This window comes from Shewanella sp. AC34-MNA-CIBAN-0136 (genome assembly GCF_040309945.1).
Lineage (GTDB): Bacteria > Pseudomonadota > Gammaproteobacteria > Enterobacterales > Shewanellaceae > Shewanella.
Genome location: NZ_JBEOPJ010000009.1, coordinates 1 through 57,671, shown reverse-complemented (window position 1 = coordinate 57,671; position 57,671 = coordinate 1). Strand labels below are relative to the sequence as shown.

The following is a 57,671-nucleotide window of genomic DNA, read 5'->3' as shown; positions in this document are numbered from 1 at the left end:
CAGGTGAAATCACAATCGAAAGTGAAGGTATTCGCCTAACTGTGTGAACAATAATCGATTAGCCTCGGTAAACTAGTCCAATCCTTTGAGAAAAAGCATGCCTCTGTTATAAAAGTAATAGAATCATGCTTTTTATTAAAAGGATACTGTGTATGGAATTAACCTCACTAGAAGCTAGAGTTATCGGATGTTTACTCGAAAAAGAACTCACCACTCCAGATCAATATCCTCTGTCATTAAATTCACTCGCCTTAGCATGTAATCAAAAAAGCAGCCGCGAACCTGTGCTGTCACTGAGCGAATCTCAAGTAAAAACAGTATTAGACGATCTTACCAAAAAACGCTTACTCAGCGAGCAATCTGGTTTCGGTAGTCGAGTCGTAAAATATAAGCATCGCTTTTGTAATACTGAATTCAGTGAATTGCAGTTAAGCAGTGCGGAAGTCGCTATAATTTGTGTGTTGTTATTGCGGGGACCGCAAACACCAGGCGAACTCAAAACTCGTACCAATCGACTCCATGAATTCACTGATGTCTCACAGGTTGAAACAGCATTACTGGCATTAAGCCAACGTGAAAAGCCTTTAGTAGTTCAACTTGCTCGAGAAGCGAATAAACGTGATTGTCGCTTCCTTGAGTGCTTTAGTGGCAACGTTGATGATTATGATGTGAACAACAGTGATGCCATTGTCGTGTCGACTCACACTCAACAAACTGTACAGCAAGATTCTCGGATTGTAGAACTAGAACAAAGAGTTGAGTTGCTAGAACAAAAGCTAGCCCAATTAGAGTCGCTTTTAAACTAATTAACGCTTTACGAAACAACTAAGCAAGGAAAAGTATATGGACCGTACCGCCTCTCCATCGACGTTAACTCATATTTGGTTATTAGCCAAATATGAGTTAACCAAACGTTTTACTAACAAAAGCGGTATGATTTCATTAATCGCCTTTATGCTAATTTGGGCAATTTTATTGCTGTACCCTATCAAGAGTGCATCTGAATTTATTATGCAGCCTAACTTCAAAGACTTTACTGAAGCCCTCTTTGGGCCAGGGAGTTTACGCCATCTGTTTGAATGGCCCGTCGAAGAGTTTGCTGTGTTTTGGTTAGCTGCACTGTACCTTTTCCCCATGTTCAGTATTTTTATTGCCGCAGACCAATTTAGTTCAGATAAACAACGTGGTAGTTTGCGATTTCTAACCTTAAGAGTCAGTCGTTCCAGTTTGTTTTTTGGTCGTTTCTTAGGGCAAATGTTTATCCAATTGATGTTGATCATCTTAACGTTATTGGCAACCATCGCATTAGCATTATCACGTGATATATCTTTGTTATTGCCATCAATAACAACTAGCTTAATCGTAATGGTTAATCTAGTGATCGTATTATTACCCTACACTGCTGCTATGGCGGTGCTGTCATTACATGCAAACTCAGCAAGACAAGCCAGTATATTTGCGGTTATCTTGTGGGCTGTAGTATCAATATTTATTGCATTAATTAATATGAATTTCCCACAATTAAGCTGGTTAAACTGGATACTGCCTGGTTCGCAAATAGGTAATTTGATCAATACTCAAGGATTAGGTTCATTCGTATACGCTCCCATTCCTTTACTGCAAACTGCGGTTATTTTATTTGCTGGTAAAGTCTTAATGAGTAGGAGTGCGCTATGAGTATCATTCAATGTGACAACCTTTCTAAACAATACGGTAATAAACTTGCGCTCGACACTGTATCGTTAACGCTTACACAAGGCGCTCCCATTGCATTAGTGGGTCCAAATGGTGCCGGTAAAACAACGCTATTTAGTTTACTATGCGGTTTTATTCAACCCACCAATGGCAGTATTAGCATTTTAGGCCATAAACCCGGTAGCAAAGCGTTACAAGGACTATTGTCGGTATTGCCACAAGATGCAGCATTGGATCCTAATTTTAGTATTGTGTCGCAACTCCAGTTTTTTGCCCAATTACAAGGCATGACAGCAGCGGCAGCAAAACAAGAAGCATTAAGAGTTCTCGCCCTTGTCGACTTAAGTGACTCAGCAGAGGCGAAACCTAAAAGTTTAAGTCATGGCATGAGTAAACGAGTCTCTATTGCCCAAGCCCTCATGGGTTCTCCTAAGATTGTGTTACTCGACGAACCGACAGCGGGACTTGATCCTGCCAATGCGAAAAAAATTCGTCAAATTGTCAAAGATTTATCCGACCATACGACTTTTGTGATCAGCTCACATAACCTTGATGAACTTGAAAAGTTATGCGACCAAGTTGTCTATCTCGAACATGGCAAATTGCAGCAATCGGTATCAATTAAAGCCAGCCAAGCGACAGACTTTATCACGCTGACAATGAAGCAATGTGACATGGACAGCCTCCATCAGCAGTTATTAGGCCTTAACGATATCATTGAAGTAAGGCGTATCGGTGATGAGCAATATGTTATCGAGTACCAAAAGCAATCCGGCTTTGCCATTGAAATGCAGTTGTTTGAGCTGTTTACTGCTCACCAGTGGCAATATAAAGCATTACTTAAAGGCCGAACCTTAGAAGAAACCTTGTTTTCTTAACTCACCGCTAATGGTTAAATGAACCTTTAATGCTGACTAAAATCGGTTTTCGTAAAAAGGCTTAACAACAAACGTCATAAGCATCAGTCTCTAATGCCATCGTTTATTAATTAGTGATAACTCACCATATTAATAAACCATGGCATTTTTTAATATATTGTTTACGTATCAGGTCAATATAATGAAAATTTAATTGCTTAAAAAACCACATCAAATGAGGTATGTTAAAGTGTCTTCAATCGCTCACCCCTCCTCTACAGCGACTCTAAAACAGCAAATACTCTACATTCAAAATAACGACTAAATGCTAAGAAATCAGTCTAAATGACTAGACCCTTAAGTAAAGAAGCCTTCCCAGCAACCTCAATGCAATTAACTCAGCGTCCTTCAGTTAGTGAGCTCAACGCTAAAATCTATTAAAAGATTCTAAAATAGACAACATAAATAGGCAAAATTCATAATAATAATGATTTTATAAGCTTAGACTTAAACACGCCCATTGCTGACGTGTGTTTTAATGCGCTAATAACCTGTCGTTACGACTAATACAATCCAGATATTCAATAAGCAACGGCTGAATGAGCGTTTATAACGATGAATTCGTTGTGTATTAGTTCTGAGTCTGTTCTATATTGTATTGTCACTAAATGGCAAACAAGCCATTGCTGTTATTGTGCTTATAATACTCACCACTTTTGGCTGTTAATGTATTTACATAACAAAGACGAACTAATAAACCTCAATTCTAGTCATCTTATTAAGTTGGCTTTATGTGATGACCGTTTATGAGTGAGCCACCTTATTCTTTAGAAAAGCTAAATCTTAAGTGACGGTACAGCATATAGGGATACGCGGGTCGACTGTATAGCGTCGACAGAAGAACGGTTTTTATTATCTTTGAATGAATTTCTGGAGTCATTTTGAACTGATAATGATTTTATGCGCATAACAATATCTCTATGTGTATTAATAATATGAGAGATAAATAGATTAATGATATACAACATATGATTAGACGATTAGACGATTAGACGATTAGACGATTAGACGATTAGACGATTAGACGATTAGCATGATGACAATACACAATAAAAAAGCAAAAAAAACTGCAGCAATAAATTGCTACAGTTTTAAATCTTTTAACACTTAGCCGAAGCTAAATACTAAACGATTGAAACGTTCTCAGCTTGAGGACCTTTCTGACCTTGAGTCACAGTGAAAGAAACTTTCTGACCTTCGTCAAGAGTTTTGAAACCGTCTGAGTTGATAGCACGGAAATGAACGAATACGTCTGGACCAGACTCTTGCTCAATAAATCCGAAACCTTTATCAGAGTTAAACCACTTAACAACACCAGTAACTTGAGACATAATATAAATCCTGTAAAAAAAAATAGTTAAAGCCTTAACGGCAGTAAAGCTGGAAAATGCCGGTATTACTTATGTTTACAGGACGAAACTGTTCGTATTGATAAATATAAGCCCAACCTTCAAGCTGAGTAAACTATAAACCATTTTCAGGATAAGTCAACAAACATCAACCAAACAATGGTATTTAATTAGTCTCATTTCAAAAAGGTTTATCTTTGAGCATCAAATAGTTATTTATATCAATTATCTGATTGTTTATTGTTCTCGTTGATGAATCTCGATTTTAAAATCTATCTCACACTCGAGCCCTTGCTCTATTATCTGAGACTTCTGTGAATCACTCAATTTCCATGCGTAAGGAGTCATGTTAAGAAAGTGATCAATGTCTTCCGCACGAGTTAATGTTAATGAATAAGCTAATGCTTGGTGTGCTAAGTAAGTAAAGCCATCTAACACCATAGGTTCTTGTGGATGTTGTTTGGGTTCACTATAAATTTTCTTTTTTAACGCATAGTGATGCATCGGCCCAGGAGAAACGGTAATGAGTATTCCGGTCGGTTTTATCACCCGCTGTAACTCTTCAACTTTAGACGGCGCATAAATACGTATCGCTAAATCAAAACTGTTATCAGCAAAAGGCATTTCAAATGCACTCGCCACACAAAAATGTAATCCTCTATAGCGTTTGGCAGCATAACGAATTGCAGACTTAGAAATATCTAAACCATAAAACTCACAATGGGGTTTAACCACAGACTGCAACGTTTCAAATAACCGATGACTGTAATACCCTTCGCCACACCCTATATCGAGCACCTTAGTGGCATCTCCAGCAAACTCTAGCGCTAACTGATTTACTTTGTCGCTTAACGGTTGATAAAAGCCTTGATTAAGAAACTCTCGTCTGGCAATCATCATTTCTTTGTTATCACCAGGATCTTTTGTTTTCTTTTTTTGTACAGGCAATAAATTAACGTAACCTTCTTTAGCACAATCAAATTGATGGCGCAGTTCACATTGCCAAGAATTTTGTTGTTGTACTAATGGCGCGCTACAAATAGGGCAAATATAAGACATGGGTGGGCTCTAGAGTTACTGAAAAGTTAAAGATCGTCATCACACAGCTTATTGACCATTTCCGACACGTCTTTAGGGGCTAAAAGTTCAAAACAATCCAATTTACGCTGTAATTGTTCATTATTATAAAATTGTTCATTAGACGAGCGGCCGAAGTTGGAACGCTCTAATGACTGATGATAGGTCCGTAACAACCATTGATGCTTATTTTGCAATAAATGATCGAGTTTTAGTAGCTCAGTTGAGACGCCTGGGTGGATTTTGCCCGACTCGCCTCGGAGGTAATCACGTAATTCTCGTCGAACTTGCTCTAATTCACTTATATGAACCGCAAGCATGGTAGAAGGCTCATCATAATCAAACTTACGTCCTAATATCGCTTTAGCCATAACGAGAGCTTGAGGTTCACTCAAAATCCGTAAGTCATTCTCTAACGTCACTAGTTCAAAACGAGCTTCAGCCGATACACTAAAGTGCACATCTTCATCAGCGTGAATATTAATCGTCACCCCATTTCTGAGTTGTTCAATACACACACGTGGAGCTACCCCCATTGAAGGATATAACTTAATCCCCTGCCCTACGAGCCTTGGCTGAGTAGGCGTTTCAATCATTGTTTGTGTATGTTCAAAAGCAAAAGTCAAGAAAGGTTGAATACGTAAAATGAGTGTCGTTTGTTTATGCTCAACTTGGCTAACCACAAACTCAACTAAAGGATTACTCATCGTTGAAAGTACTAATAAATCACTCACACTATCCGGTAAACGAAGTGTCAACGCAGTCGGTTGAGTTATTTCACTGACGCATGGTTGAGTAAATACATGATGATGCATACAATATTCCTTTACTACTTCACTAAATTGTAACCAGCAAATCCACATTAGTCACCAGTAAACAAGGTTATATTAGAAAAATCATATTGAAGGTTACCTCATTATCATTTTTTTATGCTGATAAATGTTAACATGGTTTTAATCGCGAAAAGGATCTTATACTTACTATGGCTAACGCAATTCAACCCACCTTATTCTGGCACGATTATGAAACATTCGGGGCAAACCCAAGCAAAGATCGTCCGTCTCAGTTTGCGGGAATTCGAACCGATTTAGAACTCAACATTATCGGTGAGCCTGAAACCTTTTATTGCAAACTCGCGCCTGACTATTTACCGTCTCCCGAAGCCATATTAATTACGGGGATAACCCCACAACTGGCCAACCTTAAGGGCGTACCAGAAGCTGAGTTTATGAAACGTATTAATACGCTGTTTAGCCAACCCAGCACCTGTGTTGTGGGCTATAACTCATTACGTTTTGATGATGAGGTCAGTCGCTATGGTTTCTATCGTAATTTTATCGACCCTTACGCGCGAGAATGGCAAAACGGTAATTCTCGTTGGGATATCATTGATTTAGTTCGAGCTTGCTATGCATTTCGTCCAGACGGAATAAATTGGCCGAAGAAAGAAGATGGCTCACCGAGTTTCAAGCTAGAGTTACTCACCCAAGCGAATGGTTTAAGTCATGAAAAAGCCCATGATGCTATGTCAGACGTTTATGCCACGATTGCTATGGCTAAACTGATAAAGCAGACACAACCCAAGCTGTACGAATATTATTTTAATTTAAGGCGTAAACAAGCGGTTGCGGATCATATTGATGTCCTTAAAATGCAGCCTTTGGTTCATGTCAGTTCAAAAATTAGTGCGCAGCAAGGCTGTACTACGTTAATTGCGCCAGTGGCATATCACCCAACTAATAAAAATGCGGTGATATGCGTTAATTTGGCCATGGATATCTCGCCATTATTAGAATTGTCTGCTCAAGAAATAAACGACCGTATGTATACGTCTCGTCAAAACTTAGCTGAAAATGAGCTCGCTATACCACTCAAACAAATCCACCTTAACAAGTGTCCCTTTATCGGATCGCCAAAATTACTTGACGACGAGGTAGCTGAAAAATTACAGTTCGATAAAGCATTTGCACGTGAGCAATATAAACGCTTAAAAAACCACCCAGAATTGCGCGAAAAGCTTAACCAAGTATTTGAACTTGAATCAGATCGTAAACCGATCACCGATCCTGATTTAATGCTATATAGCGGTGGATTTTTCAGCCATGCTGATAAAACAAAAATGGACATAATTTGCCATACTGCACCACATAATTTAGCAGCTTTGGCATTGCAATTTGATGATCCGAGGATCAATGAAATGTTGTTTCGTTTTCGGGCACGTAATTATCCAGAAACATTAAGCGACAGTGAAGTCCGTAAATGGCGTGATTTCTGTCAACAACGCTTATCGGATGCCGATTATGTGATTAAACTCGAGAACCTGGTCGAAGAAACCAGCGAGAATGAACACAAACAAAAGCTATTAAAAGCCCTATATCAATATTTACAGTCACTATAGTAAATTTTATTTTTACCCAATTTATTTCATCTAAGGATTAAGGGAATGCAAAATCGTTTTTTAGAAAGCATTACTCAACTAGACAAACCTTTGGCCAATGCGCTTGTGCCATTATTACACGAGCAATTTTGCGGTCATATTGATGCAAGTCAATTTGCAGGCCTAGTTAACGCAAGCGGTAAAACAGAGCAACAAGTGCTCATGGATTTATTACCTATTGCCGCAGCACTTGCTAACCCACCGATAAGCGAATTTTATGTCGGTGCTATTGCAAAAGGTGGCAGTGGCGACTTGTACATGGGTGCTAATTTAGAATTACCCGGAGAAGCGTTATTTCACAGTGTTCATGCTGAACAAAGTGCCATCAGTCATGCATGGTTAAGTGGTGAAACAGAAATTGTTGATATCATTGTAAACTTCAGTCCTTGTGGTCATTGTCGCCAATTTATGAACGAACTAGTCAATGGCAGTAAGATAAATATTCACCTGCCTAATCAACCAACCCAAACATTAGCGCATTATTTACCTTATGCGTTTGGGCCGGCAGACTTAGATATAACCGTGCCACTATTATGTAAGCGCGAGCAAGAATTTAATTGTGATTCAGATGACCCAATGATCATCGAAGCCATTGATCAAATGGGCCTCAGTTACGCGCCATATACTAATAGCAATGCCGCTGTTGTATTAGAAACTAACGACGGCGCCACTTTCTGTGGTCGTTATGCTGAAAGTGCGGCATTTAATCCATCAATGCAACCGATGCAAATGGCATTATCCAATTTAATCCGCCATAACCGTCAATACAGCGAAATAAAGCGCGCGGTATTAGTCGAATCATCAGTAGGCAAAATTACCTTGGTCGGCGCTGCTATGGATGCTCTGCATGCAATCGCACCGATTGAGCTTCAACATATGGTTGTAGAACCATTGCTGGGATAAATAACAGCAAACTTACTATGTTAAATATTCAGATAGATGGAAGGCGCTAATAAGCGCCTTTTTTTATTTGGATTAACACTACATTAAACCTAGATTAATAATGTATTATATTTTAACAATCTACTGCTGATACCATGCTAAGCTAATTGACATTTTTAGCATGGATAACATTAATTTAGCATGGATAACATTAAATTATCGGTGTACACATCGTTAAACAAACAACTGTTTATTGCTATTTTAATTATTTACTGGCTAATAATTTTCATCTAATGCAGCGTTTAATCAACAACAGTCTGTAGATAATTTATCTCCTTTAATGGCAGATAATGAGTAAGATTATTACCATGGCCGATATTAATCAATCTTATAGCCAAATTCAGATAATAACTGCAACATTATTAACGGGCACATCGTTATCAATGAACAAACAAATGTAAAGCGAGTCACTATTGCGCATATCGAGCCTTAGCAAAGTTTTACTCTTTATGCTGTTTTGTACAGTCGCTTTAGTGTGGGCCATTATCGAAAATGCCAAACCTCTTACGGTCAAAATACTCAACAACTTATTAGCCGACAACCACATAGAAGTGCTTAATTTTGATGCCGAATATGTCTCATTTAATCATATTCGGATCCCCAGGTTAGTCCTAAAAATTGAAGACAGTCATATCGCTATCCAAGAGTTCAATCTTGAGCTGCGTGACAGCCTGCAAATTCTTAAAAACCAAAAAATCAACGCCGACGATATCGTTAGCATCAAAACCCAGAGTGTCTATGTTGATTTGGGCGACAGTTTTTTCATTCGTCAATCACAACAAACTGAAGAATCTCCGGCGGCAATGCAACTCAACCTCGCAAAATTACCCACTATTGAGCTAGGTGAAATAAACATTAAGCTACCAGTGCTGGATAAAGATCTCCCACAGCAACACACTTTAAAGATGGACCAGCTTACCTTGACCCAAAAAGGTCAACTAAATACCTTGTGGCGATTTAATGACTTCCCGCTATTTAGCCTAGATGCCAGCTTAGACAAACGTGCTTGGCAATTTAACACCCTTGTTGATTTAGGGTTAAGCTATCAAGGGCTTGATTCATTAGAACAATATTTAAGCTTATTAAACAATAAACAACAGTCACAACAAGCGCAAAGCAACAATATGCTTCATGGTTTGCATACGCAGCTATCACAACTTCTACAACCCATTCGTCAACAGCAAGTCACCATAGAAGGCCAATGGACAGCCAACAGTAAAATTAACTTAATCAGCGGCGAGATGAGCAGTCAGCAATCGATAGCCGGATTATCTTTGCACTCGCCACTGTGGCCTAGTGTCTATTTTTCGCCGCAACAACCCATTAAGGCGATGCTTAATTTGGGCAATTACCCGCTACAGGCCTCACTAGATAACAGTAAAACCACTGATGCCTTCGCGCTAAAACTTGATATTGCCCCGCTACACTACCAACTGTCGCCTTCACAAGACGACAGAAATAAATTAATTGCATTGTTAGCCGATGATCACGCCAATCAAATAGTTCATATCATTGAACAGTTAACCCCTAAATCACCTTCGCAGCTAGCCAGTATCGATGTAGGCATTGCCTATCCCGTTGAAGTCGTTATCCCGCTGCAAAATGATGCTCTACCTCTGCAGGTGTCAATTCCTGACCTAAGCGTCAGCATTGAAGGGTTATTGCTCCAAAGCAAATTAAAACTGGCGCACACCACATTCAATAGTCATCAACAATTTAACAGTCATTTCGATTGGGGTATGGCATTGTCGACCCCGGAAGCAACAGCCAAGACACAACAACAGCCAGTTAACACACTCGCCGCTGACGATATAACTGTAACGGCCAGTGAGAATGTATCCGTACCAACACCAGTAACCGCGATGGCTCCAAGTCTAATTGATATAAAAGCCTTATTCCCTGAGATCCCGTTAGAGCAGCTGTCACTTTCTAATGCGAAAGTGAATCTAGTCGGTCAAATATCGCAGTGGCAACAAAATCAACTCGAACTGTCATTGCTGCCAAGCTCCAGCGTAGCCGTCAACAACACAAGTATATTGCGCAGTATTACCAGTGAGAATGAACAACATACCAAGCAGACCAAAAAATCTTCTGCACTATTGGGGTCATTCGGACTTGTGCTTAACGACACCTCGACCATGTCATTCAAACAAAATAATACTCAACTCAATCTATCTCCGTTTACACTGCAAATTAGCCAATTGATTGTTCAGCAAGCAACCCAAGTGGACAACAGTAAACTATCAACCACACTGGCCTCGGTTAACAAAGCCGATATTGCCATCAATCAAGGTATAATCTTGGCGTTACATCAAGATGAGCCCATCGACAAGTCGCTAGAACGTTGGTTACAAAACCCTGCAACCAACGACATAGCTTGGCGTATCAATAAACTCGATATCACCAAGCAACTGGGCAAAAGTCGCCGACAACCACTACTTGCGCTTGATAAGATTACGGTTACTCAGCAGCTCAATTTATCCAAAGGATTACTGGTTGGTAGCGAACAATGGCAACTCGATACCCTTAACTTAAGCAGTTATCACTTACTTAAATTTGCTGATAAAAAAAGCCCATTATCATTAGCTGGCCAATGGACTTTTGATACCGACATTGAAACAGCAATCAAGACATTACAAAAAGTCCAACCCTTGCCAGATAACTTTACAATTCAAGGCCACAGCAAACTAATCGCAGGTTTTGCATTAAGCGAAATAGGCAACACCAGTCAGTTTGAAATGAAAATTCAACAACAGTTATCATCTTTGTCAGGCCAATGGGAAGATAAAACCTTTAACGGTGGTGACGTGTTTGCCCAATGCCAATTTAACTGGCAGCAAACTCACGATGGTCCTAATACTCCTGCGGCTGAAAAACACTTTGCTCACAGTCAATTAGTCTGCCCACAAACCGCAATCAGTTTACAGCAAGCTAAACTTGGTTTATCGCTAACAAACTTGAATTTGAATGCCGATATCGAACTCAATAAAGACGGCAATAAAACGCCGACCAATTGGTTACAGCAAGTTACAGGGTTAAGCGAGACCAACATCAACCTTACCGCCAGCGGCGACATGCTTGATGGACGCTTTTTATTACCTGAGTTTGTACTAAAACTGCATGATAAATCTTATGGATACTTATTATTACAAGGGTTGAGCCTAGAAAAATTCTTAGAAGAGCAACCGCAAGTGGGTGTTAAAGCCAATGGCTTATTTGATGGCGTATTACCCGCGGTACTGGTTGATGGCAAAGTGACTGTTACTGGTGGCAAACTGGCTGCGCGAGCACCTGGAGGATTAATTGAAGTTGCCGGAAATCCTGCAATGGATCAGCTAGAATTATCTCAGCCTTATCTTGGATTAGTCTTTACCGCACTTGAGCATCTTAACTATACTGAATTGTCGAGCTCCTTTGACATGATACCCAACGGCGATGCACAGATTAATATTGCAGTAAAAGGTAACAGCCGTGACATTGAGCGCCCTGTTCACCTTAATTACTCTCACCAAGAAAACTTAATTCAGCTATACAAAAGTACTCAGATCGGTAATCAGCTACAAAGCAAAATTGAAGCAAAAGTCCAATAGCAGCATAAAAGGATCGTCCACGTGAAATATTCATCGACATATTTAGTCAGTATCAGCACCATAATGGCATCGTTATGGTTATCAGCTTGTACGCCTACCGTAAAGATAGAGCCACCTGACAAGCCAATTGTCATTAACTTAAATGTTAAAATTGAGCATGAAATTAGAATTAAAGTGGAAAAAGAACTCAATAATTTACTTGAGAATGACGAGTTATTTTAAGCAGAGGTTATCAAGATGAAATCTAGATTCGCTTTAGCCACTGCCGTATGCTTAACCAGTTTATTATGGTGTGCCACTGCTTGGGCAATGACATTGCAACAAGCCAAAACGGCCAGACTAGTAGGTGAGCAAACAAACGGTTATTTAGGTGTTGTCATTCCATCAAAAGAAACACAACAGCTAGTACTCACGGTTAATACCAAACGCAAACACTATTATCAACTCATCGCTGAGAGAAATAAAATTAGCCTAGATAAAATTGCCACTCTTGCAGCTCAAAAAGCGATTGAAGCAGCAGAACCTGGGCATATGATCCAAACGCCACAAGGGCAATGGCTAAAAAAATAACCACGAGAGTTGCCTCTACGTGGTTATGTCTATGTCTATGTCTATGTCTATATCTATATCTAACAAACCATTACATGGTCGCCATAACCCAATAATCTAAGCGCTTCTGTGGGTCTGTGACAATCGATTTGCAAGAGTCTTTGTATTTTGACATCAATGCGCCTAAGTTATTCGACCCAGCTAATTTATCAATTTGCTTTTGTTTAGCAGCAACAACATCTTTTTCAACTTGCTCTGGGGCACGGTACTTACCCGCTATCGCCACGGCATCAATTGCGGAGGTTTTTAAACGATCACCCACCGCTTTCATTTGTGGGGCATTCATCGCAGCAATCGCTTCCGAGCTAATTTGATAATACGCTGCACATTCAAGTAGTTCATCAGTGAATGCTTTTTCTGCAGCATCTTCTGCGTGTGCAGTTACACTCATGCATATAGCCGACACAGTAAAAACCCACATAGCAGATTTGTTCATGGTTGTTTCCCTTCGTTTTTAGAAATTTGGAGATAAAGTTAACGATTGATAATGCGCTAAACGAGATGTTAAAAATTGTTCAACTTGAGGCCATTCGGTTTCAATAATCGAAAACACCACGGTGTCACGAATAGTCCCGTCAGCTTGAATTTTATGATTGCGTATAATGCCATCTTGCTTAGCACCCAACCGTGCGATAGCGTTTCGAGAGGCATGATTATGCCAATGCGTCCTGAATTCGACCGCGATAGCATCTAAGGTATTAAATGCATAGCGGAGTAATAATAACTTGGACTCAGTATTAATAGCACTACGTTGATAAGATTTAGCGTACCAAGTGTAGCCTATTTCGAGTCTACGATTAGGTTGGTCCCAGTGGCAAATTCGAGTACAACCAATAATATTGCCAGAGACTTTATCACGCACCGCAAACGCGACCGCTTCGCCTTTGTTTTCACAAGCTAAAGCATGCTCGACATACGCTTTCATACCATCGGCATTAGGAATTTGCGTAAACCATAATGTCCACAAATCGCCATCACTGGCAGCCACAGTTAATCCAGGAACGTGATCGAAAGACAATGGCTCTAGGATAACATGTTCGCCCATTAAGCAATCTTGTCTATTAATCCAGCTCAAATTAACGCTCCTTATAGTAAAAGGTTACATTACCTTAACTGCATATAGATTTACAGCCAGCAACTACAATGTTTTTATCTATCGCGTAAAAACATTGTTTTGCTGTTGCTACAACCAATCACTAAAGACGGATCCCTTGCCAACGGTAGAATTAAAAACCGTGATTCGCGTTACTCACCCTAAACCAGCCGGCAATACTATTACGGGTTTTTGTGGTCGGCCTGACTTCATGCGGAAAGCGTTCACTTAAAAACAATACCAAGGTACCAATTTTAGGATTAACGACTTCTAAAGGTGCATCAAACTCATCATAAATGATCAATTCGCCACCATCGCTGTGTTGCCAATCTGGATTCAAGAAAAATACGGTCGATAAAATACGATTTTGGCTGCCATGCAACGCATCAACATGTTTTTTATAAAAAGCACCAGGCTCATAAACAGCATAGTGACTTTCAAAGTCAAACAGCCCCATAAACAAACGACGATTTAGCCCGTCTTTCAATTGGCTCATAATCGATAAATATTCACGGTCAATATGATCTTGATTGTCTAACCAGCTAATTTTATCCGAGCGAATTTCAGTATTGATTTGTTGTTCAATCCCTCGACCAATGGCGGCTTTTTTAAAATCAATATCTTGCTGAGCTTGCACTTTTTCAAGCAAGGCTAAACTTACATAATCAGGAATGATATCAGATAAAAGGATATACCCTTTATCGACTAACGCATCTGCGATCACATCCAGCATTGCTTCACTTACTTGCGAAACCATATATGCCACATCCAACAGAAAGACTACGCTTTTTACTTTACTCAAGGGCACAGAAAGGAAATTAAGGGCCTGATTTTCGAGGGGGCGTCATTACAAAGTATGATTGCCATACCTTGGTTATTTTCGGCGATTTTATAGAATAAAACCGCCATGAACAACATTTATTAAAATCATTAAAATTCATAAACTTAAACCAAGCTAACACACAGTACCAGCTAAACCTAATGGTTAAATTTGACTATGTGTTAATACGGCCTCGGTTGAATCATCGCTATGACTATCATCAAGCTTTTGTGCTTCACACGCTGCAACATGACTTTGTTGCATTTTTAAGGCGAGATATAAATCTGAACGAATGGTAATACCCTCTTCGCCAGACACCATATCAGTTTGTTCAAACCAACTAATTAACTGCCGCTTACGCCCTGCCAACACTAAACTGACACCACGCTTTCTTAATAACACATCGATGTCGGTCAGCATTGCCATTACGCTTAAATCTAAATGAGTAAAGCAGGGTACCGCATCTATAATCACACATTCGACCGTTTCAAGTTGGTTCTGCCGAGCAAAGCGTTCCAGTAAACGGCGTTTAAAATAGGTGGCATTAAAATAGGTTAGCGGAGAATTGAACCGATAAATAAACACGCCAGGTACCGATGCGGCTTTGTCGCTGCTATCTAAGCTGCGAATAATGCCTTTAGCATCCAGTCCCAACACTTGATCCGTCGGTCGCATAACCGTACGAAGAAACTGAAACAATCCTAATAACACTGCAAGGGTGATCCCAGGAATCACCCCAATAAAAAGTACTGCGAGGAAAGTGGTTAAAGCTAAATAAAATGCTTGGCGATCACGTAAACGTAGGCCCCAAATCGCTTTTAAGTCGATAAGGTGCACAGACGCTATCACTAATACTACCCCGAGCGCTGCGCTGGGAATAAACTCTAACGGCGCGGTTAAAAACACCGCCACTACGGCGATTAACACTGCAGCAATCACCGACACTAACTGAGTTTTACCGCCATTCGCATCGTTTACCGCAGTACGAGAATCGGCACCACTCACGGCAAAACCTTGCGATAATGCAGAAGCAATATTGGCTAAGCCCAAGGCTTTAAACTCTTTGTCAGCATCAATGTCGTAACCATTTTTAGCGGCAAAACTGCGCGCGGTCAGCATCATACTCACAAAACTGACCATGGCTAAGTTGAGTGCCGGCATCACTAATTCACGCGCAATACCAATGTTAAACACAGGAGCTTGAAATGATGGCAAGCCACCTGCCACGCTACCAATAACCGCCACATCATAATCGGTTAAATGAAAAGCCCACACCAATGCACCACCGACTGCAATAGCAAACATTGATGCTGGCCATGTCGGTTTTAACCGCTTCATCACAAAATAAACAACCACAGTGAGAATGGCCATCATCAATGTCGGTATGTGAGTTTGTGATAAATAACTTGGCGCACCGCCTAGGCGTTCAAGCAAGTATTTTTCATCAAAGGTAAAACCGAATATTTTTGAGAATTGCCCCACAATAATGGTAATGGCGACACCGTTAAGCAGCCCCATCAGAATGGGTTTGGATAAGAAATCGGCTAACACGCCTAATTTAAATCGACTTGCAATCAAGCACCAAAACCCTGTCATCACGGTCATGGTCATCACTAATTGCCAATGTTTTAGGCTATCGCCGGCCGCTAGAGGGGTCACAACGGCGGCAATTACCGCACATGTTGCAGCATCAGGGCCAACGATTAGTTGTCTTGAGGTGCCAAATAAGGCGTAGATGAGCATCGGCAACACGCATGAATACAAACCTACAGCTGCATTCACGCCCGTTAACTGCGCATACGCAATTGCCACGGGTAAAGCGACTGCAGCAACAGATAAACCAGCACGAACATCATCTTTAAGCCAGCTTCGCTCGTAACGAGAAAAGGTTTCTAAACCAGGCATAAATCCATATAACCGACTCAGTAACACAACAACCTCAATAATAATAAAGCAGGTTGTTATCATAGTTTTATTTCAAATTAATTACGACATATTCACCAACGATAAATAAAATTTCATCCAATAAAAAACGCCAAGCGAGTTAGACTTGGCGTTTTGAGTTACTAATTTGTGGCTAATATAAAATAGCCGTAATGATACAGAAGTAGCGATATCGTTACTGTAAACGTAATTGATATACCACAGTGGTGCCGCTGACTTCATTACCAATTAACAATAATGGCAATCCGGTAGGGCTGTATTGACTAGCAATAAACTTCATCCCCTCAGGACCTAAATCACCCGCTAAAGAGGCATCACCTTCTACTTCGCCGGTGTCGGTATCAATGGCAAAGTCGGCATCAAAATTACGATTACGAACATAATCGACAAACGATACGGCAAAAGGGTTAGTAATGTCGTAGATCATAAAACCACCGGTGCGTTCTAAACCAATAAAGGCATAAGTATGTGAACCTATTTGGCCAATAGCTAATGCCTCTGGCTCCGGACCTTTGTCGTCGCTGCGGCTATCACCTTTGTTTTCATCGTTGTTGTTATTGAAGTTCATCGCTAATAACGCCGCGGTAATACGCTCGAAATCACTACCACTGTCAAAAACTTGTTGCCCCTCTGCAGTCCAAATCGAAAATGAACGGCCACCGTAAGCGACTATTTTATCCATTAAGCCATCATTATTCTCATCGCCCATACTCGTGGTGACTTTTAAGCGCCCAAGTTGGGTTTTATCTTGTGCGGCAGCAAACTGCGGATGGTTAGGATCTAAATTCAAATCTTCAGCTCGAGCTTCTTCAGAAAAACCGTCATAGTCGCGGGCATCACCTTCGTTGGCCGTTACGATAAAATCAGTATTATTCCATCGATAACTAGCAATAGTATCAGGCTGATACATACCATAAACACCTTCGTAAGCTTGTAAATTTATGGCATCGTCTTTGTCACTGGCATCAATTTTATTAGCGTCTAAACCAAAATCTTTAAGCCCTAATGCAATAATACGCTTTACCGTTGCTGTTGCTATATCAATCACAGCAATAGCATTGTTTTCTTGTAAACTGACATACGCAAATTGACTGTCAGCTGACACTGAAATGTACTCAGGCTCTAAATCTTGCGCCACACTCGCGCCAGGACCATTAATTTTAATCAATGGATTAAGCTCTGAATTACGCGTACCACCAATATTAAAATCTTTAAAATCAATGACAGTTGCCGTGGTTGCTGGCACACCACCCACAATGGCAATTAACGCAACAGAACCTTCAGGGTCAACATCATAAGCGCTATTAGGCTCACCTTCATCGGCAACTAACAACACACTACCGTCAGGGCTAAAAGTGACATTATCAGGTAATGCACCCACCTCAACAAACGACAAATAAACGGGTAACGCGCTTTCAGATAATCGATAGAACGCCACTATACCATTACCTTGAGTAGCGTTACCTAACGCATCGCCTCGCTCAACGGCTGCCGCTAACAAATTACCCGAGACACTGACACTGTTCACGGCGCCCAGTAAGGTTAACCCGGTATCGACGCTAATATTCAATTCGGTCTTTTTGGCAATATTATTTAAACTGTAGCCTGCTTCATCTTGAACGGCTGTTTGAGTTAATGTCGATAAATCGAGTACATCTACTTTGCCACTTTGAGCATTCACCACAAAGGCGCTCTGACTCAACGGATGATAATCGACAATTTCTGCAGCACTTAAGCCATAAACACCAGACTGATAACGCCCCACTAAATCAACTGCCAAAGTATTTTGGGTAACATTACAAATCGTTTGAGTTTGGTTGCTATCAACCTCACTCATCTCTAATACGCCGTTACTATTAGTGTCTAATCCAGTGTCAATTTGCTGACCACCAAACGCGCACTGAGCATGACCTACAGCAAGAGGGGTTACACTAACCAAAGCAGATAAACCATTATTACCACTGGCTCCATCTACGCCACTATCACCCTTTGAGCCCATTTGGCCGTCATCGCCATCGCACGCTGTTAGTAGCATGGTGGTCATTATTGCAGACACTAACAGTGCCGTTTTTCCTTGAACAAAGCGCATCATAAACTAAAGTTCCGAATAGAGGTTGGTAATCTAAAGCGAATAATCTAATCAAAAACAATGAAGCTTTAATGACAATAATGTTGCATTTATGTGCCATCAATAAAAATCAATATAATGAAAATGTAAGCACAATCTGTACATATTATTCATTACAAAATCAGCCGCAGTAAATGTCTAATATCGTGGTAAACTAGCGTTGATTAAATTAGCATCGTCTGCAACACCTAAAGCACATGAGGTTCACGTGGTATCGCCATCAAAATTCGACTCGTCTCCAGTCTCTGCGGGTATTCCCCACTTAGCGATGCTAATCCCTATGCTTGCCGCTATTGTCGCCATTACGCCTTTAGCCATAGACATGTACTTACCGGCAATGTCCATGCTGGCATTAGGTTTTGAGACCGACATCACCACAGTACAACAGTCACTCAGTATTTATCTTGCAGGTTATGCCTTAGGCATGCTGATTTTTGGCCCCCTTGCCGATAAAATTGGTCGTCGACCACTGGTGATTTTTGGGTTATTAGGTTTCACCATTATCAGCTTGTTAATTGCACTTAGTACCAGTATTGAACAGTTTTTAATATTGCGTTTTGCACAAGCTCTCATTGGCGCAGCTGCCACGGTTGTGGTACCGGGTTATATTAAAGAGATCTATGGCGACAACACCGCCAAAGGTATGTCTTATGTAAGTCTTATCATGATGTTAGCACCATTGCTCGCCCCTACTTTAGGCAGTTTAATTATGGAGCTCGGTGATTGGCATCTTATCTTTTTAAGCCAAAGTTGTTATGCCATCACATTATTGGTATTAGTATTATTTAAACTAAAAATGCCCAGCGATAAAGATCTTGGCAGTCGCAGTCAAAAGACATTTTTAGGCGGTTACTACACAGTCTTTGCTCGCAATGGCGTCAAACTGAATTTATCCAGCGGTGTATTAACGTCATTTGCTTTCTTTTGTTACTTAACCGCTTCGCCATTTATTTACATGGAAGTGTTTAATTTAGATAAATCGCTGTTTGCGATTTTATTTAGCACCAATGTGGGAGCCTTGATGCTCGCCAATATTGTTAACTCTAGAGTGGTAACCCGATTCGGCTCAAAACGGATGTTACACGTAGCAACATTCTTCGGCGTCATTGCCGCAACCGGCCTACTAGCGGTTAATTTACTTGATTTAAGTTATCATTTTACCGTGTTAATGCTTATCCCTTTAATGGGTTCGCTCGGGGTAATGTCGGTCAATGCAGACGCCATTGTATTAATGAAGTTCAAGCAAGAAACCGGCACCGCAACTGCCGTCATTGGTACGCTAAGATTTGGTTTTGGTGCAGTAGCAGGGCCACTGTTGGCGTACTTTTATGATGGTACTGCCGTGCCCTTTTCAGCGCTGATGCTTGGCGCAATATTGCTAGTCGGATTATGTCAGTTTTTTCAAAGTACCTTACCTAAAACTGAATAACGCAAAATATTTCTGAAATAACATTATGCAGAGACCACTATTTTAGTGGTCTTTTTATTGCCTTATTATTGGTGATAGACACTATCAATCCCCTTTCGCCGAGCAAATAGCAGCACTTAAACATCAAACTCATCACAACAACAAAAAAACAGCTCATAAACATGAAATGATTTCAACCTTGAAAAATAATTAACTAAAGGGGTTGCAGTAAAAATAAATTTACATAAGATGGAGGCTAGTTACTTGTTCAGTAACAATGAAACCAGCCATTGAATATTGCGACAGCAATTTCAATCTTCGAGTTTGGATTATCCTTCAAACTTATTTTTTAAAACGATTACCGTCGTTGTATACAAGATACTGTTTACCATACGGTAACTTAACAAGGATTCATTTCATGGAAAAGCTTTCTGGCGCGAGTATGATCGTGCGCTCATTAATAGATGAAGGTGTCAGCCATATCTTCGGTTATCCCGGTGGTTCGGTATTAGACATCTATGATTCTCTGCATAAAATATCTGGTATTGAACATATCCTAGTTCGTCATGAACAAGCCGCTGTGCACATGGCTGATGGTTATGCCCGTGCAACTGGCAAAGTTGGCGTCGTGTTAGTCACTTCAGGCCCTGGTGCCACCAATGCTATTACTGGTATTGCCACTGCTTACATGGATTCAATCCCACTGGTTGTGTTGTCTGGTCAAGTGCCGAGTAATTTGATTGGTAATGATGCCTTCCAAGAATGCGACATGATTGGTATTTCTCGCCCAATCGTTAAGCACAGTTTTTTAATAACAGACGCAAAAGACATTCCAGAAACGGTTAAAAAAGCCTTTTTCATTGCCGCTACCGGTCGCCCTGGCCCTGTGGTCATTGATTTGCCTAAAGACTGTTTAAGCCCAGATATACTGCATGATTATGTTTATCCGGACAGCGTTAAAATGCGTTCGTATAACCCCACTACATCGGGTCATAAAGGCCAAATTCGTCGCGGTTTGCAAGCCCTGTTAGCGGCTAAAAAACCGGTATTATATGTCGGTGGTGGCGCGGTTATTTCGGGTTGTGATGCACAAATACTTGCCCTTGCCGAACGTTTAAACATCCCTGTCGTGAGTACCTTAATGGGCTTAGGCGCGTTTCCTGGCACCCATAAGCAGAGTTTAGGCATGCTAGGAATGCATGGTTTATACGAAGCGAATATGGCAATGCACAACACCGATTTAATCTTTGGTATTGGGGTCCGTTTTGACGACCGCACCACCAACAATGTTGAAAAATATTGTCCTAACGCCACCATTTTACACATCGATATTGATCCATCTTCTATCTCTAAAACGGTTCGGGTCGATATTCCAATTGTTGGCTCTGCCGACAATATTTTAGACGGCATGTTAGATCTACTTGATGAATCCAAGGACACCAATGATGCTACAGCTATGGCAGCATGGTGGAGCGACATTGAAATTTGGCGTTCACGAAAGAGCTTAGAGTTCGATCGCACTACAGATAGAATCAAACCACAGCAAGTTATTGAAACATTGTACAAACTCACCAATGGTGACGCTTATGTGGCGTCGGATGTCGGCCAACATCAAATGTTTGCCGCGTTATATTATCCGTTCGATAAACCACGCCGTTGGATTAACTCAGGTGGATTAGGCACCATGGGCTTTGGTTTACCTGCGGCAATGGGCGTTAAAATGGCGTTCCCTGAAGCGACTGTAGTGTGCGTTACGGGTGATGGTTCTATCCAAATGAATATTCAGGAGCTTTCAACGGCACTGCAATATGATACTCCGGTTAAAATTATCAACTTAAACAACCGCTTCCTTGGCATGGTGAAACAGTGGCAGGACATGATTTATTCAGGTCGTCATTCCCATTCTTATATGGATTCTGTGCCTAACTTTGCCAAAATTGCTGAAGCCTATGGCCATGTGGGAATGAACATTAATCATCCAGATGAATTAGAATCTAAGCTGGCTGAAGCCTTGGCGATGAAGGATAAGTTAGTGTTTGTTGATATCAGCGTAGACGAGACTGAACATGTGTACCCAATGCTCATTCGCGGCGGTGCGATGAACGAAATGTGGCTAAGCAAAACGGAGAAAAGCTAATGCGTCGTATTATTTCTGTATTACTTGAAAACCAACCAGGCGCATTGTCACGAGTGGTGGGATTATTTTCTCAACGCGGTTACAACATCGAAAGCTTAACCGTTGCGCCGACTGAAGATGTGACCTTGTCACGCTTAAATATTACCGTGATTGCTGATGCCAATATTCTTGAGCAAATTGAAAAACAATTGCATAAGCTTATCGATATTTTGAAAGTGGCTAACATTACCGAGTCGGCCTATATTGAACGTGAAATTGCCTTAGTTAAAGTGAAAGCTCAAGGCGATCAACGCGAAGAAGTCAAACGCACTGCGGATATTTTTCGTGGCCAAATCGTTGATGTTACCGCCAATATTTATACGATCCAAATGGTCGGAACCAGCGATAAAATTGATGCGTTTATCCATGCGATCACCGATATGACCAAAGTGATTGAAATATCGCGTTCTGGTGTGGTTGGTTTAGCCCGAGGTGAAAAATCAATGAGAGCCTAATTACAGGTTGTCTGACACAAAAAAGCAGAGTCCTATTGGGCTCTGCTTTTTTATTGCAATTAAGACGAGTGGCCATAAATAGCTAACTCACACTGTATCGCGGTTTTGTATCGATGGGTTTAGCTTCAACAATATAGCGATATTCGGCATTGCCACTCAGTTGGTCAAACGGATAACAGGTTATCAAGGTTAAATGACTTTCTGCTGTGGGAGCCAGCACATCTAAGTCGGTTTCATGCACCACATGCGTGGTAGTAATTTGATATAACACTCGCTCACCTGCAGTACTATAAAGCTCAATCATGTCGCCAACCTTAACGTATTGTAAACGCATAAAATGACTGTCTCGATGGCCGGCAATAATCATATTGCCCTGCTCACCCAACGCCGCCCCCGCTAACATCAATCCAGGCCCAAAGGCTAAATTACGCCCAGAGGCCCCCGCTAATACGTACAAGTCACTGCCTAAAGGTTGCAGGCTATCATTGTGTTGTTGCAACACACGCATCTTAGCCACCGGATGAGTGTCTGCCCAAGACCAGGGTTTATGTGGTTGGCTATCTGCCAAGGTTTTTTCAAAAGCCCGTTCAATTAAAAACTGGGCAAAATGGGCTTTAGCTTGCATATAACCTCCCTGTAATAATAATGCACATCCCAGTACGCTTAGAAGCACAATCGCAATCCAATGCTTGGTCGGTGATATTGTTCGCTGCATATTTCCGCTCCTGTTTAATCATGTGATTCAATCACTAACAATTGGCCTGGTAAGCGCTGCCTTAACCATAAATAGTGCAACAATCCTAAGCCAAGCAAACTAAAACCAATTAATAACCATAATCGACTAGCGGTACCGGTTTGTGGCAATACTTGCGACGACTGAGCAGCATTTAATCCATGGGGCATATGCGGCTGTAACTGCACATCTATAGGGCTATCAATTAATGGGTTAACCGGTGTCACATCCACCGCAACTAAACTGGTCTGACTGGTCACTAAGTGATACAACAAGCCTAATGCTTCTACTTGCTTATTGACGCGGTCGCGGCTGGCATTGTCTTTGTAAAGCTCAAGTGATGTTATTTGCGCATTTGCCCATAACAAATCAATCCCCTTAGCTGCTTGGTTCTCTTCAAAATCAAGTTGTTGTTGCCAATATTGACCATTAATATTGCCAGACACTATGATGGGCTGTTGTTGGTGTGACGCCGATTTAATGCTTACCCAAAGGGGTTCATTTTGGTATAAATCGCTAATGGTGGTCGGCCAATAATCCGGGACACTGCCATCAAGATAATACAAGCCAATATTGGTCAGCACGGGTTGCTCAATTTTATTAAGTAATTGTTCAATTTTTTGCTGCACTTCAGACTCATTGCCAATATAGGTAAATGTTCCTCGCCCCATTGTTGCCGCTCGGCGCATAAAATCGGAGTTCGGTGCAGAGCCAATACCGACCGTGAATAATCGGCTGTCACCCAATTGATCATTAATAAGCTGATACAACTCATGTTCGTTGCCAACGGCACCGTCGGTCATAAAAATCACTTGGCGTAACATTTCGCTGTGAGCATCGGTTTGATCTGAATCTTGCTGTACGCTGTCCACCAGCGCAGTTTGTAATGCACTGCGCATTTCGGTGCCGCCATCAGCATCTAATGACTGAATAAATCGGTTTGCTTTACAAATATTACGGCTATTAGCCGACAATGGCGTGGCAGATAACATTGTTACGTCACTATTAAATTCAATAATATTAAAGCTGTCGATGTCACGTAGTCCCGCTAGTGCGAACTGTAATGCTTGCTTGGCTTGAGTAATAGACTGGCCAGACATAGAACCAGACGTATCGATAACTAAAATCAGTTCTCTGGCAATAAGGTGTTGCTCGCTTACTTCCACACTCGGCGGCATTAACATCACTAGCGAGTACATATTGTTATCAACCGGATTAGGTTGTCTTTGTGCTGTTTCTGAACGCTCATCGCTATTGTCAGCTACATGGGTTTTACCGGTTTGATAAAACGTCGCTGCTTGTGGTACTGCCCCTACATTAGCTTGCCATTGCAGCACAAAATCACGGTCAGCAATTTGCTTGCCGTCAAAGTTAACACTGTAATGATTACCGGCAATAGACTGTTTAATCGGATGATAAAGACTGTTTAATGACGTTAGTTCAAAACCGGCATCAATGTTCACCTGCATCTTCACATTTAGTTCCGGCCTGACGTGTTTAACAGACATCGCCGTATTAGCGCTCGATGGCATGGCCAATGGCGGCTGCTCGGTAGTGCGATCTGCTTGCGGGTTATAACGCGGTGTTATCGCTAATGGAAAACGTAAACTAAACAGCCCATCACGATACTCAACCTTTTGTTGATAACTAATTTCTACCACGAGTTGCTCGTGTGGTCCTAAATTGGCCACATCTGAGGTAAACAAATTGCGTCGTTGTTGCTGTAACAAACTCGCTTGTTTACCTTGTTTCTTGGCAGTTTCAAAAGTCTGTAATGCTTGTTTTTTAGGTTGTATTTGTCCTGCTATGACTTTGTCGCCAATGCGTAACTGCATGCTATCGACAGCTGCAGTTTCAGGTAACGGAAATAGGTATCGCCCATTCACCCATTGATCAGAATCATTGATAAACACTTGCTTAACGGTGACCCGATTGAGTAATCCCGACACATCCATGCTCACTTGTGTATCTAGCGCAAAAGCTTGTATCACTTGATTTTGTTGAAAGTACTCTAATGTTCCTTGAGTGATATCGTCATCTTGATACCCAGACGGTGATGCAAATGCCGTTGTAATACTGGCATAAATGACAAACAACAAACCAAAACACAGCGATTTACAAACAGGTTTAATAGACAAATGTGAGATTAAAAACAACGGGCGCATACTAGCTCCTCACCCATTTAGGCTACAACATCAATGTTTGCGCCTAGATGGGTAATATTCAAAACAAAAAGGAAAATCGACGTGTAAATTTAGTTAGCAGCAAGTTCAGCACCTGGGGCTAATAACTTGAGCGTCACCCGACGATCAAAAAAGTCGTTTTCAAAATTTTGTTCCTGGTGCATTGGCAACGTTGAACCATAAGCCTGTCCATGCAAACGCTCGCGGGCAATGCCTTGGGTAACTAAGTATTGTGTCACTTCAGCTAAACGCTGTTCAGACAAGGCTTGGTTGAAATCATTATCGCCACGGCGGTCGGCATAACCGGTTAAATCAATGGTCAATTCTGGTGACAAGCTCATCATGTAAGCCACATTATCTAATTGTTGTTCAAATAACGGCTCAATATGGCTCGAACCGGTTTTAAACTGCACATTCATTCCAATGGTTAACTCATTAAGCGTTTGTTGTTGATTCGCTTTTTGTTCAGCCAAGTTAGACTGTAATTGATAATATTTCTCCGACACTTGCTCCAACGACTGCTGCTTAGTGCTCAATGCCATTAATTGCTCGTTAGTTTGCGTTAATTTTTGTTCTTGCTGCACTAATTGTTGTTTCTGGACGCTGAGTTCTGCTTCATCGCCAACCGACTTACCAATAAACGTACCGGTAAATGCACCAATAATGGCACCCACTGGGCCGCCGATAACAGCACCGAGTAAAATCCCAGAGCTCAAACCCACTAGCTCTTCTGTGTGTTCGCGCTCTTCGCTCATGCCATGGTCATTGTCATTTGCCCAACTGACGTTTGAAATCATCATGGTAGAAATAATTGTTGCGGCAATAAGTTGCTTTTTCATAAAGAATCCCTTTTAGCGGTTGTTTAAAGTGGTTGTTTAAAAAATGATGGTTATCATCAATACATGAGTTAATGCGTTGCTGATTAACTCTATGTCGCTATTAAACACCTCATAGGTGGCTTTATTGGGGAGCAAAAATGGCAATGTGGCGATCAAATGTGGCAACAATATGGCAATTGCCGTCAACGGCTTTTTTGGACCATAAAATCCTGTATAGTCAGTACTGTATCTAATTATCAGCCTATTAATTGAAATCATCCCATGAAACGAATTGCCATTGTTGAAGACGAAGCCGCTATCCGCGAAAACTACAAAGATGTCCTGCAACAGCAAGGGTATAGTGTTCAAGCCTATGCAAATCGCCCCGCAGCCATGCTCGCCTTTAATGCCCGCTTACCAGACCTAGCCATTATTGATATTGGTTTAGAGCATGAAATAGACGGCGGCTTTACCCTATGCCAGGCACTGCGTGCAATGTCGAGCAGCCTACCAATCATCTTTTTAACTGCACGCGACAGTGACTTTGACACCGTGTGTGGTCTGCGTTTAGGGGCCGATGATTATTTAACAAAAGAAGTCAGTTTCCCCCATTTAATGGCCCGTATTGCCGCCCTGTTTCGCCGTTCAGAATTAATCGGTTCAAGCCCAATAGAAGACAACTTACTTGAGCGCGGCCACCTCACCATCGATGGCAATCGCATTCAGGTATATTGGAAATCGCAACCCATTGAACTGACCGTGACCGAGTTTTGGATGGTTCATGCCATGGCCAAACATCCAGGACATGTGCGTAGCCGTCAGGATTTAATGCAAGAAGCTAAAATTTACGTCGACGACAGCACAATCACCTCGCACGTTAAGCGCATTAGGAAAAAGTTTATCGTTATCGACGCTGAGTTTGACTGTATCGATACCGTTTATGGCATGGGCTACCGCTGGGACAATATCTAACAGATGAATTTACCGATAGGGCTGCGTGCCAAGGTCGTCATTTTGTCGCTGTTTTTACTCTGCCTACCATGGCTTGGGTATGAATACGTGTGGGAAATGGAAAAGTACCTGCGTTATGGCCAAGAAAAAACCCTTGAAGGCACCACTCAAGCGCTTGCTACGGCGCTACATGAGCGACCAAAATTATTTGATAACCAAGCCAGCTTTTTAAACCAAGTTGAAAAAGGCCGCGACTTATACGCCTACCCGTTAGCTGGGCCCATTCAACTCGACGGTAAACTGAGTGACTGGGACTTATACCAACATCGCACCCTCAACTATTCAAACAAACATGTTATTTATCAGCGCAGCGAAACTGAGCCAATCGATATTAGCTTTAGCCATATGGTGGGCAAATACGGCGGCTATTTATACGGATTTTTCAACGTCAATGACCCGAACCTGATTTTCCGTAACCGTAAAAGCTTACGCATTGATAGAAACGATCACTTAGTCATGGCGACTCAATCACCAGACGGCCAGTTCAGGCGTTATATTATTGCCAATACTAAAAGTGGTTGGCTTAGTGCGTTTGAATTACCCGCCGACCCCAGCCAATCAATGCCCGTTACCCCCGAGTCACGTATTCAAGGCCAGTGGTTAAAAACAGACAAGGGATACAATATTGAATTTAGACTGCCACTTGAAATGGTAGGCAGTAAATTAGGTTTTGCGATTCATAATGTAAACGATACAAAAACACGTCAATTAGTGAATGTTATTGGTACCTCAGCCACAGATTCAGTAGCCAGTTTAGGCACGGTGTTAGTGCCCTCGCCTGAAATTGAAAATATCATTAAAGGCATGAGCCACAACAGCTCACGTATTTGGGTCGTCGATAATCATGGCCGCGTGCTGGCAAAATCAGGTGATATTCGTTCATCGTCCAACACCTGGGCAGATGATATCGAGGTCAATCAACCTGAGTCGTTTTGGCTGCACTTTAAGCAGCAATATATTCTGCCGTTATACTACAAAATATTAACTCGACCGCCACAAGACTTTATCGATTCACTGCAAGATTCAACTGAACTCACTGGCAGCCATATTGAAAAAGCCTTAAGCGGCAAACAAGGCTCTACATGGCGCTTAACCCCAGACAACAAAGCCGTAGTATTAGCCGCAGCAAGCCCTATATGGATTGACGATAAAGTCATGGGGGTAGTTATTGCAGAAGAAACCACTCACGGCATTCGCAGCCTGCGTAACCGCGCCCTGGAAAAACTGTTTAACGTCATATTAACTATTATGAGCATGGGCACATTAGCCTTGTTTATTTTTGCCTCGAGTATTTCAAGCCGCATTCGCCGTTTACGTGATCAGGCTGAACTCGCCATCGACAGCCAGGGCCGAGTAAGACAGCAGATTGTGGCATCAAAAAACCGAGATGAAATCGGTGATTTGTCACGCAGCTTTTCAAGTATTGTCAGCCGCCTTGGGCAATACACTCATTATTTAGAAAACATGTCGTCGCGTTTATCGCACGAACTTCGAACCCCTGTTGCCGTGGTGCGCAGCTCACTTGAACACTTAGGCTTGCAACAACTGGACGAGCAATCACAAAAATATGTTAGCCGTGCCCAAGAAGGTGTCAGCCGCCTACACCTTATTTTAAATAACTTAAGCGAAGCAACTCGCTTGGAAGCCAGTTTAACCCAAGCTGAAAGCTGTCGTTTTTCATTAAAGAAAGTGATTAGCGGTTGTATGCAAGGCTATCAAATGACTTATCCAGACCAGCTCTTTAGCATCCACATTGAAGATAAAGCCATGTCTTGCGACGGTGTACCGGAATACATCGCCCAATTAATGGATAAACTGATCAACAACGCCATTGAATTTCATCAGCCCGACAGCGCCATCACCGTCAGCCTGACCCAATATCATAAACAGGCAATATTAAAAGTCAGTAACATTGGTCCTTTACTGCCAAAAGACATGAACAGCCAAATTTTTGAATCTATGGTGTCTATCAGGCCTCAAGGTATTAATGGTAAGCCTCATCTTGGTTTAGGCTTATACATTGCCCGATTAGTTACCGACTTTCACCATGGCAGCATTAAAGCAACCAACATAATAGAGAACGACATTGAAGGGGTTGAAATATGCCTGACGTTACCCTTGAGTGATGAAAAATAGTCAACCACAGCATTTAGGCGCTTTTATTTAGGTTTGTTGGTGCTAGGATGATGAACATCAGTAGATCATTCACCGTAGCGCATTTATCCATGTCATTGATATTTTGCTAATAACATTAGCTAAAACATAAACCGTGGACTCTACACATAATGGAAATAACAACATGAGCAAAGACGATAAACTGGCCACCCAAATTGTTAGCGTTGGCCGCGAAAAAAAGTTCACTAAAGGCATTATTAATCCACCAGTATTTAGAGCCTCTACCGTGGTGTTCGACACCATGGATGAGATGCGTTTTGCGATTAAAAACAAAACCAACGGTGAAATGTTTTACGGTCGTCGCGGCACCCCAACCCATTTTTCATTTCAACAAGCCATATGCGAACTTGAAGGTGGCGCTGGCACGGCGTTATACCCTTCTGGTGCGGGCGCGATCAGCAGCGCTTTGTTATCATTTTTAAAAAGTGGCGACCATTTATTAATGGTCGACACCGCCTATGAACCAACCCGCGATTTATGCAATAAAATGCTCGCGGGCTTTGGTATCGAAACCACCTATTACGACCCAATGATTGGCGCAGGCATTCGTGAGTTAATTCGTCCTAACACCAAGGTATTATTTTTAGAATCACCAGGTTCTATCACCATGGAAGTGCAGGATGTACCATCGCTTTGCCGTATCGCTCACGAACATGATGTCATTGTAATGCTAGATAATACCTGGGCTTCACCGATTAATTCTCGCCCATTTGATATGGGGGTCGACATCTCTATTCAAGCTGCCACCAAATACATTGTCGGCCATTCAGATGTCATGATGGGTACCGCCACTGCCAATGAACAACATTGGGAACAACTGCGCGAAAATAGTTACTTAATGGGCCAAACCACCTCGCCTGATGACGTGTATTTAGCCGCGCGAGGCTTACGTACCTTAGGGGTTCGTATGGCACAGCATAATAAAAATGCCTTAAAAGTGGCTAATTGGTTGGCGACTCGTGCAGAAGTGGATCATGTCCGTCATCCGGCGTTCGATACTTGCCCTGGTCACGAGTTTTTTAAACGCGACTTTAGCGGCGGTAATGGTTTGTTCTCGTTTGTACTCAAGCAAGGCGACTTAGCGTCAGTCACTGCTTTTGTTGAAAACATGGACCATTTTAAAATGGGCTTTTCATGGGGCGGTTTCGAAAGCTTAATTTTAGGGGTATTCGGTATTAGCAATATCCGTACCGCTACTCAATGGGACAGCAGCAAACCATTAATACGCTTACACATTGGACTTGAAGATGCCGACGATTTAATTGCCGATCTCGATGCGGCATTTAGCCGATATAATGCAATACTACAAAAGTAGCCTCTACTCAGCTGCTGAAACGTTTTGCAAAAAACGTTAATGGAATGTTCAAACAATAAGGGAATAAATGAATATCATCAAATTAGTCATACTCAGCCTGTGCATTAGCATTGGCTATTATGCATTAACTATCGTGGCAATTGGCCAGTCTGCTGCTGGTAACTTATTGTGGTGGTTTAATAGCAGTGAATATCCAATACTGGCTCACCTTGCACAGAACTTTGTTGGTATCAGCTTAGCCGCGTTAATCCCTGCGTTTCTAGTGAGAAGTTACGAGCCCGCAAGACAATGGATTGCCATTACCATTATGATTTTAGGCGCCATGTTATTACACGGTAATATCCATTACATGCCATGGGATCCTATGGGTATTGTGAGGTTTGTAAACAACACCTTGTTCTACGGTGATATCGGTGCAAAAGTGCTATTTTTCTATATCTTACTGCTACCTATATTGTGGTTGTTACTGCTTAAACGTATGGCACGTATTTAACAGAATCCGAATTTGAGCGCTAAACAAAAGCAAGGTGAGCATATCTTGCTAGTCAACATTGCCATCAATCTAAGCCTTGAGTCGTCATCGTCTCAGGGCTTTTTGTTATCAATAATAGCTATAAAAACAAAGACTAAGCAGTTTACCAAACGTTTAGTCAATAGTTGCCAAAACTATTAGCAATCATTTAGCAAAACAGTTGCTCAAAACATACTTTAGGGAATTATAGAAGTGATAAATATCTGAGCGTACTTATGTGATGATATCGCCCGCAAAATGTAAATTACGCCACAAATGAAATGTTATCTCACTCTTGTCGGTCTTATTAAGTACTCCAGTATTTGCCAACTAGAGTTTAACTATGTGTAGCACACCAAAAACTAACCTAGCCGCTGCCACGCCCAAAGTTCCCTTTCGGAGCTTTATGGCAAGCATGACATTGGCACAACGACAACAGTTCGCTGAAGTCGCGAACCGTGCCGATAATCGGCGTAAAATAAGAGAAGATCGACTCAAAGGTCAATCCAATAGCAAAAGTGCGGCAAACACGACTGTAAAACCAAACATGCCATTTATCAAAAGACTGCTTCAATTTTGTAAACAACATATTGTGATATAAGTCTGTATGCCTTTAATGGCTAAACGGCTTATTACAGATTAGTCTTCAAGTACTGATATGAAAATTCTGTCTGCATTCCACAGTTCAATTATCTTGCGTGTCTTCTTTGAGTTCCAAAAACATTTTCCAAACAAAATAATCCCCGCACCTTCTAACTGACGCCCTTCCGATACATTGAAACGTTCTAATATTGCCGATTTAAATTTAGAGATAGGAATGCCAACATCAGTACAATCAGATGGATTTAACCAATCAAGTTCTTTGTCTAGATGCGAAATCGTACCCCAGTACATTTTAGGCTTTGCCTGTTTAGCATTATCGCTTGGCTCAGCCTCGGCAAAGTTAACAAATAAATTCTTCGCTTTGAATTTATAACCCGTATCAAGCTCAATCAAAGTACTCGACTCAGCTAAGTCGCTACCACGCATTAGACTATTGAGTATTTTCTCCAGCCCTAGCACTTTGACCTTGGTTTGTTCATTGTTGCCATTGTGTTTACGACTGGCATTATCGATTTTTGGGAGGCTGCTTGAGGTGAGGCTTGATGTAGAGGCAACAGTTTGCACCTCTGTAACTGGCTTTTTGGTGTTTGATAACATGAAATCAATGCTAATAATATCAGCATCTGAAATGACTTTATTCACTTCTACGCTATGCCGAGTCTCTCGGTCTCGTTGAGTTGAAAAATGACCTTCATCGCATTCTGCAACATGATATCTAGAGCCAAAACACGCCGCTTTACCGTCTGAGCTTCTCTTACGATAGTAAGCTTTTCCTTTGCACTCGGGGCATTGTAAAAATTGCCTAAACTTTTCAATTTCTGTTTCAGTTAACGCCTGAAATTTCAAAATTGAAAAAGTGTGCTTTTGCCCACCATAAGTACAAACCGCATCAATCATTTGCTATCCACATTTTCTATAAAAACGGACCTTTAAAATAAGCGATTAAAGGAACCTTAAAACCTAGTGAAACAATAGCAAGTTATTAATAAAAATCCTATTTTTAGGGGAATTACCCATTAACACCATATTGATCATTGCGATTTTACATGTTTTCTGTAAACCATTTGGTAATCTCATTGTGAGCTTTTGCGGTGTTAGATGAAATGAAGTGATTATCATCATAAATTACTAATTTATGCTCAATCTCAGTTTCTTTTAGTGCTTTTGCAAATGTTTTAGAGTGAGAAGCAGAGACTCGATCATCATTTTCGCCATGAATTAATAAAATTGGAACACCAGAAGGGAGTTTGTCCACCCAATTGATGACTGACCTTTCAGCGAGTTTTTTGTTTTCGTTTCCTTTGTAATCTGGAATTCGGTGTTTATATACTTTTTCCATTTCAGGTCGCGTTGCTAGATCTGCATTTAGATCGGCATTTAGTGCAATCGTTGCAACTGCTTTTATATTATCAAGTTGTTTTAGAGCAAGAAATGATTGCATGCCACCTCTACTAGCTCCAAGCATACCTATTTTACTTGTATCAGCTCCTTCAAACTCTCCAATCAGATTCACTAGTTCAACAACATCTTGGACATCAGAACCACCAAATTGATCTTGTTCACCTTTATCTGGTGAACCAAATGTGCCTCGATACTGGCTACCTACGATCACAAATCCCTTATTGGCTATAGGAAAAAGATTGTTCATCATTGCACCAAATACAACGCCACCGAAATTACCATTCCCGCCCCTATTGTAAACTATTACAGGTAGGTCAGTAGTTGACTCTTTAGGTTTGATGACAAAACCAAGAACATCAGTCCCGTCGACATTGTATGTAAAATTAGTACATGAAAGGTTGTTGCTGTAGGTATTAAATTCATCCTTATCAAATTGCTTCTTGAAGCCATCCATTTTATTTTTTAATAACTCGGGATTTTTAATCTTTCTAGAAAATTTTCTCTCCATGAAATTTATCCAATTATCATAACTGGTAAATGGTCCTGAGAAACAATCCCTCTGATTGTATATCTTGCCATTTTGATCAACTTCGTTGGCGCTAAGGGTCGTGCTTATAATTGATAAAAATATCAACCCTAAATATTTCATAAATTTCCTTATATTATGACTATATTACTAATTTTGAATTTATAGACTCTATCCAATCGCTGCATACTCCCCGAATTCAAGTGTTAATTTTGTCTATGAAAATTAAACTTGGATTCCAGTTTTGAAGCTGTACGTTCTGTAGTGACCACTACATAACGAGCACAGTAAAAGGCGGAAAATAGTTGGTTAAAACTTGCAATGAACGAACACAAGTCAGCTACTTTGCTTAATAGCCTTTATTAGCTTTCTGGATCGTTTGTACCCAGACAAACCGTTGTGCCATCTTTAAGTTTTAATTCAACAGCCGTTAAACCAGAAACGTTATATAACCATCCAGTTGAGATTAATCGAATGCCGAGCCCATAGTACCATTTGGTTCTTATCTCTTGTGTCGACTCAATTTCAGATATCTTTATTGATTTATTCCAAAATTTTGGACCAAAAAACCATTTCACTTTCCCATCTTCAACTTTGATTGTTAATGCTGAAAAAAGAATTGAAACCACACCTACAATTAAATACGCAAATCCGATCGGTTCGGTAGGTTGAGTTACCGAAGCAAAGATAAGCACTAATGTTACAATTCCCATAACTGAAAGCATCGCGATTCCAAGCTGAGTGTTTTTATACTGCATGACGAGCTCCTTTTACAGTTAATCGCTTATTATCCAACCTCGGACAACTCCCTACCTATAATTAATTAACATCACTTCTTTAACTTGAAGTGCGATAGCTTCCAACACTATAAAAGTAAGGCATGCCTTCTAGACTAACGATAGTTTATCTTGGTCTGGCCATCTTTAATCATTATTTTGAAAGAGTAAATAAACTCTGCTTTATTTACCGAGCAATCTTGGGAGACCGTATTGCAGTACTTTGACACCCAAATAGTAGGAAATGAGCGGCATGGAATATTGAATAAAAGCGGCTTAAAATCTCTCCAGAAATACTTGACCATTACAGATTATTTAATTTGCTTCAAAGGGAATATTTACGTTGAAAGTCATAATGACAAAAACAAGTAAGTATCAGAGATGAAGCTCCACGGCACCACGAAAGAGAATGGCGCTTTCTAACGATCATTTGTTACTTTTATTCTTTCCACTAAAAAGTCTACTGCCGCTTTTACTTTTGGGACTAAGTAGCGCTGTTTTTGATACAGCAAGTAAACCGCCATATCAGAATGTTGAGTGATAGCTAACTCATGCTCAAACTTAAGTTCTAGCAATTTACCAGACTCAAGATAAGACGCTAACGCCCATCGAGTTGACATTAAGATACCTTCCCCATCACAAGCCTTTTTCGCCAGCCAGGGTCCGTTATTTGAAATCGCCACCGCCGGCCCTGAAACGTCATGCCATTGACCGTTCATATTACATAACCAAGGCGTTGGCCCTGTTGGCGCTTTAAAATACAGGCCATTATGTTGCGTTAATTCCATCGCATTGTTAGGCACACCGTGTTTCTCTATGTAACTTGGTGACGCCACAGGAATAAAGCCATTGTCCATCAGTCTTATTGCTAACACGCGCTCATTGGGCGCGTAACCACCGCGAATAGCAATATCGACATCGTCACGTCCGAGTGTTGATAACTCGTCACTTAAACTGACATCTAAAATAATTTGAGGGTATAACGCGCTAAATTCATCTAACAACGGCAGTAATATCTTTTCACCAAAACCCACCATCGAACTGATCCGTAAACGCCCCATTGGCGTTGTTTGGTAACTACGAACCGTTTCATTACTTTGCGCTAGTTGATTCAATATTTGCTGTACATCGTTATAATAAATTTGCCCCACTTCGGTTAGTTTAACGATTCGGGTCGAACGCTTTAACAAGGTCGCCCCCAAACTCTTTTCTAAATCAGCAACTCGTCTAGACAAGGATGATGGCGGCACATTAAACGCACTCGCCGCTTTGGTAAAGCTGCCCGTTTCTACTACCTTACTGAAATACCGCATTGCACGTAGTTGATCCAACTTACTTCTCCATTAAATCTGAGTGCTTTGGCTTTATTGTTGTCTTAAAAGCAATAGTGATTAGCATTTTCCCTTATATATAACCAAATTGAAACAGGTAATAATACAGTTAACTTAAACATTGCAACCTTAACCCTGTTGCCGCGTGTTAAAAACAGAGGTGTTAATTGCATTTTTCGGCAAGTAGCACCAGCCTTCACGTAAATGATGGACACTGACTTATGATTACTTTGCACGGTTTTGCAGCTAGCAACTATTACAACCTAGTGAAACATGTACTGCTATACAAACAACTGCCATTTCAAGAAAACCTTATTTACGGTGGTAGTGACGAGTTACTGAAAGTCAGTCCAGCTGGCAAAGTACCTGCTATCACAACGACTGAAGGACTGAATATTTCAGAGTCGAGTGTCATTTGCGACTTTATCGAAGAGACTTACCCTGCAACGTCGCTATACCCTGAAAATGCCGGAGAGCGTGCAGTTGTGCGTCAAATTATGAAAATGGCAGAGCTTTATTTTGAACTGCCAAGCAGACGACTTATACCTTATGCGTTTTCAGGCACCGAAGTTCCTGAATCGGTTAACGCTGAGGTCCGCCAAGTGTTAACCCGTGGCATTACCGGTTTAAGTCGTTTGTGTCAGTTTTCACCTTGGATTGCCGGCGAACAATTCACCATGGCAGATATCTACGTTTATTACGTCAACACCATAGTCAGCGCGTTTGGCTCGAGCCAGCTTAACTGGGATGTACTGGCTGAAATACCAGGCATGAAACAGTGGAACGATGCCATGAGCCAAACGGTTATTGCCCAACAGGTGGAATCCGATCGCCTAGCAAACATGCCCGAATTTATGCAAAAAGTGAAAGCTCAAATCCAAGCGGCGAACGCTGGATAACACTTATTTATACGAAATGATATTAGCGATAAAAACAATCAATACTGACGTTTGGCTTGAATTCAATTACAAACAGAACATAGCCAATACCATAAAGTGATTGGCTCAATGAATTAATTATTTTACAGGAGAGAATCCCAATGACAGATACCAATATCCAACTGACTTCATTGATCAGCGAAGACAATAAATTAACACTTGCGTTAAAAAACATCGACATGCCACAACCAGGTGCCGATGAAGTGGTTATTCGCATTGAAGCTGCGCCATTAAATCCGTCTGATTTAGCCGTTCTGTTCAGCGCTGCAGATATGACTACTGCGACACAAGCAGGCACTGAACAAAGCCCCGCTATTATTGCGGATGTTCCGGCTAAATTTATGCCAGCGGTTAAAACCCGAGTCGGTAAAGCCATTCCTGTTGGTAATGAAGGTGCAGGAACCGTTGTCGCAGCAGGCTCATCGCCTGCAGCGCAAGCATTAATGGGTAAAACCGTTGCTGTCATTGGCGGTGGAACGTATCGTCAGTACCTCTGTGCCAATGTGCAAAGCTGCCTAGAATTGAAACAAGGCACTACCGCTAAAGAAGGTGCATCTTCTTTTGTTAATCCGCTTACAGCATTAGCAATGGTCGAAACAATGCGTGCTGAAGGCCATAAAGCCATTATTCATGCAGCAGCTGCGTCTAATCTTGGCCAAATGTTAAACCGTATTTGTATTGCCGATGGCGTCGATTTAATTAACATCGTCCGTAAAACGGAACAAGAAACGCTATTACGTGACATGGGCGCAAAATACGTTGTTAACTCAAGCAGTGATACTTTCCTAGCTGACTTAACCGCAGCAATTATTGAAACAGGTGCAACGATTGCGTTTGACCCTATTGGCGGCGGTAAATTAACCAGTGACATTCTTAACTGTATGGAAGTGGCTGCATCGCGCGATATGAAAGAACACAGCGTTTATGGTTCTGACACTTTCAAGCAAGCTTATATTTATGGCGCATTAGACCGCGGCCCTATTACTCTAAATCGTAACTTCGGTTTTGCATGGGGTGTTAATGGCTTCTTACTATTCAATGCGCTAGCCAAGTTAGGCACTAAAACGGTTATGGCGATGCGTAAACGTGTTGCAGATGAAATCACCACCACATTTGCTAGCCACTACACCCATGAAGTGTCATTAGCTGAGGTATTACAATTAAAATCAATAGCGGGTTATTCAAAACATGCTACTGGTGAGAAGTACTTAATTACACCGCAAAAGTAGTTAACCTTCAAAGACCATAACAGCTTAATCGATTGATTTTTAAAGCAATAAAAAGCAGATACTGATTATAGTATCTGCTTTTTATTTGCCTGTTCATCATAGCAACAATCGTGGGTGGCCATGTTATCTTGTTTATGGCCTGCGGCCACTAACGTCGTGGCGCTTCGCCCACACCCGATTTATCAAACTTCGTTTGAATTAAGATCGCAAGGTTCCACCCTGCACGGGCCATAAGGGGATCAACAGCAATCCCCTCTTGGATCACCCCTGCCGTTCCGGCAACATTTTCGCTTTTTAACCAAACAACAGCAGCGAAAAAATTGCGACGGAAATTGATCGAGCTTCTGACAGCGTATGTAACCATCTTCGGCCTTACTCGAAAATGCTAACGCTTTCGATGGTACATCCTGTACCGCGAAAGCTAGCCTGACGTCCTGTCAGGCTCACGCTATTTTCTTCAACGTTCTCAAGTTCAGAGTTGAATTTAGATATTTTCAAGCAGTAACTAGCTCGTTTTTGGACATTTCCGAGTTAGAACATTAATTCTAATTCGTGAGTTTCAGGTTAAAATCCCTATGGGTAACGCCCGCATTTGCAGCGACTGAAGTGAAGCGTAAGGAGTCCGGCCGCGATAGCGGCGAACAACATGCGCTTGTTAGTGCTTTGTTGAATAGTATTGATAGATACCTCCGCCTAATAACGAAAAAACTGCTAAAGCTGCTGGAACTTTCATTGCTGCTAGGCCCCAAGTGGAAAAATCTATACCAGGGCCTAGAAAAATCAAATACACAGTAAGGAGGATGTATGTGGTAATGGCGAAAAACCCGGCAAACCACCATTTTTTTACGTTAGAAATTTTAACGCAGATGTAGCCCGCTATCACGATTAAAAGCGGCTGTACGATATTTGCCAAATAGCTATCAATAGCTGATTTTTCCTCACTCCAATAGTGCAGCGAAATAAGGATATGAGCCAATGTGAGCACGCCAAAGAATAGAGTGGATATAAATACTGCAATTATGTTTTTCATATAGTATTGAGCACTAACGCTTTGCATATGGGGATTTTAGGAGCGCTTTACCAGCGAGTAAAATTCCCACCATGATGCACTTGTTATATAGCATTTCTCAACGCCTTGAGTATTCCATTGTATATATCAAGAGACTCACCGACGAGTAAGTTGTCTGCCGCCTCTAACTTTACAACCATTTCAGCGGCAGCGTGGCCTTCAAGAATTTCCGAATCATCAAAATATACTTTTTCGAAATCTTCTTCTTCTGGGTCTCTACTCATTAAAAGGGTAAAACCTGAATCTTCAGTTTCAATAATTGCTAAGTCTGGGCCTAAATCCGAAGTTTCTGTGTCACAGGATACTATTTTCACTACTGCTCCTTGCTATATAACGTTTTAGTATTTGTGCGTTGCGCTGTTTGCATGGCACAAACCGCTTGTTGGACTTGGCCGTTGCCGAGTCCAGGTTAATTGGTACGCTTATGCTATAGGAATTTGCTTTTTTTGATGCTGGCTCTGAGCTGTAGAGCAGTTTTGAACGGGTAATATGGCTTGGTTTGTACGTATTTCATTGAAATTCCCTTGTCATTATGGTGTTCCATCACTTCTTTTTTAAGTCTAACTGATTCAATGAGGTTAATACACTCGATTGAGTCAGCATTTGGCTCCGCGCAGCGGCCTAGTTCAACGATTAAGCTAAGGGGCTGGCTTTAGCAAGTCCCAGTGAGCGAAGCGAGCGATTTGAGCGCCTTGTTATGCGATTTTACCGCGAGATCTTGCGAGTTCTTTCGTATAACCATCTTGAATTAGCCAAAGTATTTCAGATATGTATATGGGGGTGCTCAATGCCACTGCCAGCCATGGTGAAGCTTTTACAATAATTAGAAATGAGCCTGATACAAGCCACGTAGAATAAAGGCAGCAAATAATTATGAAAATTATAAAGTATGAGTTGGTTCTTGCGATTTGATAGTTAACGAGGCTTTGGTTGAATCGTGTGTTTTTTATTTTAATTGTCCGTCGAGTAATAACACCTTTGAGTAAGTTTTTTAGCACGTTAGGGATGTGGTGCGAAAATTTAGCAAGCAGCACACCCGCTACCGTGAAGAATATTCCTGTGAACCACCAGGATGGATCACCCAGATTATTTGTTATTGCTTCCATGCGGTTACTCCAAAAAGTGCATAACAGCTTATTGAAGGGCAAAAAAATTTAAAGTCGCCCTTTTAAGTTATTGATTAATATCATCCTACATTTACTATCTTCTTGATGTAAAGCAGTTTTATTTAACTCCACTGACAAATAAAAGCGAGGTTCCGCGTTAAAAGTGGACTCAATATTCAACAGGAAATAAAAACACATTTATTTCAATGCATTACAAAATAAAAAATTATTTATCGTACTACTTTAGTTTACTTATTAGCCGGTTTAACTTAAAAAAACACTAAAAACCATTACAACTGTTTTTGTATACAGTACACACAACATAAAAGGTGGGAAATATGGCTTACACAGGATACTTATCCGATATTTATAAGCCAGATACTGATGAAGTGTTAAGCAGTACGATCCCCATCGAAAATTATGCACTTTTTAGCATTTTTCGTCTGGGATGATGTGGCCACAGGTTCATATTTGAAACAAACTTTGGTGCAAAAACGAGTTAGTTTTCTTGACTTGGAAATGGTGTGATTCAACTCTGAACTTGAGGACGTTGAAGAAAATAGCGTGAGCCTGACAGGACGTCAGGCTAGCTTTCGTTGGCCAAGGATGGCCTATCGGAAGCGTTAGCATTTTCGAATAAGGCCGAGGCTGACTAAAAATAAAGTTAATAAAGTTAAAAGCTGGATCTACCCCATGGCGACCTTTTCGCAGCTGTTGTTTCGTAAATAGCGAAAATGTTGCGGGGCGGCTGGGTGATCCAAGAGGGAACAGCCGTTGGTTTCCTCTTGGTCTGGTGTGGGCGAAGCACCACGACGTTAGTGGCCGTAGGCCATAGCCCAAACAAATTTTGGGCCAAAAACGAGTTAGTTTTCTTGACTTGAAAATGGTGTGATTCAACTCTGGACTTGAGCACGTTGAAGACTCTTTATAAAAGAATACGTGAGCTGGCCATGGATGGTGAGCTTAGCTTTCGCGGTACAGGATGTACCATCGGAAGCGTTAGCATTTTCATTCTTTACTATAAAGAGTTGACCGAAGAAGGATTCGAACGAGGCCAAAAGCTCGATTAATTTCCGTCGCGACATTTTCGCTGTTCAGAAAATGTTGCCGGAACGCTGAGGGTTTGCAAAGGGGTACTAGCGCTTTACCCATTAGCTCTGGTGTGGGCGAAGCGCCACGACGTTAGTGGCCTCAGGCCATAGCCTAAACATGCTTTGGGGCATACATAAGTTAAAGATTTTACTTTCAAAAGGTGTGATTCAACTCTGAACTTGAGGCCGTTGAATACTCTTTATACAAGAATGCGTGAAGCTCACATGGCCTTTCTCGCACCAAATTGCTGAAATGGACGTTGACGAGAACCTCAGTCAGCATGTGAATGAGGTTTCGTCGGATTTGTTCGGCTGCGCCTCATATCAATACCAAATATGTTGATTATCCTTAGCACGTTAGTAATAGCGCCTATGAATCTCGCAATTCTCGACGTAAGATCTTGCCAACATTTGATTTTGGCAATTCATCTCTAAATTCAATTATCCTTGGGTTTTTATAACCGGTAAGATATTTTCTACAATGTTTTTTTATTTCATCAACGGTCACATTACCTTTGCGTACAATAAATAATTTAACTATTTCTCCTGTGACGTCATCAGGAATGCCAATGGCCGCAGCTTCGATGATGTGAGGGTGAAGGGTTGCAACTTCTTCAATTTCAGTTGGAAAAACATTAAATCCCGATACTAGAATCATATCTTTTTTACGGTCTTCAATATAAAAAATCCCATCATCATCCATTCTTCCTATATCGCCAGAGCTTAACCACCCTCCTGTATGCATTACAGTATTGGTTTCGGCTTCTTGTTGCCAATAGCCTTTCATCACTTGGGGTCCTCTAATTTGAATTTCACCAATTTGGTTAGGACCTAAAGGTTCATTTTCATCATTAACGATACGGAGTTCAGTGCTGGGTAAAGGGACACCAATTGAAGAAATAAATGATTGTTGTTGATGAGTACCTGCAGCGACTACTGGGGAACATTCAGTTAAGCCATAACCTTCTATGACAGGCATTCCAGTGAGCTCTTGCCAACGATCAGCAATATGTTTCTGCGTCGGCATTCCACCTGCAATAGTAAAACGAGCGTGACTAAAATCTAATTCTTGAAAACCAGCATGATTGTTTAGACCATTAAAAAGTGTATTTAAACCAAAAACCATTGTGAATGGATATTTACTTAAATCTGCTACAAAACCATCTATATCTCTTGGGTTGGTAATGAGTAGATTCGTTGCACCGAGAAAGAGCATAAACATCATACTCACTGAGTTGGCAAAAATGTGATAAAGCGGAAGTGGGGTTACTGCATATTCCTTATCATATAAGGTTCTTGGGCTAAAATGAGCATGAACCTGTAGAACATTAGAAATAATATTACTATGAGTCAGCATTGCCCCTTTCGCAGGACCCGTCGTTCCACCTGTATATTGGAGATATGCTAAATCATCTACTGTTATTTGGGGATCAATAAAGGGAAGTTTCTTGCCTTCGGTTAACGCTCTACGCAATGAAATAGCGTCGGGAATATGATATTTAGGCACTATTTTTTTGACATGTTTGATAAGAAAGTTAACCAATGTACGCTTATGAATCGCTAACTCATCGCCGATTTTGGTTAACATAACATGCTTAATATTAGTCTCATGCAGTATTTGCTGAAGGTTATTACCAAAATTTGTTACGGCAACAATAGCACTGGCCCCTGAGTCTCGTAATTGGTGTTTTAATTCTCGAGGGGTATAAAGTGGATTAACATTGACAATAATGAGTCCTGCTTTTAATGCTCCTAAAATAGTGATGGGATATTGCAATAAATTAGGCATCATCAAGGCGATTCGTTCGCCTTTTTTCATTTTTAATTCAGATTGTAGATAAGCAGCAAAAGCGTTACTTTTACTTTCGAGATCTTGATAGGATAAGCTATGTCCCATATTAATATATGCTGCTTTTTTAGCATGCACACTAAAAGACTCTTTAAACAAATCATTGATATTGTTATACATACTTGAATCTATTTTTGCGGGCACATCCTCAGGATATTGTGTTAGCCACGGTTTATCATTTGTCATTATAGCCATCATTAATGTTGTTTAAACATCACTATTGTAAATTAATTTACCTAATCAGTATAAAAATAATAGACTGAATTCAATGAATTAACTACTGTTCTAGGGGGTTATCAGTAGTTAATCTCTTGGAGTGTGACTCATCCCTGCTTTTATCGTTTTTCCGCTTCACTCTATCTTTCTTCAACAATGGAAAAAGCATTCAGCTATTACATTATCATGACAGTTTCTACTGTGGCACATACATGTATCAGGGTTTGTTGTTAAAGAATGCTTCGTTAGTCAGACACATGAACTAAAAAGCAGGATAAATCGCCATGGCGACTTTTTCATATCTGTTGTTTAAGTCAATAGAGAAAATGTTGCGGGGTGGCTGGGCCGTTTCTCTTGATCTGGTGTGACGCGCCGGACGTTAGTGGCCGCAGCCATATCGACAACAACAAACGCCATAATCAATATCCCCTACTCCTCTACCTGCAACCTGCAACCTGCAACCTGCAACCTGCAACCTGCAATCAATATCTCCAACTCTCAAAGAGTAAATCAATCACCTAACAGGCATTTTTTATATTTAATCGTTGTTTTCTGAATTGAATTAGCATTAGATGTAAGCAGGTTGTATTTGAAGGAAGAAATGACTGAATGAAAAATATTATTTGCGATATTGATGGTGTGCTACTGCATGACAACAAGCTAATCCCTGGAAGCGACAAGTTTATTCACCGCGTACTTGAACAAGGTAATCCGCTGGTTATCCTCACTAATTATCCCGTTCAAACTGGCAAAGACTTACAAAATCGACTCGGCGCTGCAGGTATTAATGTACCAGAAACCTGCTTTTATACCTCAGCCATGGCTACGGCAGACTTTCTAAAACACCAAACCGGCAATAAAGCCTATGTAATTGGCGAAGGTGCACTGACACACGAACTTTACAATGCCGGTTTCACCATAACGGATATTAATCCAGACTTTGTCATTGTCGGTGAAACCCGCTCTTACAACTGGGATATGATCCATAAAGCATCTCGTTTTGTTGCTGGCGGTGCACGCTTTATTGCCACCAATCCAGACACCCACGGCCCGGCATTTAGCCCAGCATGTGGCGCATTATGTGCAGCCATTGAGCGTATCACAGGTAAGATGCCATTTTATGTGGGTAAGCCTAGCTCGTGGATTATCCGCTCGGCGTTGAATCATATACAGGGACATTCTGAAAACACCGTTATTATTGGCGATAACATGCGCACCGATATTCTGGCTGGCTTCCAAGCGGGCCTGGAAACGATTCTGGTGACGACTGGCGTAAGCCAAATGAGTGATATAGACAAAGAACCTTTCAGACCAAATCATGTGTTTGCCTGCGCTGGCGATATCGACGTCGTTTAATTAGCACCAGTTAATGTCCGCCAGTTAATAAACTGAGCACCCAAGACACAATTTACATTAGGTAACACAATTCCAAGCCAGTGAACTTGTTTTCAAGCACTGGCTTGCTTCATTATGCTTGTCTGAAATAAAAACGAATAACAATAACAGGATATAGCATGAAACGATTGTTTCCTTTTTGCGCCATTGCTTTACTGTCAGCATGTAACGGCGATGATGCTAAACACACTGCAACCGACGATATTATTCCGGCTAAAGTGACAGCGGTAACCTTTGACGAACAACGCTTTAGAACCGATATTGAAACATTATCGTCGGATAAGTTTGAAGGTCGCGCGCCAACAACCCAAGGCGAAAAGCTCACCATAGAGTATTTGTCTACCGCCTTCACCCAAATGGGGCTTAAGGGCGCTTATAAAGGCAGTTTTTTGCAACCGGTTCCAATGGTGAGCTACACCGCTAGCGAACAACAGCAGGTTACTTTAGCGGGGTTGGATTTACAGTACCGCCAAGATATCGTGTTAAGCAGTCGTCACGATAGTAGCCAGGTGAGTATTAAAGATGCGCCATTAGTGTTTGTTGGTTACGGTATTAATGCGCCTGAATATGGCTGGAATGATTACCAAGATCTCAACATGAAAGGCAAAATTGCCATCATTTTAGTCAATGATCCAGGCTTTGCACATCCTGAAGGTGCCAAGTTCAATGGTAAAGCGATGACTTACTATGGTCGTTGGAGCTATAAATTTGAAGAAGCCAGTCGCCAAGGCGCGTTAGGCGCAATTATTATTCATGATACCGAACCGGCCTCTTACCCTTGGTCGGTAGTTGAAAACAGCTGGACCGGTGCTCAACAAGATTTAGTTCAAAGCAAAGCAGAACAAGATCAGCGGGTCCAAGTTGAAGGTTGGTTAACCTTAGACAGTGCTACGGCCTTATTCGATAAAGCGGGCTTGTCATTAACGTCATTAATGGATCGCGCCGCTACCAATTCACTCAATGTCGATTTAGCCCAAACAGCCAGCATTGAATTTGCCAATAAAGCGGAATATGCCGACAGTTATAATGTGGTTGCAACATTAGCTGGCAGCAAACAAGCTGATGAGCAGATTTTATTTACTGCCCATTGGGATCATATCGGTACCGATGAAACCAAAGACGGCGACCAAATTTATAATGGCGCGTTAGATAATGCCACTGGTACCGCCGGTATTTTAGAAATTGCCCGCCAGTTTGCCCAGCAAGCTAAACAAGGGCATGGCTTGGCCCGTTCATTAACCTTTATTGCCACTACGGGTGAAGAACAAGGCTTATTAGGCTCACGTTATTATGCTGCAAACCCAATTTATCCAATTGATAAAACCGTGGCAGTATTTAACCTCGACAGCACCAATATTTATGGTAAAACCAAAGATTACACGATTGTCGGTAAAGGCCAGTCTGAGTTAGAAAACTATTTAGACCGCGCTGTCGCTAAACAAAATCGTACCAGCCAAGGTGAGCTAAACCCTGCATCAGGCGGCTTTTTCCGTTCAGATCACTTCAGCTTTGCTAAATTAGGCGTGCCAGCAGTATTTGCCGGTGGTGGTAACGAACCGCTTGATGAAGCTACCGCACAATACAAAACGGCAATGCTGGTCAAAATGAAGGGTTGTTACCATAACGTTTGCGATCATTATCGTCCTGAATGGGATTTATCCGGTTCATTACAAGATTTAGGCGTGTATTACCAAGCTGCGGCAGAGTTAGGTAATAACCAAGATTGGCCAGGATACTTTGCCGGTTCTGAATTTAATCAATTACGTCCTGCAGATTAGTACAGCACTACCCTATTCCTTCCCCCCAAGGATTGGCCCATCATGTATTTGATGGGCTTTTTTATTGGTATTTGGCTATTAGCATTTATGTCATTAAGCTTTGTGTCATGAGTATCTGATTTAAGCCTTTAGATAACCTGACTTACACTTTACTAAATTCATTTAGCGCTTCGATGGCTAAAGCCGCCTTTTCTGTTTGCACAAAAATATGGTCATGATAATAAGCGGCAATAACATTAGCGCTAATGCCTTTTTCGGTGAGTTTATTGGCCACTGCAGCCGTTAAACCAACGGCATCCAGACTAGAGTGTACCGTTAAGGTAATGCCTTTAAATACTGATTCAAAAGACAAGCCGCCCTCTATAGCAGCCGCTTTGGTTAATACTAACGTCAGCCCTTCAGATTCGCGAAACGTCGCGAGTGGCGATAAAGTTTGATAATCGCCATATTGGCCGCCCGGCACTGAGCAAAAAACGTATTCGTCATCTAAAAATACCGGTGACATCGATGCAAGTAATGCCGTTAAATTTGTTTCACCTACCATACTTTTTCCTTAAATATGTTTCCGTTATAAAGCGATTTTATGGATCACGCTCTTGTGTTGCAATAAAAAGCGCCAGCCTTAATAAAATGTGGCTTAACGTAAATGCAGCTTTGCTGCCTGCTACACATAAGTGACCAATATAAGTGACTAACAGAAGTGACTAACAGAAGTGACTAACAGAAGTGATCAACATAACCCTATCCAGTATTAAAACACTTAACAAGTTTAGCGCTGCTTGGTTGACTATCACCGAGTGAATTGAAGCCCCATTATCGCGCATCAACATGCCACGTAGGCACGATTATGGCTACGTTAAAGGCGTTAAATGACCATTAAGCCCCACTTTTGTTCAAATAAACATCATACGCACAGCATTAGTGCAATTATGGCTTTTAGTGGTATTTGATTATGAAATCTTAAAAAAAATAGCCATAATCACGATAAAAATAAAGATATATCAATAAAAACGACATTTAACAAAACATTACTCAAACAAAAAGATATTTAAAAGAGATAAAATCATTAAAATAGCTATATTTATGATGTTATCTCAAAAAACAAGCTTGGCAGTTAACCAAAATGCTGGCAAAGTAGGAACCAGATAAAGATTAGCCAACGCTGCTGGAGCCGTATTATGTGTTCAATATTTTCAATTTTAGACATCAAAACTGATGCAAGCAAACTTCGCCAAGTGGCGTTAGAAATGTCAAAACTGCTGCGTCACCGCGGCCCAGATTGGTCTGGCATATATGCTGATGACAAAGCCATTTTAGCTCATGAACGTTTATCGATTGTTGACGTTGACCACGGAGCGCAGCCACTTATCAGCCTTGATGGCAACATAGTGTTAGCCGTAAACGGTGAAATTTATAACCACAAGCAGTTAAAAGCTCAGCTAGGTGACAAATACCAGTATCAAACTAACTCAGATTGCGAAGTGATCTTATCACTGTACCAAGAATACGGTTGTGACTTTTTAGACAAACTGAACGGTATCTTCGCATTCGTACTGTATGACAAAGCCAAAGGCACGTACTTAATCGGTCGCGACCACATGGGCATTATCCCACTTTATACAGGTCTAGATGCATCTGGTAACTTCTACGTTGCTTCTGAAATGAAAGCATTAATGCCTGTATGTAAAACAGTTGCTGAGTTTTACCCAGGACAGTATTTATATTCAGCCGACGGTAAACCAACCCAGTATTATCATCGTGAATGGCGTGATTTTGATGCCGTTAAAGATAACCCAGCTAGCATTGAAGAATTACGTGAAGCATTAGAAGCTGCAGTAAAACGCCAGCTAATGTCGGATGTTCCTTACGGCGTATTATTGTCTGGTGGCCTAGATTCATCAGTGATTTCTGCCATTACACAAACATATGCAAAACACCGTATTGAAAACGACGGCGAAACCGGCGCATGGTGGCCACAACTGCATTCATTTGCCGTAGGGTTAGCTGAGTCTCCAGATTTAGTCGCAGCGCAAAAAGTGGCCGATGCCATTGGCACAATTCATCACCCTATTGTGTATACCTTCCAAGAAGGCTTAGATGCAATTAAAGAAGTGATTTATCACTTAGAAACGTACGACGTAACCACTATCCGTGCGGCTACGCCAATGTATTTAATGGCACGTAAAATTAAAGCCATGGGCATTAAAATGGTGTTGTCTGGCGAAGGTGCTGACGAACTATTTGGTGGCTACCTATATTTCCACAAAGCGCCTAACGCCCAAGCGTTCCATGAAGAATTAGTCCGTAAGCTTGATAAGCTGCATTTATTTGATTGCTTGCGTGCCAACAAAGCTATGGCAGCATGGGGACTTGAAGCACGTGTGCCTTTCTTAGATAAAGAGTTTATTGACGTAGCAATGCGCATTAACCCTGAAGCGAAGATGTCTAAAGATGGTCGTATCGAGAAGCACATTTTACGTCAAGCGTTTGAGCACAAATTACCTAAAGAAGTGGTATGGCGCCAAAAAGAACAGTTCAGTGACGGCGTAGGTTACTCGTGGATTGATGGCTTAAAAGCTCATGCGGCAGAAAACGTAGATGACGTGCAATTTGCTAACGCAAAATTCCGTTTCCCATACAACACGCCAGAGTCGAAAGAAGCCTATTTTTACCGCAGCTTCTTTGAAGAGTTTTTCCCATTAGCCAGTGCCGCTGAAACAGTGCCAGGTGGAAAAACAGTTGCCTGTTCAACCCCTGAAGCACTATTGTGGGATGTAAGTTTACAAGGGCTTAACGACCCATCGGGCCGTGCAGTTAAAAACGTTCACGCTAGCGCGTATTAATCATTAGCTCTATGTGAACAGTACAATTGTAAACACCACCTTTTGGGTGGTGTTTTTGTTTGGCGCCATCTTGTAAGATAATGATATTCTTCGTTTCATACATAATAATAAGGTTCTCCATGACAGACATCAGCATTTTTAATCTTGAGATGACCGACCGCAGTCAATTAAAACCTAAACATGATGCCAACGGCTTAACCGTGGTTGAGGTGAAAATAAAACAATATCAATTCAATCGTTTTTTATATCAATTTGTGGGTGCTGCGTGGGAGTGGACAGATAAATTAGCCTTGTCCGATAGCCAATGGCAGGAATACAGCGAAGCGGATAATTTGCATTTGTTTGTCGCGTATAAAGACGGTGCACCAGCGGGTTACTTTGAGTTGCAGCAACAAGGTGACGCGACTGTCGAGATTATGTATTTTGGTTTAAGTGAACGCTTTATCGGTAAAGGCTTTGGCGGCTATTTACTGACTCAAGCTATTGAACAAGCGTGGTCATTGCCTAACACCCGCCGTGTTTGGGTGCATACTTGCTCATTAGATCACCCAAGCGCTTTACAAAACTACCAAGCTCGCGGGTTTAGCTTATTTAGAACCGATACCGAACCGAGAACCAACCCAACTGCGGTGTAGCTCAATACGATATTTGTAGTGCTCAACACTTATAGATTAGCGGCCTACTAGCGTTTTTTACGCGCGATAGCGCGTTGTTGTAACGTTTCCAGCAATGCGCTTTTTTGTTGTTGGTCCATTGTATGCCAAGCCAGAATCTCATCGAGCGAGCGATGGCAACCTAAACAGATATCCTGTTGATCTAAACAACATTGCCTCACACAAGGTGAGGCAATTTGATTGTCGTTATTCTGACCAGACGGCATATTCGTTACCATTAACGTCGGTAAAATGGAAACGTCTACCGCCAGGAAAACTGAATACAGCTTTGGTGATGAGTCCACCAGCCTGAATAATTTTAGCTTCTGTGGCGGCCAAATCTTGGCTGTAAAGCACAATTAACGGACTGCCGTTTGCTAAGGTGAATTGAGAGTCTGCTTGATAAAATCCACCATCAATTCCGACCTGCAAAAAACAACTGTATTGAGGACCATAGTCTTGAAACTGCCAACCAAAAACCTGAGTAAAAAAGGCTTTGGTTGCGATGAGGTCTCTCACGGGTATTTCTAAATAATTAATACTATGATGTTGACTCATACTCACCTCTGTTACTCTGTTATTTGGCAGACAATATTATATGGTAGATAACGCCATGAAAATAATACGTTTTTGGGTTAACTGTATTGCTGCAGCACTGCCGCGACGGCGCCAATAATACCGCCGAACACACCACCCCACACCACTAACCAACCCAAATGGGTTTTAATCATGTCTTGAATGATTTGTTTCACTAATTCTGGCGTAAGTTCATTTAAACGCTGTTCCACAATATTAGCCACTTTAGCTTGCATGTCTGCGATGACATCTGGCTTTTCAAGCTCATTGACTAAAATAGCATTGAACTCTTCACTTTGAGCCAGTTCAACTAACGACAGTTTCATTTTTTCAATAAACGGCTCTTTCAGTGGGATCAACGCCTCGGTACCACCAAACATCGCTAACATGCCACCAAATGATGACTTTTCGATAGTCGACACTAATGCATCAAATGATGGTGCTAAATCAATTTTTTCAATCACAGGGGTTAAATCAATACTACTGGCACTGCTGGTTGTCAAAAAGCGATCGATATTCTCTTGAGTAAAAAATTGCTGCATCATTAAATGTTTAATGCCCGCTTTAAACTCTTCAAATCGTGATGGAACCACACCGGAACCATACAAACCGGGGACTTTTTCAAACAACATATGGATTGCTAACCAGTTGGTTAATGCACCCGACAACGCAAATAATCCTATTGTCATGACAATTTGTTGTTGTAACACATACCCAACCAGCATAAAGACAGCCGCGATAAGGTTGGTTAATACGCTCTTATTCAATCTCTTTTCCTTAACATCTATGATGATAAAATAATAAAAAACCTCAGCTATTTTATCAGAAATAACTGAGGTCTACATAATTCATCGTTCATCTCATCACAGACTTAATTACCATGGTTAATGGTAAGCAAATAATACTGATCAATTTACGCCGTACAACTTAAGGATTCAGGTTCGATAGGCACTTGGGAATCATGGTGGTTAATCAATAATACCCCAGTACTTTGTGCCAACAACTGAGCCTTTTGGTACATTTGGCTAACAACATCCTGCTGCTGATATTGAGGTTTTACAAACACATCTTCCAAATACCACACAGGAGCAAGGCGCAATGAAGAAAACGACGGGTATAATTGAATAAAGCCCACCATTTCATCGTCTCTGATGGAGACAAAAATCATCGAATCATTTTCGGCCAAGCGATGCTTCAAAAAATGATGACACGCTGGATAGTCAGAGGGCTGTTGTAGTTGCTGCCGATATAGATCAAATAGCAGGCTCAATGGTTCTAAATCGATGCTCGAAGCTAGACGTATTTGCATTTCTCATCCTTGAAAATAGGATTAAATACCGCGTATGAATATCGCAGATATCATGCCTATTAAGTGATGGCATCAAGCCATCAGGTTAAAACAATATGTCACTGTAAGTGTTTAACGCACAAAACAAAATGAACCTATATAAAAAAGATAAATAGAAAATCTATTAATTACATAAGCTTAAATATAAAGTTAACATCAATAAACATAAATGTAAATTAATCTATTATCCTGACAAAATAATCATTCGTTACGATTGTTTTTTTGGTAAAATAGTCAGCTGTTGCCACTGTTTTGTATCAAGATTACCTCTTATGACCTCGTTTTTTGCGCAATTGCGCTCAGCGGTTACACCGCGCTCTCGTATTCTAAAATTAGCCCTTTATGGATTAACTGTTTATCTATTGGGTTGTGCTGTTCTCGGCGGATTAATTCCATATATTGCCAAACAACAAGCACCAACGATATTAACCGAGCAATTAGGCAGAAACGTTACCCTACAAGACATTAGTATCAACCCATTTACGTTAGAACTAGCGGTATCGGGTTTTGAAATCAACGAACTTGATAGCCCGAAAACGTTTGCGTCATTCGCCGCGGCCTATGGCAACATTCAATTATGGCAATCGATCTCATCTTGGGCGATAGTGATTGAAGATATCCGTCTACAACAACCCACCTTTAGAGTGGCGCGTTCTGAAACGGCAAATCAACAAGTTGTATTTAACTTCAGTGACATTATTACTCGCCTAAGCCGAAATAGTCAGCCAACACCAACGAGTACTGAACCGAGTGTTATACCGGCGATAAACATTGCTAATATTCAGATCCAACAAGGCGTGTTTACCCTAGACGACAACGTCACAGATACCCACATTAATTATCCCAACATCAATGTGTCATTGGCACAATTCAATAGTTTGAGTAGTGCGTTAAACGACAAGCAAGACCAAGTAAATCGTTATAACTTACGCATAGAAGATCAATTCAAAGGCTCGGTAGCATTGCAAGGGCAATTCCAATTAGCGCCCCTGGCAATAAAAGGCGATGTTAAGGTGACTGGGATTGATTTATCGCGTTACTGGTCTTTTGTTGATCAACTGTTTGCGATTAACTTAGCTGAAGGCACGCTGAGCCTAAACGGACAGTATGACGTGACATTGCAAGACAAAAACTTAGCACCAATAAGCCATATCAATGTCACCAAAGCACAGATAGTGATTAAGCGTTTTAAAGCGTTACATCAGCAAGATGAAAAAATCGCCATTGATGTCTTAGCGTTAAATAACATCAATTTAGACAGCCACAAAAAACGCGTTAGCATTGGTGAGTTCCATACCGAAAAAGGTAATATCAAACTCAACATCACTCCTACTGGTGCTGATTTGGTTGCTTTATTGCTGCCTAAAGACACTGAGTTAACAACTACCGTAGATACCTCAGATTTATCTTCTACAGCCTCAACGACTACCGAGTCTGCTATTACCGAATCAGCTACTACTGACACGATAGATTCAGAGACTGCAGACACGACAGATTCAGAGACTGCAGATTTAGGCAGTATAGATATAGAGAAAGCTAACTCAGATGAGCAAAAAGCTGACAGCACAAATGTGGCTGATACCATTACTGATAAAGCCATCGCGACCGTTAAACAAGTCACCGCTGATCTCAACACAAAAGCAGCTAGCGATACAACTGCAAAAACAGATACAGAAACAGATGCAGAACCACTATTAGCGCAGCAATCACCACCATCAGCGACACAAGATGCTACGAAAGAAGCGACAGTTGAGACAGACTCACAAACGACTCAACAAAAAACAGCAGTAACGTCTAACGCCATCGATGCTGACTCCCCTTGGTTAGTCACACTAGACAAAATCAGTATCGCGCAGTATCAAGTTAAACTGGGTGAAGGCATTGCCAGTGATAAGATTATTCTTTGGCAAATCGGCCCGATTGACCTCACCACTGGGGTAATAAAATCAGATCTATCCAGCCCGATTGATTATCAATTTTCGGCAGGAATTAATCAACAAAGCTTATTAACGTCAACAGGACAAGTTGATGCATTAGCGCAAACAGTGAATGCTGAAATCGACTTTAGTAATATGTTGCTGTCACGTTTACAACCTTATATTGCTCCTTACATCAATATCACTATTGAAGATGGCATGTTTTCCACTAAGGGCATTTTGCATGCAGACGCTAAAGACACGCTAACCTACTCTGGCAGTGCAAACATCAGTCAATTACACATTAACGATAACGTGTTAAAACAACCTTTGCTGACATGGCAAACAATGGACATCAACCAATTATCGTTTGATCGCCAACAAGCTAACATTGATATTGATGAAATAAACTTCGATAAGCTGTTTAGTCGCCTGATTATCTCACCCGACCGCAGCACCAATATTAGCGAGTTGATCAATACTCCTGCAGACGTAAAACAAACCACTGCTAGTGTTGAGACAGATAAAGTTGCTGTTAGTCCAAGTAAAGCTGAACAAGCGACCTTATCGACAGGCAATGAGCAATCCACCACCGATGCGCCACAAATGAAGCTCAACATTAATAAGATTGGCTTTAAAGACAGCTCGGCCTTCTTTGCGGATAATTCGTTAACGCCCAATTTTGCTTCGGGCATTGAAATGCTTAACGGCCAGATCACCAACTTATCATCAAATCCAGAAACCACTGCATCAGTTGATTTAGCGGGAAAAATAGACAAATACGCACCGGTGACGTTAAAAGGTGATGTTAACCCGTTATTAGCACAACCTTATCTTGACCTTAATTTGAACTTTGACAAAGTAGAGCTCACCTCGGTTAACCCTTACTCTGGCACTTATGCTGGTTATTATATTGATAAAGGTCAGTTGTCACTGGATCTAAACTATCAGCTTAAAAACAATGAATTAGTTGGCAGTAATCATGTAGTGATTGATCAACTCGAACTAGGTAAACGCAGTAACAGCAGTTTAGCAACCAGCCTACCGGTGACATTAGCGATAGCATTATTGCAAGACCGACATGGCGTAATTGATTTAGGCGTTGATGTGTCTGGGGATATTGATTCTCCTAGCTTTAGTTTTGGTAGCATCATCATTAATGCACTAGGCAATATCATAACCAAAGCGGTGACCTCACCGTTTTCATTCTTAGCTGGTCTTGTGGGCAGTGATGAACAAATAGATAAAATCAGTTTTGAGTATGGACGCAGCAACATCTCACTTAAACAAAAAAGCACCTTAGACAAACTGGCTAAAGCGTTAATAGACAGGCCGCTGCTTAATCTAAATATTAAAGGCAGTATCGACATAATTAACGATAAACAAGCATTAGCAGAAACCAAACTGCATAAGCAACTGGCTAACGCTGCGGGGATAAAATTCAAAGATTTCCCCAAAAGTGTCTCTGCCAGCAAATACCCTGTTACGGGGCCATTAGCAGATGCATTGTATCAATTGGTTGAGCAAGAGTTATCGCAGGATCCATTAGACATCAAGCAAAAATTACAGCAGAAAAAACCAAAACTGACTGAAGCAGAGCTGATCACGCGTTGGCACATTGGTTTGTACAATATGCTTAAAAATCACCAACAGTTTACTGCAGATGAATTTGGCCTTTTAGCCCAAGAGCGCGCTAAAGCGGTTAAAGCCTATTTAATTGCTCAAGCAGGAATTGATGCAGGTAAAATATTTGTGCTTGAAAGCCGTATCAACACCGCAGAAGATGCCGCAGAAGCATTGCTTGAACTACAAGTAAAATAACCAGTCTGTGGCTGTTAACCGCTATCTACATCGGGTAGACTGCGCATACATTGCAAACGAGTAATAACAAACGTTTGTAATCATGATGTATCATTAATATTGTTAAGATTGAGGTTATCTATGTTTATCGTTCGCTGGATTTTAGGTCGAATTATTTTGTTGTTAAATTTTGTGTTTGCTCCTAAAAAGCGCCAACGTCCACAAGATCAACAAGCTATTGTCGATCAACAAACTCAATCATTGGCATTGTATCAATACGCCGCCTGCCCTTTTTGTGTCAAGGTTCGTCGTGATATGCGTCGCCAAAATTTAACCATTAACTTAGTCGACGCCAAACAAGATGACAACAAAAGCGTGTTAGTAAGCCAAGGTGGCAAGCTACAAGTGCCTTGTTTACGTATCGAACAAGACGGCAACACCCAATGGTTATATGAGTCAAAAGCCATTACCAGCTACCTCAACGAACGTTTCGCATAAAGCACTGGTTATGTCATGTCGCCACAGTTTATCTCAACACTGTGGCTAACATATTGCTGTAGAAATATTTTTACCCTGGCCATGCTTGTATCAATAAAGGTCATGATAATATTTTGCAGCATTTATTCGAGTTTCATTTAACATAAGAACGAATGAGGTAATGAGTGTCAAAAATAAGCTTAATCATCTGCAGTCTCATACTGCTTAGCGCCTGTAGCGCAAGCGAACCTGATCCTATGGACTTTGCGGGGCAGTTTCGCGATGCATTCAGTACTCAAATTAAAGGTAATGGGATTAAGTTGTTTGTCTATAAAGCAAAACTAGCTACCGCCCTTGACCGCAGCATTCCTGGTGATTCCCCGCTAGAAAGAAGAATTCGCAGTAAACAAGATGCACAGAGTTATTTAATTGAACAACGTAACGCAGAGAATCGCCTCGAACTATGGCATCAACAAATTGATCTGGGTCTTAGAAAAACCATCGAAATGAATGGTTATTGTAAAGCCGGTTTTATTGAATTAAGTCGTTATGTTGAAACTGAGCGCGGTGAAATTCGTGGCGAATGTAATGATGGTGCTACCGCTGAAGATATTAAAAAATTCGGCGCCTAATTGCCAAGCCGATGCAGCTTTAACTGACTTAATAGGTTAATTATTGTCGCTGACGGATAAAACACTATATCCAGCTAAGCAATTAAGCTAAAATTAGCATCCAAATTTTCTCGTGATGTTGCCGTAGGCTCCAAGACCAGTGTCATCACGCTCCGATAAGCCGTGTATCGTCTAGAATGATATTAATAGTTTGTCGTTTACAAAGTAAGAAATCAGATGAATAGAAAGCAAGAGATGATCAAAAAATTGGCCAAACGTGCCAAGGCTCGCCAAAATAAAGTGGTGCCGGCTAACCCAAGTAACAAGCCTGTTGAGCGTTATATCTCTAAAGCTGAACGTGAGAAAATTGCGTTAGCAGAAGCGGCTGAACAAACAGTTGCCACTGAAGCCAGCACAGAAACTGACAAAGACTAACACCCATTTACAAGGTGTCAGTATCAAAAAGCCCCTATTATTGGTCAAGGCCAAAAATAGGGGCTTTTTATTATCTGCTCTATGGGCATTAGCCAGAGATTAAATATCTATCATAGCATCACGTCTCGATCCCAATCACATGTAAACTCTATCGCATATACACAGAATCACATCTACACTGAATCACATCTTCACTAAGTCACATCTTCACTGAGTCTCATCTTCACTGAGTCTCATCTTCACTGAGTCTCATCTTCACTGAGTCTCATCTTCACTGAGTCTCATCTTCACTGAGTCTCATCTTCACTGAGTCTCATC

Annotated in this window: 51 protein-coding genes (1 of these 51 running past the window's edge); 26 read left to right on the top strand and 25 right to left on the bottom strand. The window is 41.2% G+C overall.

From position 1 onward, the window contains the following. The 4 genes from AAEY94_RS10790 to AAEY94_RS10775 all read left to right on the top strand — a co-directional run. Positions 1-47 carry the end of a CvfB family protein gene (locus AAEY94_RS10790; RefSeq protein ID WP_101087545.1) on the top strand. The gene continues 787 nt to the left of window position 1, outside the view, so the window shows 47 of its 834 coding nt (coding positions 788-834); its start codon lies off the left edge, out of view; its stop codon occupies positions 45-47. Between the two features lie 105 nt (positions 48-152). Further along, positions 153-806, top strand: coding sequence for a YceH family protein (locus tag AAEY94_RS10785; protein ID WP_182743692.1), 654 nt, complete (start codon positions 153-155; stop codon positions 804-806). A gap of 37 nt (positions 807-843) precedes the next feature. Beyond that, positions 844-1,677, top strand: coding sequence for an ABC transporter permease (locus AAEY94_RS10780; RefSeq protein WP_182743693.1), 834 nt, complete (start codon positions 844-846; stop codon positions 1,675-1,677). Continuing rightward, positions 1,674-2,573 carry an ABC transporter ATP-binding protein gene (locus tag AAEY94_RS10775; RefSeq protein WP_350978784.1) on the top strand — a complete coding sequence of 300 codons (900 nt, stop codon included), beginning with the start codon at positions 1,674-1,676 and terminating at the stop codon, positions 2,571-2,573. Before AAEY94_RS10780 ends, AAEY94_RS10775 begins: the two co-directional genes overlap by 4 nt. Before the next feature lie 1,163 nt (positions 2,574-3,736). On the opposite strand, the gene AAEY94_RS10770 is transcribed toward AAEY94_RS10775, so the two are convergent. From AAEY94_RS10770 to AAEY94_RS10760, 3 genes are all read right to left on the bottom strand, one after another. After that, complete coding sequence (locus tag AAEY94_RS10770) at positions 3,737-3,943, bottom strand: cold-shock protein (protein ID WP_011637160.1); 207 nt, start codon at positions 3,941-3,943, stop codon at positions 3,737-3,739. A gap of 255 nt (positions 3,944-4,198) precedes the next feature. Then, positions 4,199-5,020: a 23S rRNA (guanine(745)-N(1))-methyltransferase gene (rlmA, locus tag AAEY94_RS10765; RefSeq protein WP_192116104.1), complete on the bottom strand. Its 822-nt coding sequence runs from the start codon at positions 5,018-5,020 to the stop codon at positions 4,199-4,201. Between the two features lie 26 nt (positions 5,021-5,046). Further along, positions 5,047-5,853, bottom strand: coding sequence for a hypothetical protein (locus AAEY94_RS10760; protein ID WP_350978781.1), 807 nt, complete (start codon positions 5,851-5,853; stop codon positions 5,047-5,049). 167 nt (positions 5,854-6,020) lie between these two features. Between AAEY94_RS10760 and sbcB the strand changes: the two genes are divergently transcribed. The 5 genes from sbcB (at position 6,021) to AAEY94_RS10735 (ending at position 12,577) form a co-directional block, all read left to right on the top strand. Then, complete coding sequence (sbcB, locus tag AAEY94_RS10755) at positions 6,021-7,436, top strand: exodeoxyribonuclease I (protein ID WP_350978779.1); 1,416 nt, start codon at positions 6,021-6,023, stop codon at positions 7,434-7,436. Between the two features lie 45 nt (positions 7,437-7,481). Further along, positions 7,482-8,378: a cytidine deaminase gene (cdd, locus tag AAEY94_RS10750; RefSeq protein WP_101087538.1), complete on the top strand. Its 897-nt coding sequence runs from the start codon at positions 7,482-7,484 to the stop codon at positions 8,376-8,378. 488 nt (positions 8,379-8,866) lie between these two features. Next, positions 8,867-12,007, top strand: a complete 3,141-nt coding sequence (locus AAEY94_RS10745; protein WP_350978777.1) for an intermembrane phospholipid transport YdbH family protein — start codon at positions 8,867-8,869, stop codon at positions 12,005-12,007. Between the two features lie 63 nt (positions 12,008-12,070). Continuing rightward, positions 12,071-12,229, top strand: a complete 159-nt coding sequence (locus tag AAEY94_RS10740) for a YnbE family lipoprotein (protein ID WP_081430160.1) — start codon at positions 12,071-12,073, stop codon at positions 12,227-12,229. 15 nt (positions 12,230-12,244) lie between these two features. Beyond that, positions 12,245-12,577, top strand: a complete 333-nt coding sequence (locus AAEY94_RS10735) for a YdbL family probable chaperone protein (RefSeq protein WP_182744849.1) — start codon at positions 12,245-12,247, stop codon at positions 12,575-12,577. A gap of 70 nt (positions 12,578-12,647) precedes the next feature. Here AAEY94_RS10735 and AAEY94_RS10730 read toward each other — a convergent pair whose 3' ends face one another. The 5 genes from AAEY94_RS10730 to AAEY94_RS10710 all read right to left on the bottom strand — a co-directional run bounded on the left by AAEY94_RS10730 (position 12,648) and on the right by AAEY94_RS10710 (position 18,565). Next, complete coding sequence (locus tag AAEY94_RS10730; protein WP_101087535.1) at positions 12,648-13,052, bottom strand: hypothetical protein; 405 nt, start codon at positions 13,050-13,052, stop codon at positions 12,648-12,650. A gap of 18 nt (positions 13,053-13,070) precedes the next feature. Continuing rightward, positions 13,071-13,661, bottom strand: coding sequence for a GNAT family N-acetyltransferase (locus tag AAEY94_RS10725; RefSeq protein WP_335692576.1), 591 nt, complete (start codon positions 13,659-13,661; stop codon positions 13,071-13,073). Between the two features lie 181 nt (positions 13,662-13,842). Continuing rightward, positions 13,843-14,466 (bottom strand): 2OG-Fe(II) oxygenase, encoded by a 624-nt coding sequence (locus AAEY94_RS10720; RefSeq protein WP_350978774.1) that lies wholly within the window; start codon positions 14,464-14,466, stop codon positions 13,843-13,845. Between the two features lie 228 nt (positions 14,467-14,694). Next, on the bottom strand, positions 14,695-16,497 hold the full coding sequence (locus AAEY94_RS10715) for a SulP family inorganic anion transporter (protein WP_502959397.1): 1,803 nt from the start codon (positions 16,495-16,497) through the stop codon (positions 14,695-14,697). A 151-nt stretch (positions 16,498-16,648) separates the two neighbouring features. Further along, positions 16,649-18,565, bottom strand: a complete 1,917-nt coding sequence (locus AAEY94_RS10710; RefSeq protein ID WP_259395479.1) for a choice-of-anchor I family protein — start codon at positions 18,563-18,565, stop codon at positions 16,649-16,651. Positions 18,566-18,869: 304 nt separating this feature from the next. On the opposite strand from AAEY94_RS10710, the gene AAEY94_RS10705 reads away from it, so the two are divergent. The 3 genes from AAEY94_RS10705 to ilvN all read left to right on the top strand — a co-directional run bounded on the left by AAEY94_RS10705 (position 18,870) and on the right by ilvN (position 22,640). Further along, on the top strand, positions 18,870-20,030 hold the full coding sequence (locus tag AAEY94_RS10705; RefSeq protein ID WP_182744867.1) for a multidrug effflux MFS transporter: 1,161 nt from the start codon (positions 18,870-18,872) through the stop codon (positions 20,028-20,030). Positions 20,031-20,427: 397 nt separating this feature from the next. Then, complete coding sequence (locus tag AAEY94_RS10700; protein WP_182744847.1) at positions 20,428-22,146, top strand: acetolactate synthase 3 large subunit; 1,719 nt, start codon at positions 20,428-20,430, stop codon at positions 22,144-22,146. Then, the gene (gene ilvN / locus AAEY94_RS10695; protein ID WP_101087532.1) at positions 22,146-22,640 is read left to right on the top strand and encodes an acetolactate synthase small subunit; all 495 of its coding nucleotides are present in this window, start codon (positions 22,146-22,148) and stop codon (positions 22,638-22,640) included. The genes AAEY94_RS10700 and ilvN overlap by 1 nt, the downstream gene beginning before the upstream one ends. An 82-nt stretch (positions 22,641-22,722) precedes the next feature. Here ilvN and AAEY94_RS10690 read toward each other — a convergent pair whose 3' ends face one another. The 3 genes from AAEY94_RS10690 to pdsO form a co-directional block, all read right to left on the bottom strand. Further along, positions 22,723-23,355, bottom strand: a complete 633-nt coding sequence (locus AAEY94_RS10690) for a class GN sortase (RefSeq protein WP_350978772.1) — start codon at positions 23,353-23,355, stop codon at positions 22,723-22,725. Between the two features lie 14 nt (positions 23,356-23,369). Next, on the bottom strand, positions 23,370-25,538 hold the full coding sequence (locus tag AAEY94_RS10685; RefSeq protein ID WP_350978770.1) for a marine proteobacterial sortase target protein: 2,169 nt from the start codon (positions 25,536-25,538) through the stop codon (positions 23,370-23,372). An 89-nt stretch (positions 25,539-25,627) separates the two neighbouring features. Then, the gene (gene pdsO / locus AAEY94_RS10680) at positions 25,628-26,395 is read right to left on the bottom strand and encodes a sortase-associated OmpA-like protein PdsO (RefSeq protein ID WP_182744844.1); all 768 of its coding nucleotides are present in this window, start codon (positions 26,393-26,395) and stop codon (positions 25,628-25,630) included. Between the two features lie 261 nt (positions 26,396-26,656). Here pdsO and pdsR point away from each other — a divergent pair, with 261 nt between their 5' ends. The 4 genes from pdsR to AAEY94_RS10660 all read left to right on the top strand — a co-directional run bounded on the left by pdsR (position 26,657) and on the right by AAEY94_RS10660 (position 31,368). Continuing rightward, entirely contained in the window at positions 26,657-27,346 is a 690-nt protein-coding gene (gene pdsR / locus AAEY94_RS10675) for a proteobacterial dedicated sortase system response regulator (protein ID WP_011637090.1), read from the top strand. A gap of 3 nt (positions 27,347-27,349) precedes the next feature. Beyond that, positions 27,350-29,521: a proteobacterial dedicated sortase system histidine kinase gene (gene pdsS, locus AAEY94_RS10670; protein WP_350978767.1), complete on the top strand. Its 2,172-nt coding sequence runs from the start codon at positions 27,350-27,352 to the stop codon at positions 29,519-29,521. A 163-nt stretch (positions 29,522-29,684) separates the two neighbouring features. Continuing rightward, positions 29,685-30,875, top strand: coding sequence for a cystathionine beta-lyase (locus tag AAEY94_RS10665; protein ID WP_350978766.1), 1,191 nt, complete (start codon positions 29,685-29,687; stop codon positions 30,873-30,875). A gap of 67 nt (positions 30,876-30,942) precedes the next feature. Next, positions 30,943-31,368 carry a hypothetical protein gene (locus AAEY94_RS10660; protein ID WP_350978764.1) on the top strand — a complete coding sequence of 142 codons (426 nt, stop codon included), beginning with the start codon at positions 30,943-30,945 and terminating at the stop codon, positions 31,366-31,368. A gap of 657 nt (positions 31,369-32,025) precedes the next feature. Here AAEY94_RS10660 and AAEY94_RS10655 read toward each other — a convergent pair. The 4 genes from AAEY94_RS10655 to AAEY94_RS10640 form a co-directional block, all read right to left on the bottom strand. Further along, positions 32,026-32,886 carry a hypothetical protein gene (locus AAEY94_RS10655; RefSeq protein WP_350978762.1) on the bottom strand — a complete coding sequence of 287 codons (861 nt, stop codon included), beginning with the start codon at positions 32,884-32,886 and terminating at the stop codon, positions 32,026-32,028. Between the two features lie 145 nt (positions 32,887-33,031). Further along, entirely contained in the window at positions 33,032-34,039 is a 1,008-nt protein-coding gene (locus AAEY94_RS10650; RefSeq protein ID WP_350978760.1) for an alpha/beta hydrolase family protein, read from the bottom strand. Positions 34,040-34,278: 239 nt separating this feature from the next. Continuing rightward, positions 34,279-34,674, bottom strand: coding sequence for a hypothetical protein (locus tag AAEY94_RS10645; RefSeq protein ID WP_350978758.1), 396 nt, complete (start codon positions 34,672-34,674; stop codon positions 34,279-34,281). Positions 34,675-35,111: 437 nt separating this feature from the next. Further along, positions 35,112-36,023, bottom strand: coding sequence for a LysR family transcriptional regulator (locus AAEY94_RS10640; protein WP_350978756.1), 912 nt, complete (start codon positions 36,021-36,023; stop codon positions 35,112-35,114). Between the two features lie 221 nt (positions 36,024-36,244). Here AAEY94_RS10640 and AAEY94_RS10635 point away from each other — a divergent pair, with 221 nt between their 5' ends. Together AAEY94_RS10635 and AAEY94_RS10630 are read left to right on the top strand one after the other, a co-directional pair. Next, positions 36,245-36,922: a glutathione S-transferase family protein gene (locus AAEY94_RS10635; RefSeq protein WP_350978754.1), complete on the top strand. Its 678-nt coding sequence runs from the start codon at positions 36,245-36,247 to the stop codon at positions 36,920-36,922. A gap of 140 nt (positions 36,923-37,062) precedes the next feature. Next, positions 37,063-38,190 (top strand): zinc-binding dehydrogenase, encoded by a 1,128-nt coding sequence (locus AAEY94_RS10630; protein ID WP_350978753.1) that lies wholly within the window; start codon positions 37,063-37,065, stop codon positions 38,188-38,190. A 148-nt stretch (positions 38,191-38,338) separates the two neighbouring features. Here AAEY94_RS10630 and AAEY94_RS10625 read toward each other — a convergent pair whose 3' ends face one another. The 5 genes from AAEY94_RS10625 to AAEY94_RS10605 form a co-directional block, all read right to left on the bottom strand. Continuing rightward, entirely contained in the window at positions 38,339-38,554 is a 216-nt protein-coding gene (locus tag AAEY94_RS10625; protein ID WP_350978751.1) for a hypothetical protein, read from the bottom strand. Between the two features lie 291 nt (positions 38,555-38,845). Further along, positions 38,846-39,220 (bottom strand): hypothetical protein, encoded by a 375-nt coding sequence (locus tag AAEY94_RS10620; protein ID WP_350978749.1) that lies wholly within the window; start codon positions 39,218-39,220, stop codon positions 38,846-38,848. An 83-nt stretch (positions 39,221-39,303) separates the two neighbouring features. After that, positions 39,304-39,573, bottom strand: coding sequence for a hypothetical protein (locus tag AAEY94_RS10615; protein WP_350978748.1), 270 nt, complete (start codon positions 39,571-39,573; stop codon positions 39,304-39,306). A gap of 381 nt (positions 39,574-39,954) precedes the next feature. Beyond that, positions 39,955-40,365 (bottom strand): hypothetical protein, encoded by a 411-nt coding sequence (locus AAEY94_RS10610; protein ID WP_350978746.1) that lies wholly within the window; start codon positions 40,363-40,365, stop codon positions 39,955-39,957. Between the two features lie 1,461 nt (positions 40,366-41,826). After that, a complete protein-coding gene (locus AAEY94_RS10605) occupies positions 41,827-43,503 on the bottom strand; it encodes an AMP-binding protein (protein WP_350978744.1) in 1,677 nt (558 codons plus the stop codon). A gap of 627 nt (positions 43,504-44,130) precedes the next feature. Here AAEY94_RS10605 and AAEY94_RS10600 point away from each other — a divergent pair. Further along, positions 44,131-44,877 (top strand): HAD-IIA family hydrolase, encoded by a 747-nt coding sequence (locus AAEY94_RS10600; RefSeq protein ID WP_011637074.1) that lies wholly within the window; start codon positions 44,131-44,133, stop codon positions 44,875-44,877. A gap of 158 nt (positions 44,878-45,035) precedes the next feature. Continuing rightward, positions 45,036-46,694, top strand: coding sequence for a M28 family metallopeptidase (locus AAEY94_RS10595; protein ID WP_350978741.1), 1,659 nt, complete (start codon positions 45,036-45,038; stop codon positions 46,692-46,694). A 142-nt stretch (positions 46,695-46,836) separates the two neighbouring features. Here the strand turns inward: AAEY94_RS10595 and AAEY94_RS10590 are convergent, their stop codons facing one another. Next, positions 46,837-47,238: an ACT domain-containing protein gene (locus AAEY94_RS10590; protein WP_350978739.1), complete on the bottom strand. Its 402-nt coding sequence runs from the start codon at positions 47,236-47,238 to the stop codon at positions 46,837-46,839. Between the two features lie 634 nt (positions 47,239-47,872). Here AAEY94_RS10590 and asnB point away from each other — a divergent pair. Both asnB and AAEY94_RS10580 read left to right on the top strand, forming a co-directional pair. Then, positions 47,873-49,537: an asparagine synthase B gene (gene asnB, locus AAEY94_RS10585; protein WP_162022843.1), complete on the top strand. Its 1,665-nt coding sequence runs from the start codon at positions 47,873-47,875 to the stop codon at positions 49,535-49,537. Positions 49,538-49,656: 119 nt separating this feature from the next. Continuing rightward, entirely contained in the window at positions 49,657-50,172 is a 516-nt protein-coding gene (locus tag AAEY94_RS10580) for a GNAT family N-acetyltransferase (protein WP_350978737.1), read from the top strand. A 47-nt stretch (positions 50,173-50,219) separates the two neighbouring features. Here the strand turns inward: AAEY94_RS10580 and AAEY94_RS10575 are convergent, their stop codons facing one another. From AAEY94_RS10575 to AAEY94_RS10560, 4 genes are all read right to left on the bottom strand, one after another. Further along, entirely contained in the window at positions 50,220-50,417 is a 198-nt protein-coding gene (locus tag AAEY94_RS10575; protein WP_192116125.1) for a DUF1289 domain-containing protein, read from the bottom strand. Beyond that, complete coding sequence (locus tag AAEY94_RS10570) at positions 50,398-50,748, bottom strand: VOC family protein (RefSeq protein ID WP_101087508.1); 351 nt, start codon at positions 50,746-50,748, stop codon at positions 50,398-50,400. The genes AAEY94_RS10575 and AAEY94_RS10570 overlap by 20 nt, the downstream gene beginning before the upstream one ends. Before the next feature lie 77 nt (positions 50,749-50,825). Further along, positions 50,826-51,533, bottom strand: a complete 708-nt coding sequence (locus AAEY94_RS10565) for a DUF445 domain-containing protein (RefSeq protein ID WP_101087507.1) — start codon at positions 51,531-51,533, stop codon at positions 50,826-50,828. Positions 51,534-51,679: 146 nt separating this feature from the next. Further along, the gene (locus tag AAEY94_RS10560; RefSeq protein ID WP_101087506.1) at positions 51,680-52,075 is read right to left on the bottom strand and encodes a GNAT family N-acetyltransferase; all 396 of its coding nucleotides are present in this window, start codon (positions 52,073-52,075) and stop codon (positions 51,680-51,682) included. Positions 52,076-52,386: 311 nt separating this feature from the next. On the opposite strand from AAEY94_RS10560, the gene AAEY94_RS10555 reads away from it, so the two are divergent. From AAEY94_RS10555 to AAEY94_RS10540, 4 genes are all read left to right on the top strand, one after another. Next, positions 52,387-55,851, top strand: a complete 3,465-nt coding sequence (locus AAEY94_RS10555) for a DUF748 domain-containing protein (protein WP_350978733.1) — start codon at positions 52,387-52,389, stop codon at positions 55,849-55,851. A 120-nt stretch (positions 55,852-55,971) separates the two neighbouring features. Beyond that, positions 55,972-56,328, top strand: coding sequence for a glutathione S-transferase N-terminal domain-containing protein (locus AAEY94_RS10550; protein ID WP_162022838.1), 357 nt, complete (start codon positions 55,972-55,974; stop codon positions 56,326-56,328). A 164-nt stretch (positions 56,329-56,492) separates the two neighbouring features. Next, positions 56,493-56,939 (top strand): hypothetical protein, encoded by a 447-nt coding sequence (locus AAEY94_RS10545; RefSeq protein ID WP_101087503.1) that lies wholly within the window; start codon positions 56,493-56,495, stop codon positions 56,937-56,939. 216 nt (positions 56,940-57,155) lie between these two features. After that, the gene (locus tag AAEY94_RS10540; RefSeq protein WP_011637061.1) at positions 57,156-57,353 is read left to right on the top strand and encodes a DUF2986 domain-containing protein; all 198 of its coding nucleotides are present in this window, start codon (positions 57,156-57,158) and stop codon (positions 57,351-57,353) included. Positions 57,354-57,671 lie beyond the last annotated feature (318 nt).

Excerpts from the sequence above, each read along its gene's own strand:
- AAEY94_RS10685 (WP_350978770.1), bottom strand. The coding sequence starts at position 25,538 with ATGCGCCCGTTGTTTTTAATCTCACATTTGTCTATTAAACCTGTTTGT.
- AAEY94_RS10560 (WP_101087506.1), bottom strand. The coding sequence starts at position 52,075 with ATGCAAATACGTCTAGCTTCGAGCATCGATTTAGAACCATTGAGCCTG.
- AAEY94_RS10575 (WP_192116125.1), bottom strand. The coding sequence starts at position 50,417 with ATGCCGTCTGGTCAGAATAACGACAATCAAATTGCCTCACCTTGTGTG.
- AAEY94_RS10625 (WP_350978751.1), bottom strand. The coding sequence starts at position 38,554 with ATGGTTACATACGCTGTCAGAAGCTCGATCAATTTCCGTCGCAATTTT.
- AAEY94_RS10540 (WP_011637061.1), top strand. The coding sequence starts at position 57,156 with ATGAATAGAAAGCAAGAGATGATCAAAAAATTGGCCAAACGTGCCAAG.
- AAEY94_RS10700 (WP_182744847.1), top strand. The coding sequence starts at position 20,428 with ATGGAAAAGCTTTCTGGCGCGAGTATGATCGTGCGCTCATTAATAGAT.
- rlmA (WP_192116104.1), bottom strand. The coding sequence starts at position 5,020 with ATGTCTTATATTTGCCCTATTTGTAGCGCGCCATTAGTACAACAACAA.
- AAEY94_RS10550 (WP_162022838.1), top strand. The coding sequence starts at position 55,972 with ATGTTTATCGTTCGCTGGATTTTAGGTCGAATTATTTTGTTGTTAAAT.
- cdd (WP_101087538.1), top strand. The coding sequence starts at position 7,482 with ATGCAAAATCGTTTTTTAGAAAGCATTACTCAACTAGACAAACCTTTG.
- AAEY94_RS10655 (WP_350978762.1), bottom strand. The coding sequence starts at position 32,886 with ATGATTGATGCGGTTTGTACTTATGGTGGGCAAAAGCACACTTTTTCA.
- AAEY94_RS10740 (WP_081430160.1), top strand. The coding sequence starts at position 12,071 with ATGGCATCGTTATGGTTATCAGCTTGTACGCCTACCGTAAAGATAGAG.
- AAEY94_RS10660 (WP_350978764.1), top strand. The coding sequence starts at position 30,943 with ATGAATATCATCAAATTAGTCATACTCAGCCTGTGCATTAGCATTGGC.
- AAEY94_RS10770 (WP_011637160.1), bottom strand. The coding sequence starts at position 3,943 with ATGTCTCAAGTTACTGGTGTTGTTAAGTGGTTTAACTCTGATAAAGGT.
- AAEY94_RS10555 (WP_350978733.1), top strand. The coding sequence starts at position 52,387 with ATGACCTCGTTTTTTGCGCAATTGCGCTCAGCGGTTACACCGCGCTCT.
- AAEY94_RS10760 (WP_350978781.1), bottom strand. The coding sequence starts at position 5,853 with ATGCATCATCATGTATTTACTCAACCATGCGTCAGTGAAATAACTCAA.
- AAEY94_RS10705 (WP_182744867.1), top strand. The coding sequence starts at position 18,870 with ATGCTAATCCCTATGCTTGCCGCTATTGTCGCCATTACGCCTTTAGCC.
- pdsR (WP_011637090.1), top strand. The coding sequence starts at position 26,657 with ATGAAACGAATTGCCATTGTTGAAGACGAAGCCGCTATCCGCGAAAAC.
- sbcB (WP_350978779.1), top strand. The coding sequence starts at position 6,021 with ATGGCTAACGCAATTCAACCCACCTTATTCTGGCACGATTATGAAACA.
- AAEY94_RS10720 (WP_350978774.1), bottom strand. The coding sequence starts at position 14,466 with ATGGTTTCGCAAGTAAGTGAAGCAATGCTGGATGTGATCGCAGATGCG.
- asnB (WP_162022843.1), top strand. The coding sequence starts at position 47,873 with ATGTGTTCAATATTTTCAATTTTAGACATCAAAACTGATGCAAGCAAA.
- AAEY94_RS10610 (WP_350978746.1), bottom strand. The coding sequence starts at position 40,365 with ATGGAAGCAATAACAAATAATCTGGGTGATCCATCCTGGTGGTTCACA.
- pdsO (WP_182744844.1), bottom strand. The coding sequence starts at position 26,395 with ATGAAAAAGCAACTTATTGCCGCAACAATTATTTCTACCATGATGATT.
- AAEY94_RS10650 (WP_350978760.1), bottom strand. The coding sequence starts at position 34,039 with ATGAAATATTTAGGGTTGATATTTTTATCAATTATAAGCACGACCCTT.
- ilvN (WP_101087532.1), top strand. The coding sequence starts at position 22,146 with ATGCGTCGTATTATTTCTGTATTACTTGAAAACCAACCAGGCGCATTG.
- AAEY94_RS10595 (WP_350978741.1), top strand. The coding sequence starts at position 45,036 with ATGAAACGATTGTTTCCTTTTTGCGCCATTGCTTTACTGTCAGCATGT.
- AAEY94_RS10605 (WP_350978744.1), bottom strand. The coding sequence starts at position 43,503 with ATGATGGCTATAATGACAAATGATAAACCGTGGCTAACACAATATCCT.
- AAEY94_RS10735 (WP_182744849.1), top strand. The coding sequence starts at position 12,245 with ATGAAATCTAGATTCGCTTTAGCCACTGCCGTATGCTTAACCAGTTTA.
- AAEY94_RS10590 (WP_350978739.1), bottom strand. The coding sequence starts at position 47,238 with ATGGTAGGTGAAACAAATTTAACGGCATTACTTGCATCGATGTCACCG.
- AAEY94_RS10725 (WP_335692576.1), bottom strand. The coding sequence starts at position 13,661 with ATGGGCGAACATGTTATCCTAGAGCCATTGTCTTTCGATCACGTTCCT.
- AAEY94_RS10600 (WP_011637074.1), top strand. The coding sequence starts at position 44,131 with ATGAAAAATATTATTTGCGATATTGATGGTGTGCTACTGCATGACAAC.
- AAEY94_RS10645 (WP_350978758.1), bottom strand. The coding sequence starts at position 34,674 with ATGCAGTATAAAAACACTCAGCTTGGAATCGCGATGCTTTCAGTTATG.
- AAEY94_RS10690 (WP_350978772.1), bottom strand. The coding sequence starts at position 23,355 with ATGCAGCGAACAATATCACCGACCAAGCATTGGATTGCGATTGTGCTT.
- pdsS (WP_350978767.1), top strand. The coding sequence starts at position 27,350 with ATGAATTTACCGATAGGGCTGCGTGCCAAGGTCGTCATTTTGTCGCTG.
- AAEY94_RS10775 (WP_350978784.1), top strand. The coding sequence starts at position 1,674 with ATGAGTATCATTCAATGTGACAACCTTTCTAAACAATACGGTAATAAA.
- AAEY94_RS10580 (WP_350978737.1), top strand. The coding sequence starts at position 49,657 with ATGACAGACATCAGCATTTTTAATCTTGAGATGACCGACCGCAGTCAA.
- AAEY94_RS10715 (WP_502959397.1), bottom strand. The coding sequence starts at position 16,497 with ATGATAACAACCTGCTTTATTATTATTGAGGTTGTTGTGTTACTGAGT.
- AAEY94_RS10620 (WP_350978749.1), bottom strand. The coding sequence starts at position 39,220 with ATGAAAAACATAATTGCAGTATTTATATCCACTCTATTCTTTGGCGTG.
- AAEY94_RS10635 (WP_350978754.1), top strand. The coding sequence starts at position 36,245 with ATGATTACTTTGCACGGTTTTGCAGCTAGCAACTATTACAACCTAGTG.
- AAEY94_RS10780 (WP_182743693.1), top strand. The coding sequence starts at position 844 with ATGGACCGTACCGCCTCTCCATCGACGTTAACTCATATTTGGTTATTA.
- AAEY94_RS10730 (WP_101087535.1), bottom strand. The coding sequence starts at position 13,052 with ATGAACAAATCTGCTATGTGGGTTTTTACTGTGTCGGCTATATGCATG.
- AAEY94_RS10745 (WP_350978777.1), top strand. The coding sequence starts at position 8,867 with ATGCTGTTTTGTACAGTCGCTTTAGTGTGGGCCATTATCGAAAATGCC.
- AAEY94_RS10630 (WP_350978753.1), top strand. The coding sequence starts at position 37,063 with ATGACAGATACCAATATCCAACTGACTTCATTGATCAGCGAAGACAAT.
- AAEY94_RS10570 (WP_101087508.1), bottom strand. The coding sequence starts at position 50,748 with ATGAGTCAACATCATAGTATTAATTATTTAGAAATACCCGTGAGAGAC.
- AAEY94_RS10785 (WP_182743692.1), top strand. The coding sequence starts at position 153 with ATGGAATTAACCTCACTAGAAGCTAGAGTTATCGGATGTTTACTCGAA.
- AAEY94_RS10665 (WP_350978766.1), top strand. The coding sequence starts at position 29,685 with ATGAGCAAAGACGATAAACTGGCCACCCAAATTGTTAGCGTTGGCCGC.
- AAEY94_RS10710 (WP_259395479.1), bottom strand. The coding sequence starts at position 18,565 with ATGATGCGCTTTGTTCAAGGAAAAACGGCACTGTTAGTGTCTGCAATA.